Annotated in this window: 45 protein-coding genes and 2 tRNA genes (1 of these 47 cut by a window edge); 16 read left to right on the forward strand and 31 right to left on the reverse strand. The window is 60.6% G+C overall.

Translation table 11 applies throughout. The features are described 5' to 3' along the window. The first annotated feature begins 562 nt into the window (after positions 1 to 562). The 5 genes from BUE38_RS20645 to BUE38_RS20665 all read left to right on the forward strand — a co-directional run bounded on the left by BUE38_RS20645 (position 563) and on the right by BUE38_RS20665 (position 7,082). The gene (locus tag BUE38_RS20645) at positions 563 to 2,161 is read left to right on the forward strand and encodes a solute:sodium symporter family transporter (RefSeq protein ID WP_073437138.1); all 1,599 of its coding nucleotides are present in this window, start codon (positions 563 to 565) and stop codon (positions 2,159 to 2,161) included. A 193-nt stretch (positions 2,162 to 2,354) separates the two neighbouring features. Further along, complete coding sequence (locus BUE38_RS20650) at positions 2,355 to 3,374, forward strand: GlxA family transcriptional regulator (protein ID WP_073437139.1); 1,020 nt, start codon at positions 2,355 to 2,357, stop codon at positions 3,372 to 3,374. Then, the gene (locus BUE38_RS20655; protein WP_073437140.1) at positions 3,371 to 4,570 is read left to right on the forward strand and encodes an MFS transporter; all 1,200 of its coding nucleotides are present in this window, start codon (positions 3,371 to 3,373) and stop codon (positions 4,568 to 4,570) included. The genes BUE38_RS20650 and BUE38_RS20655 overlap by 4 nt, the downstream gene beginning before the upstream one ends. Positions 4,571 to 4,593: 23 nt before the next feature. Next, the gene (locus BUE38_RS20660) at positions 4,594 to 5,985 is read left to right on the forward strand and encodes a YcjX family GTP-binding protein (RefSeq protein ID WP_073437141.1); all 1,392 of its coding nucleotides are present in this window, start codon (positions 4,594 to 4,596) and stop codon (positions 5,983 to 5,985) included. Continuing rightward, the gene (locus tag BUE38_RS20665) at positions 5,982 to 7,082 is read left to right on the forward strand and encodes a YcjF family protein (protein ID WP_073437142.1); all 1,101 of its coding nucleotides are present in this window, start codon (positions 5,982 to 5,984) and stop codon (positions 7,080 to 7,082) included. Before BUE38_RS20660 ends, BUE38_RS20665 begins: the two co-directional genes overlap by 4 nt. A gap of 209 nt (positions 7,083 to 7,291) precedes the next feature. Here BUE38_RS20665 and BUE38_RS20670 read toward each other — a convergent pair whose 3' ends face one another. From BUE38_RS20670 to BUE38_RS20730, 13 genes are all read right to left on the reverse strand, one after another. Then, positions 7,292 to 8,416: an ABC transporter ATP-binding protein gene (locus tag BUE38_RS20670; RefSeq protein ID WP_073437143.1), complete on the reverse strand. Its 1,125-nt coding sequence runs from the start codon at positions 8,414 to 8,416 to the stop codon at positions 7,292 to 7,294. Positions 8,417 to 8,524: 108 nt separating this feature from the next. After that, positions 8,525 to 9,418, reverse strand: coding sequence for a carbohydrate ABC transporter permease (locus tag BUE38_RS20675; RefSeq protein WP_073437144.1), 894 nt, complete (start codon positions 9,416 to 9,418; stop codon positions 8,525 to 8,527). Further along, positions 9,411 to 10,340, reverse strand: coding sequence for a carbohydrate ABC transporter permease (locus BUE38_RS20680; protein WP_073437145.1), 930 nt, complete (start codon positions 10,338 to 10,340; stop codon positions 9,411 to 9,413). Before BUE38_RS20680 ends, BUE38_RS20675 begins: the two co-directional genes overlap by 8 nt. Positions 10,341 to 10,678: 338 nt before the next feature. After that, positions 10,679 to 11,971 (reverse strand): ABC transporter substrate-binding protein, encoded by a 1,293-nt coding sequence (locus tag BUE38_RS20685; RefSeq protein ID WP_084542077.1) that lies wholly within the window; start codon positions 11,969 to 11,971, stop codon positions 10,679 to 10,681. A gap of 209 nt (positions 11,972 to 12,180) precedes the next feature. Beyond that, positions 12,181 to 13,368: an AGE family epimerase/isomerase gene (locus tag BUE38_RS20690; RefSeq protein ID WP_073437146.1), complete on the reverse strand. Its 1,188-nt coding sequence runs from the start codon at positions 13,366 to 13,368 to the stop codon at positions 12,181 to 12,183. A 267-nt stretch (positions 13,369 to 13,635) separates the two neighbouring features. After that, on the reverse strand, positions 13,636 to 15,153 hold the full coding sequence (locus BUE38_RS20695) for an ATP-binding protein (protein WP_073437147.1): 1,518 nt from the start codon (positions 15,151 to 15,153) through the stop codon (positions 13,636 to 13,638). Next, on the reverse strand, positions 15,140 to 15,865 hold the full coding sequence (locus tag BUE38_RS20700; RefSeq protein WP_073437148.1) for a response regulator: 726 nt from the start codon (positions 15,863 to 15,865) through the stop codon (positions 15,140 to 15,142). The genes BUE38_RS20695 and BUE38_RS20700 overlap by 14 nt, the downstream gene beginning before the upstream one ends. A gap of 130 nt (positions 15,866 to 15,995) precedes the next feature. Further along, positions 15,996 to 16,799 (reverse strand): Cof-type HAD-IIB family hydrolase, encoded by an 804-nt coding sequence (locus BUE38_RS20705; protein ID WP_073437149.1) that lies wholly within the window; start codon positions 16,797 to 16,799, stop codon positions 15,996 to 15,998. A 105-nt stretch (positions 16,800 to 16,904) separates the two neighbouring features. Then, the gene (gene nagE, locus BUE38_RS20710; RefSeq protein ID WP_073437150.1) at positions 16,905 to 18,629 is read right to left on the reverse strand and encodes an N-acetylglucosamine-specific PTS transporter subunit IIBC; all 1,725 of its coding nucleotides are present in this window, start codon (positions 18,627 to 18,629) and stop codon (positions 16,905 to 16,907) included. Next, positions 18,626 to 21,172 carry a phosphoenolpyruvate--protein phosphotransferase gene (gene ptsP / locus BUE38_RS20715; protein ID WP_073437151.1) on the reverse strand — a complete coding sequence of 849 codons (2,547 nt, stop codon included), beginning with the start codon at positions 21,170 to 21,172 and terminating at the stop codon, positions 18,626 to 18,628. The genes nagE and ptsP overlap by 4 nt, the downstream gene beginning before the upstream one ends. 75 nt (positions 21,173 to 21,247) lie before the next feature. Beyond that, positions 21,248 to 22,267, reverse strand: a complete 1,020-nt coding sequence (locus BUE38_RS20720) for an SIS domain-containing protein (RefSeq protein WP_143166420.1) — start codon at positions 22,265 to 22,267, stop codon at positions 21,248 to 21,250. After that, complete coding sequence (locus BUE38_RS20725) at positions 22,251 to 23,501, reverse strand: N-acetylglucosamine-6-phosphate deacetylase (protein WP_234987133.1); 1,251 nt, start codon at positions 23,499 to 23,501, stop codon at positions 22,251 to 22,253. The genes BUE38_RS20720 and BUE38_RS20725 overlap by 17 nt, the downstream gene beginning before the upstream one ends. Before the next feature lie 9 nt (positions 23,502 to 23,510). Further along, positions 23,511 to 24,245 (reverse strand): GntR family transcriptional regulator, encoded by a 735-nt coding sequence (locus tag BUE38_RS20730; protein ID WP_073437152.1) that lies wholly within the window; start codon positions 24,243 to 24,245, stop codon positions 23,511 to 23,513. Between the two features lie 310 nt (positions 24,246 to 24,555). Between BUE38_RS20730 and BUE38_RS20735 the strand changes: the two genes are divergently transcribed. Continuing rightward, entirely contained in the window at positions 24,556 to 26,499 is a 1,944-nt protein-coding gene (locus BUE38_RS20735; protein ID WP_073437153.1) for an exoribonuclease II, read from the forward strand. Positions 26,500 to 26,607: 108 nt separating this feature from the next. Here the strand turns inward: BUE38_RS20735 and BUE38_RS20740 are convergent, their stop codons facing one another. Beyond that, the gene (locus tag BUE38_RS20740) at positions 26,608 to 28,005 is read right to left on the reverse strand and encodes an amidohydrolase family protein (RefSeq protein WP_234987135.1); all 1,398 of its coding nucleotides are present in this window, start codon (positions 28,003 to 28,005) and stop codon (positions 26,608 to 26,610) included. 228 nt (positions 28,006 to 28,233) lie between these two features. On the opposite strand from BUE38_RS20740, the gene BUE38_RS20745 reads away from it, so the two are divergent. Further along, on the forward strand, positions 28,234 to 29,349 hold the full coding sequence (locus BUE38_RS20745) for an N-acetylglucosaminyl phosphatidylglycerol synthase (RefSeq protein ID WP_073437155.1): 1,116 nt from the start codon (positions 28,234 to 28,236) through the stop codon (positions 29,347 to 29,349). Then, complete coding sequence (locus tag BUE38_RS20750) at positions 29,342 to 30,376, forward strand: glucosaminyl phosphatidylglycerol flippase (RefSeq protein WP_073437156.1); 1,035 nt, start codon at positions 29,342 to 29,344, stop codon at positions 30,374 to 30,376. The genes BUE38_RS20745 and BUE38_RS20750 overlap by 8 nt, the downstream gene beginning before the upstream one ends. Positions 30,377 to 30,706: 330 nt before the next feature. Here the strand turns inward: BUE38_RS20750 and sucD are convergent, their stop codons facing one another. The 9 genes from sucD to sdhC form a co-directional block, all read right to left on the reverse strand. Beyond that, positions 30,707 to 31,579: a succinate--CoA ligase subunit alpha gene (sucD, locus tag BUE38_RS20755; RefSeq protein ID WP_073437157.1), complete on the reverse strand. Its 873-nt coding sequence runs from the start codon at positions 31,577 to 31,579 to the stop codon at positions 30,707 to 30,709. Next, positions 31,579 to 32,745 carry an ADP-forming succinate--CoA ligase subunit beta gene (sucC, locus tag BUE38_RS20760; RefSeq protein WP_073437195.1) on the reverse strand — a complete coding sequence of 389 codons (1,167 nt, stop codon included), beginning with the start codon at positions 32,743 to 32,745 and terminating at the stop codon, positions 31,579 to 31,581. The genes sucD and sucC overlap by 1 nt, the downstream gene beginning before the upstream one ends. A 183-nt stretch (positions 32,746 to 32,928) precedes the next feature. Continuing rightward, the gene (lpdA, locus tag BUE38_RS20765; RefSeq protein ID WP_073437158.1) at positions 32,929 to 34,365 is read right to left on the reverse strand and encodes a dihydrolipoyl dehydrogenase; all 1,437 of its coding nucleotides are present in this window, start codon (positions 34,363 to 34,365) and stop codon (positions 32,929 to 32,931) included. A 93-nt stretch (positions 34,366 to 34,458) separates the two neighbouring features. Next, positions 34,459 to 36,009, reverse strand: coding sequence for a 2-oxoglutarate dehydrogenase complex dihydrolipoyllysine-residue succinyltransferase (odhB, locus tag BUE38_RS20770; RefSeq protein WP_073437159.1), 1,551 nt, complete (start codon positions 36,007 to 36,009; stop codon positions 34,459 to 34,461). A gap of 42 nt (positions 36,010 to 36,051) precedes the next feature. Further along, the gene (locus tag BUE38_RS20775) at positions 36,052 to 38,886 is read right to left on the reverse strand and encodes a 2-oxoglutarate dehydrogenase E1 component (protein ID WP_073437196.1); all 2,835 of its coding nucleotides are present in this window, start codon (positions 38,884 to 38,886) and stop codon (positions 36,052 to 36,054) included. A gap of 300 nt (positions 38,887 to 39,186) precedes the next feature. Next, positions 39,187 to 39,897, reverse strand: a complete 711-nt coding sequence (locus tag BUE38_RS20780; RefSeq protein WP_073437160.1) for a succinate dehydrogenase iron-sulfur subunit — start codon at positions 39,895 to 39,897, stop codon at positions 39,187 to 39,189. A gap of 12 nt (positions 39,898 to 39,909) precedes the next feature. After that, the gene (sdhA, locus tag BUE38_RS20785; protein WP_073437161.1) at positions 39,910 to 41,682 is read right to left on the reverse strand and encodes a succinate dehydrogenase flavoprotein subunit; all 1,773 of its coding nucleotides are present in this window, start codon (positions 41,680 to 41,682) and stop codon (positions 39,910 to 39,912) included. A gap of 3 nt (positions 41,683 to 41,685) precedes the next feature. After that, positions 41,686 to 42,033 carry a succinate dehydrogenase, hydrophobic membrane anchor protein gene (sdhD, locus tag BUE38_RS20790; RefSeq protein WP_073437162.1) on the reverse strand — a complete coding sequence of 116 codons (348 nt, stop codon included), beginning with the start codon at positions 42,031 to 42,033 and terminating at the stop codon, positions 41,686 to 41,688. Further along, the gene (gene sdhC / locus BUE38_RS20795; RefSeq protein ID WP_073437163.1) at positions 42,027 to 42,404 is read right to left on the reverse strand and encodes a succinate dehydrogenase, cytochrome b556 subunit; all 378 of its coding nucleotides are present in this window, start codon (positions 42,402 to 42,404) and stop codon (positions 42,027 to 42,029) included. Before sdhC ends, sdhD begins: the two co-directional genes overlap by 7 nt. Positions 42,405 to 42,878: 474 nt before the next feature. Between sdhC and gltA the strand changes: the two genes are divergently transcribed. The 3 genes from gltA (at position 42,879) to BUE38_RS20805 (ending at position 45,470) form a co-directional block, all read left to right on the forward strand. Beyond that, complete coding sequence (gltA, locus tag BUE38_RS20800; protein ID WP_073437164.1) at positions 42,879 to 44,165, forward strand: citrate synthase; 1,287 nt, start codon at positions 42,879 to 42,881, stop codon at positions 44,163 to 44,165. A 55-nt stretch (positions 44,166 to 44,220) separates the two neighbouring features. Continuing rightward, complete coding sequence (locus BUE38_RS23390) at positions 44,221 to 44,352, forward strand: hypothetical protein (protein WP_268762463.1); 132 nt, start codon at positions 44,221 to 44,223, stop codon at positions 44,350 to 44,352. A 227-nt stretch (positions 44,353 to 44,579) separates the two neighbouring features. Next, a complete protein-coding gene (locus BUE38_RS20805; protein WP_073437165.1) occupies positions 44,580 to 45,470 on the forward strand; it encodes an NAD(P)-dependent oxidoreductase in 891 nt (296 codons plus the stop codon). Between the two features lie 468 nt (positions 45,471 to 45,938). Here BUE38_RS20805 and BUE38_RS20810 read toward each other — a convergent pair. The 3 genes from BUE38_RS20810 to gltX form a co-directional block, all read right to left on the reverse strand. After that, a tRNA-Glu gene (locus BUE38_RS20810) sits at positions 45,939 to 46,014 on the reverse strand. A 21-nt stretch (positions 46,015 to 46,035) separates the two neighbouring features. Then, a tRNA-Ala gene (locus BUE38_RS20815) sits at positions 46,036 to 46,111 on the reverse strand. Positions 46,112 to 46,257: 146 nt separating this feature from the next. Beyond that, positions 46,258 to 47,739: a glutamate--tRNA ligase gene (gene gltX, locus BUE38_RS20820; RefSeq protein ID WP_073437166.1), complete on the reverse strand. Its 1,482-nt coding sequence runs from the start codon at positions 47,737 to 47,739 to the stop codon at positions 46,258 to 46,260. A gap of 332 nt (positions 47,740 to 48,071) precedes the next feature. Here gltX and BUE38_RS20825 point away from each other — a divergent pair, with 332 nt between their 5' ends. Continuing rightward, on the forward strand, positions 48,072 to 48,683 hold the full coding sequence (locus BUE38_RS20825; protein WP_073437167.1) for a helix-turn-helix domain-containing protein: 612 nt from the start codon (positions 48,072 to 48,074) through the stop codon (positions 48,681 to 48,683). A 70-nt stretch (positions 48,684 to 48,753) separates the two neighbouring features. On the opposite strand, the gene BUE38_RS20830 is transcribed toward BUE38_RS20825, so the two are convergent. After that, entirely contained in the window at positions 48,754 to 49,350 is a 597-nt protein-coding gene (locus BUE38_RS20830) for a hypothetical protein (protein WP_073437168.1), read from the reverse strand. A 280-nt stretch (positions 49,351 to 49,630) separates the two neighbouring features. Between BUE38_RS20830 and BUE38_RS20835 the strand changes: the two genes are divergently transcribed. After that, entirely contained in the window at positions 49,631 to 50,308 is a 678-nt protein-coding gene (locus BUE38_RS20835) for a type 1 glutamine amidotransferase domain-containing protein (protein WP_073437169.1), read from the forward strand. A 66-nt stretch (positions 50,309 to 50,374) separates the two neighbouring features. Here BUE38_RS20835 and BUE38_RS20840 read toward each other — a convergent pair whose 3' ends face one another. Next, positions 50,375 to 50,713 carry a zinc ribbon domain-containing protein YjdM gene (locus tag BUE38_RS20840; RefSeq protein ID WP_073437170.1) on the reverse strand — a complete coding sequence of 113 codons (339 nt, stop codon included), beginning with the start codon at positions 50,711 to 50,713 and terminating at the stop codon, positions 50,375 to 50,377. Between the two features lie 98 nt (positions 50,714 to 50,811). Then, positions 50,812 to 51,288, reverse strand: coding sequence for a YbhB/YbcL family Raf kinase inhibitor-like protein (locus tag BUE38_RS20845; RefSeq protein WP_073437171.1), 477 nt, complete (start codon positions 51,286 to 51,288; stop codon positions 50,812 to 50,814). Between the two features lie 395 nt (positions 51,289 to 51,683). On the opposite strand from BUE38_RS20845, the gene BUE38_RS20850 reads away from it, so the two are divergent. Next, a complete protein-coding gene (locus BUE38_RS20850) occupies positions 51,684 to 52,145 on the forward strand; it encodes a flavodoxin family protein (protein ID WP_073437172.1) in 462 nt (153 codons plus the stop codon). A 125-nt stretch (positions 52,146 to 52,270) separates the two neighbouring features. On the opposite strand, the gene fadA is transcribed toward BUE38_RS20850, so the two are convergent. Together fadA and fadB are read right to left on the reverse strand one after the other, a co-directional pair. Next, positions 52,271 to 53,449 (reverse strand): acetyl-CoA C-acyltransferase FadA, encoded by a 1,179-nt coding sequence (gene fadA, locus BUE38_RS20855; RefSeq protein ID WP_073437173.1) that lies wholly within the window; start codon positions 53,447 to 53,449, stop codon positions 52,271 to 52,273. 23 nt (positions 53,450 to 53,472) lie between these two features. Beyond that, complete coding sequence (gene fadB, locus BUE38_RS20860; RefSeq protein ID WP_073437174.1) at positions 53,473 to 55,638, reverse strand: fatty acid oxidation complex subunit alpha FadB; 2,166 nt, start codon at positions 55,636 to 55,638, stop codon at positions 53,473 to 53,475. A 297-nt stretch (positions 55,639 to 55,935) separates the two neighbouring features. Between fadB and BUE38_RS20865 the strand changes: the two genes are divergently transcribed. Continuing rightward, positions 55,936 to 57,363 carry a DUF5924 family protein gene (locus BUE38_RS20865; RefSeq protein ID WP_084542078.1) on the forward strand — a complete coding sequence of 476 codons (1,428 nt, stop codon included), beginning with the start codon at positions 55,936 to 55,938 and terminating at the stop codon, positions 57,361 to 57,363. Positions 57,364 to 57,473: 110 nt separating this feature from the next. Beyond that, on the forward strand, positions 57,474 to 57,671 hold the beginning of the coding sequence (gene slyA / locus BUE38_RS20870) for a transcriptional regulator SlyA (RefSeq protein ID WP_073437175.1). Its footprint extends 270 nt past the window's final position; only the first 198 of its 468 coding nucleotides appear in the window; the start codon lies at positions 57,474 to 57,476; the stop codon falls past the right edge of the window.

Below are 57,671 nucleotides of genomic sequence, written 5' to 3' on the forward strand. Positions count from 1 at the left end.
GCACCACACCAGCAGATCCGCGCATCTGCGCCAGTGTGGTGCGGACGACAATCAAATCGATCAGGATGAGCTATTTGATTGCCATGTTAATAGCAACCGCCGAGAACATCAGGCTCACCAGGTCGCCCTCCGGCAACAGTAATCCCGAGCTCGAAGACAGATGACATCCAGCGACATCAGGCTGGAGCCTGAAGCGGCCACTCTCTACGACAAAAGGTGTATGGCTGCCGCTTTCAAAGCGGATAGACTACGCCGGTTGTAGTTAAGCAACGGTTTTATTGCCAAACTTAATCCTTTAAGTGGCCGACTGGAGATCGCTTGTTCGTAGACTTCCAACACTGACTGTCCGTGCCTTCACTGCTGTCGATTCGCTGTAGTCGAATCCAGGTGGCAGGGCCTACCCTGAACAGTTGAAGGATGGTACGCGAGCCGAACTTCGCAACTGGCGTTCACCACTGGTGTTCATAACTGAAGTACGCAACGCCCGACAGCCCGCAGCCACTACAACAGACTGCCTGCGTCTCACAAGGCCCAGCATCCCAGACCGCAAGGAAGTTTAACCATGCCCCTACTGACCTTTGCGTCCTTCCTGTTCTTCACCGGATTGGTCGCATTCATTACCTGGCGCATCACCCGCCGCGATGATCACTCCAGCACCAACGGCTTCTTTCTTGCTGGACGTACCCTGACCTTCCCGTTGATTGCCGGCTCTCTGCTGATGACCAATCTCTCGACGGAGCAGATGGTTGGCCTCAACGGTTCGGCCTTCTCCGACGGGCTAAGTGTCATGGCATGGGAAGTCGTCGCCGTCATCGCCCTGGTGGCTCTCGGCCTGTTCTTCCTGCCGCGCTTTCTCAAGAGCGGTATCGCCACTGTGCCCCAATTGCTGGAAATCCGTTTCGACAAGGGCACCCAGTTGATCTGTAACGTGATCTTCCTGATTGCCTATGCGGTGATCCTGTTGCCGATCATCCTCTACTCCGGTGCCGTCGGCCTTCAGGGAATGCTGGACCTGCACAGCCTGACCGGCATCCAGTCCGACACGGTACTGCTGTGGTTGACGGTATGGATCGTCGGCATCATCGGCTCCATCTACGCCCTGTTCGGTGGCCTGCGCACTGTTGCTGTCTCTGACACTCTCAATGGTGTCGGGCTGTTGGTTGGCGGCTTCGTGATCGTCTACTTCGGCCTCCAGGCCGTCAGTGACAACAGCGGCATCATGGCCGGCTGGGATATTCTCAAGGAGAGCAATCCCGACAAGATGAACTCCATCGGCGGCCAGGACCAGCAAGTCCCCTTCTTTACCCTGTTCACCGGGGTGTTCCTGATCAACCTGTTCTACTGGACCACCAACCAGCAGATCATTCAGCGTACCTTCGCCGCGAAGAATCTCGCCGAAGGCCAGAAAGGTGTCCTGCTGACGGGTCTGTTCAAACTGCTTGGCCCGCTCTATCTGGTGCTGCCCGGCATCATCGCCTACCACCTGTATGCCGACCAGGGCGTCAAGGCCGATGAAGCCTACGGTCACCTGGTATTCAATGTCCTTCCCGCCCCGCTGACCGGCTTTTTTGCGGCGGTGATGGTCGGCGCCATCCTGTCGTCCTTCAACTCGGCGCTGAACTCCACGACCACGCTGTTCAGCCTCGGTCTGTACAAGTCAGTACTGAAGAAGGATGCCACTGACGAACAGGTAGTCACCGCGAGCAAGGTGTTCGGTTGGATCATGGCTATTTCAGCAATGATCATTGCCCCTCTGCTGGCGGGCCAGGAGAGCCTGTTCGGCTACCTGCAGAAGATGAATGCCATCTACTTCATTCCGATTCTGGCCGTGGTGCTGGTCGGCCTGCTGACCCGTCGCGTACCGCCCATGGCCGCCAAGATCGCCCTGGTCGGTGGCTGTCTGCTGATCTTCGCCGGCTACTTCGTCCCGCCCTTCAACAAGCTGCCGACCATCATGCATGAATTCCACTTCGTGGCACTGGTGTTCGTGTTGCTGGTGATCATGATGCTGATCATCGGCAAGCTGCGTCCACGTACCGAGTCCTGGGTGCAGGAAGATGTCGGTGCCGTCGACCTGACCCCGTGGAAGGGAGCCGTTCCCGCGGGTATCGCCCTGGTGGTAATGGTCATTGCCATGTACATCGCTTTTGCCGGCGGCTGATCCGCCGCTCAACACCACAGCGATGCTCGGCGCCCTGCTTCATGCAGGGCGTCGTCGTCTCAGGGCAGGGGTTTCAGGAACGGGGGGGCAAGATCCGGGCGCACTCATGTCCTTATTGGTGGGATGAAGGACATTGAGGACATTCCTCTGGTGTCGCACACTGCTCAACATACGTTGGATGGCAGGAGTGCCCATGATCATACCCCCGCGCCGCGTGGCCCTGATTGCCTACCCGGATTGCCAGGTGCTCGATGTGACTGGTCCCTGGCAGGTCTTCGCCAGTGCCAATGTGCTGGCCGAGTCTCCCCTGTATGAGCTGAGTCTGGTGGCACGAGGTGCCGGATCGGTCGTCACCAACGGCGGCCTGGTGCTGCAGGCCAATCTCGACTGGCAGGGGCTGGAAAGGACCGGGGCCCCGGATACGCTGCTGGCCGCCGGAGGTAGCGGCGTCTTTGATCAGTGTCGCCATCGCTATCACATTGATGGTTTGCGCGGAATGGCCGCGGATGTCCGCCGCCTCGGTGCCATCTGCAGCGGCGCTTTTCTACTCGCTGAAGCCGGGCTGCTCGAGGGCCACCGCGCGACCACGCACTGGCGCCATTGCCAACAACTCGCCGACAGTTACCCGGAAGTCGAAGTGGTGGCTGATGCGCTCTACATCGAGGACCGGGGACGCTATACCAGTGCTGGAGTCACTGCCGGGATCGACCTGGCTCTGTCCATGGTGGAAGCCGATCAAGGACCCGAGTTGGCCGGTCGCGTTGCCCGCGAACTGGTGATGTTCCTGCATCGGCCGGGAGGTCAGTCACAATTCAGCGAGGCACTGCTCAGCCAGCAGCGAGCCGGAACACGACTCCGCCCGTTGGTCGAGGCACTTCATGCCAACCCCGGTGGCGAACACGATATCACCTCCATGGCCGAGCGACTGGCCGTCACACCACGTCATCTATCGCGGCTCTTCCGGCGCCAGTTGGGCACCTCCCCCGGTGAGTACCTGACTCGCCTGCGCCTCGAGGCGGCACGTGGAGAGCTGGTAGCCGGCGAGCCCTCATTGTCACGTCTGGCGGCCCGCTGGCGCCTCGGGGGTGCTGAGCAATTCCGGCGCCTGTTCCAGCGCTATTATGGAATCTCTCCCTCGCTCTACCGCACACGATTCACCAGTACCACCACGAGCACTGCCCTTACCGCTGACCACCACCGAGGACTGTCATGATTCGCTCACTTCCCCTACCGGTTACCCTGCTGTCGCTGTGCCAGGCGCTGCTGGTCACCGGCAATATCCTGCTGATTGCCGTGTCCCCGCTGATCGGCGCCAGCCTCGCGCCCTCAGCGTGGCTGGCCACCCTGCCGGTAGCGATCCAGTGGCTGGGGCTGATGAGCGCCACCATTCCAGCATCACTGTTGATGGCACGGCTGGGGCGGAAACGTGGCTTTACACTCGGCAACCTGATGGGGCTGGCGGGTGCTCTGCTGGCTATCCTTGCCCTTCACCAGGGCAGCTTCCGCCTGTTCTGCGTCGCGACCTTCGCCATCGGGATCGGGATCGGCTTCGGCCAGCTGTATCGTTTTGCCGCAGTCGAGGCAGCCCCGCCCGCCGATCGTGACCGTGCCATCGGCCTGGTCATGGGGGGCGGGGTACTGGCGGCCTTCTTCGGCCCCTGGTTGGCACGCCACAGCCATGCGCTGGCCGATACCGAGTTTCTGGGCAGTTTCATCGGCCTGGCCGTGCTCTATACCATTGCCCTGATCGTGGTGCACTTCACTCGCCTGCCCGGCCCGGTCGACACCCGCACCCGCGGCGAGCCACGCCCCCTGTCGCAGTTGTTGCGCCAGCCGAAAGTGGTGCTGGCCATCATCAGTGCACTGATCGGCTATGGTGTGATGACCCTGGCCATGACCGCCACACCACTGGCCATGGCCCACGCCGGACACTCCTTCGATCATGTATCGATGACTATCCAGTGGCACGTCGTGGCGATGTTCGCGCCGTCCTTCATTACCGGTCGCCTGACCTCGCGGCTGGGTGCCGAGACCATGATCGTGCTGGGTTGCGCATTGTTGATGGCCAGCGCCGTCGTGGGCGTGCTCATCCCGAGTCTGACAGGCTACAACCTCGCACTGGTCCTGCTCGGCCTGGGGTGGAACTTCACCTTCCTGCCGGCCACCGGCCTGCTGACCGAGTGCTACCGTCCAGAGGAAAAGGCCCGTGTGCAGGCAGCCAATGAGTTTCTGGTGTTTTCCACCGTTGCCGTGACCGCGTTGAGTGCTGGCCCTCTGGTCTCCATTGCCGGTTGGCAGGGTCTCAACCTGTGGCTACTTCCTCTCCCACTGCTGCCAATCGCTGTTGTCCTGCTGCAACGTCTTGTGTTTGCGCCCCAACGCCCCCAGATTAAGCAACAGGAAAAATGAGGGAGCCATGAAGGGAGCCATGCATGCCCCAGGATCTGACCCGTGATCTGATGGATCTGATCGAACGCGGCCGTGACCGCCAGCTACGTCTGGCGGTCACCGGTTTATCACGAGCCGGCAAGACCGCCTTTCTGACCTCGCTGGTTGATCAGTTGCGGCATGCGGGCCTCGAGGCGCGTCTCGACCTGCTCGGTGCCAGCCGTGAAGGTCGCCTGCTGGGTGCCCAGCGTGTCGCCCAGCAGGACCTTGGCGTGCCACGTTTCCCTTTCGACCAGGCTCGTGCCTCGCTGGAGCAGGATCCGCCCTGCTGGCCGGAGCCGACTCGCGGCATCAGCGAACTGCGCCTGAAGATTCGCTACCATCCATCCCGTCAGGTATGGCTACGCCCGGAAACGGTCGAGCTGACTCTGGATCTGTTCGATTACCCGGGCGAATGGCTGCTCGACCTGCCGCTGCTCGACCATGACTACTTCAGCTGGAGCCAGGCCCAGCTTGACGAAGCGGGCCCTGCTCGGCGCGCCATGCTGACCGCATGGGAACAGCAGGCCTCTGCCCTGGTCCCTGACGACGAAGCCGATGAAGCCCAACTGGCCGAGATCAGCGAACTCTATGCCCATGGGCTTCGTCAGGCCCGCGAAGCCGGTTTTTCCAACCTGCAACCCGGTCGTTTCCTGCTGCCCGGGGATCTCAAGGACGCTCCAGTACTGCAGTTCTTCCCCCTACCTGGCCTTGCCGGCTGGAGCCGCGAGCAACTGGCCACTCTGTCCGAATCAACGGTCTACGGTAGCCTGGCGCGACGCTTCAGCTACTACCAGAATCATGTGGTACGCCCCTTCTATCGCGAACATTTCCGGCGTTTCGATCGCCAGATCGTGCTGGTTGACGTGCTCGGCGCCCTGAATGCGGGACCGGAGCGCTTCGAGGACCTCTCCCTGGCGCTTGCTCGTCTGATGCAGAGCTTCAACTATGGCCAACGCAGTCTGTTCTCACGTCTGTTCACGCCACGTATCGATCGCCTCGCCATTGCGGCGACCAAGGCTGACCATGTCACCCCGGATCAGCATGCACGTCTAGTGGGGTTGCTCGAGGCACTGCTCGCTGAGCCGCTGAAGAATCTCAAGTATGCCAATATTCCGGTCAAGGCCATGTCGCTGGCATCGATCCGCGCCACGGAAGCCCGCGAGGTCAGCCATCAGGGCAATACCACCCCAGTATTGAAGGGAACCAGCATGGATGGCGAACCATTGCTGACCTTCCCCGGAGAAGTCCCCACTCGGCTCCCGTCAGCAGATTTCTGGGAGCGTCAGGGCTTCGATTTCACCGCCTTTCGCCCGCAACCCGCAGCACCGGGGGCCCTACCCCATATCCGCATGGATGCTGCCCTGGAGTGGTTGCTTGGAGACAAGCTCTCATGACATCACCTCATCAGGATCCGCGCCCGGCCATGCACTTCAAGGAAGCGTCCCGCGACGATCCCACTGTCGAGGTAGGCGATCCTCAACCAGGCTTGCGCTTCGACAATAGCCTCGAAAGTCGCGAGCTGGTGACGCAGGACATCGAACAGGATGCCTCCAACGCTCCTCTGGAGAAGGTGCTGGGCCGTCCCCGCAAGCGCCGCTGGGGGTTGCTGGCCGTGTTTACCGGCGCCCTGGGGCTGGGGACGGCGGAGTTGGTCACGGGCCTCCCGGCCACCATCGTCGGTGGTGACTGGCTGGCCACGGCGTGGCAGGTATTGGGGCTGGGTGTTGTGGGCCTTGGTGCTACCACGCTGACCCGTGAGCTGCTGCGTCTGCGCAAGCTCAAGGGGCATGACGAGTTGCGCGAACAGCTCGCCGAATTGCCGCAGCAACCACCAGCGGCGGCACTCAGCCAGGTGATGCGCCTCAAGCAGAAGCTGGCCATGGCCGATGACGACCCTCACTGGCAGGCCTTCGAGGCCGCTCGCGAGGCCCACCATGATGGCCAGGACCTCAGCGCTCTGGTGGAACACCACCTGCTGGCCCCGCGGGATCGCGAGGCCCGTCGGTTGATCTCGCGCATGAGTGGCGAGACCGCGGTGATGGTTGCCGTCAGCCCGATGACCCTCGTCGATATGGGACTCGTGGCCTGGCGGCACCTGGCGATGATCAATCGCCTATGTCGGCTGTATGGCCTCGAGCTCGGCTATGGGGCGCGCATTCGCCTGTTGCGCAGCGTGCTCTATCAGATGGCGTTCGCCGGAGCCACCGAGCTGGCTGCCGATGCCAGCATGCATCTGCTGTCCCTCGATCTGGCCGGACGCCTGTCGACCCGAGCCGCTCAGGGGTTGGGCGTCGGCCTGCTCGGCGCACGTCTCGGCCTGCGCACCCAGCGGTTGGTTCGTCCGCTGGCCTTCTCCGTCGAGGACCGCCCCCGTCTGACCGACTTACGCAAGGAAGTCTGGCAGCAACTACGACGCATGGAAGCCTCCAGCGACGAGGCATCCGGAAGCAGTACAGCCAGGAGCCGTGCCACCAGGGATAGCGAACGCTGACCGTCCCTCCGGGTGATATTATTAACATGGCAATCAAATAGCTCATCCTGATCGATTTGATTTTCGTCCGCACCACACTGGCGCAGATGCTCGGATCTGCTGGTGTGGTGCGGTCTCGCGTCGGCCTGATGGCCGACGGCGGCACGTCCATGTGCCGCCATTAACCCAACATGAAAGCATGCCGGGTTAATATCCGAAGGGGGAGTCGCTCATGCCAGCCGCTGGCCCCCTTGCTGGCCGAACAACACCGCGCGCCGCATATCGACACTCAGCGCCAGACGCTCTCCCGGTGCGACTCGGCAGTCGGGACCGACCCGGGCGACGACCTCGTTGCCGCCGAGACCGAGGTTGATCAACACATCGGCACCGGTCGGTTCCACCACACTGACCAACGCCTCCAGCCGAGCCGCCTGTTGATGTCCTGAGCGCTGGTCACCAGCTTCCGCGAAGTGCTCGGGGCGTAACCCCAGCAACACCGATTGCCCCTGACACGCCACCATTGCCTCGGTAACTCTGTCCACCGGCCAGGGCAGAGACAGTTCTGCGCCCTGCTCAGGGTCGCTGATGTGCAACTGCCAGGTGGTATCGTCCTTCTCCAGCCGAGCGCTGATGAAGTTCATCGACGGCGACCCCATGAAACCGGCGACGAAGACGTTGACCGGATCGTTGTAGATCTCGTTGGGCGTGCCCAATTGCTGAATCTGGCCATCGCGCATCACCGCGATACGGTCCGCGAGGGTCATGGCTTCGATCTGATCGTGGGTAACATAGACGATGGTGGTGCCGAGACGCTGGTGCAACTTCTTGATCTCGGTGCGCATCTCGACACGCAACTTGGCATCCAGGTTCGACAACGGCTCGTCAAACAGATAGATCTGCGGTTCCCGGGCCAGCGCCCGTCCCATGGCCACCCGCTGACGCTGGCCACCGGACAGCTGCGAGGGCTTGCGATCCAGTAGATGGGATATCTGCAGCAGGTCGGCGACTCGCTCCACAGCCTGCTCGCGCTCGACCTTCGGCACCTTGCGCATTTCCAGGCCGAAGGCGATGTTGCCACGCACCGTCATGCTCGGGTACAGCGCGTAGGACTGGAACACCATGGCGATATCGCGTTCTGCCGGTGTTCGCCAGGTGACATCCTCACCACCGATAAGGATCTTGCCGGAAGTTACCGGCTCCAGGCCGGCGATGGCGTTCATCAGGGTCGACTTGCCGCAGCCTGACGGCCCCACCAGGATCAGGAATTCTCCTGAGTCGATCGCCAGACTGACGTCCTTGAGCACCTGAGTCGAAGAAAAGTCCTTGCACAGATGCTGGATTTCCAGAGCGGACATGTGTGAGTTCTCGTATTTTGGTAGGTCGAGTTCTGAAATGTCAGTTTCCGGGGCCTTGAAGATCAGGTTCCGGGCTTCGTCGGCGATTCACGCCGATGTGACACCCCGTCATCCCTTGACGGCCCCGGCGGTCAGCCCACGCACGAAGTACTTGCCGGCCAGCACATAGACCACCAGCGTCGGCAGGGCCGCGATCATGGCCGCTGCCATATCGACGTTGTACTCCTTGGCCCCGGTGGAGGTGTTGACCAGGTTGTTCAGCGCCACTGTCACCGGCTGGGTGTCATGACCGGAATAGGCCACCCCGAACAGGAAGTCATTCCAGATCTGAGTGAACTGCCAGATGACCGATACCACGATGATCGGCGCCGACACCGGCAACAGGATGCGCCAGAAGATTCGCAGGAACCCGGCACCATCGAGCTTCGCCGCCGACACCAGTTCATCGGGAATGGCCACATAGAAGTTGCGGAAGAACAGGGTGGTGAAGGCGATACCGAAAACCACATGAACCAGTACCAGCCCTGATCGCGAACTCGCCAGCCCCAACCACCCCAGGGTCTGGGCCATCGGCAACAGCACCACCTGAAAGGGAATGAAACAACCGAACAGCATCAACGCAAAGATCAGCTCCGAGCCCTTGAACCGCCACTTGGTCAGCGCATAGCCGTTGAGCGCCCCGACCATGGTCGAGATCGCCACGGCTGGCACCACAATGGCAATCGAATTCCAGAAGTAGCCGCCGACACCTTCACAACGCATTCCGGTGCAGGCTTCTCCCCAGGCCTTGATCCACGGCGCCAGGGTCGGCGCCTCGGGCAGTGCCAGTAGGTTGCCCGGCGTGATCTCGCTGAGAGGCTTGATGGAGGTCATCACCATCACCACCAGCGGCAACAGATAGGCCAGCGCGGCGGCAAACAACACCGCATAGAGCAGGACTCGCAACGCTCTGGCGCCCGGAGTCCGACGCCGAATGACGCCGACAGCGGTGCGTTCACTCATGACGTTTACTCCGCAATTCGCTGTACAGGTAAGGCACCAGGATGGCGAGTACACCGCCCAGCATCAGCATGGCACTGGCCGACCCGAGGCCGATCTGGGCTCGGGTGAAGGCATGGGCATACATGAAAGTGGCCGGCAGATCTGACGAGTAACCCGGCCCACCTCCGGTCAGCGCCACCACGAGGTCGAAGCTCTTGATCGCGATATGCGACAGGATCATCACCGCGCTGAACACCACTGGGCGAAGACAGGGCAGAATGACCCGTGCATAGATGCGCGGCAGGCTGGCACCATCCAGTTGAGCGGCCTTGATGATCTCGTCATCGATACCCCGTAACCCCGCCAGAAACAGCGCCATGACGAAGCCGGAGGCCTGCCACACCGCGGCAATGACCAACGTGTAGACCGCCATCTCGGGACGCACCAGCCAGTCGAAGGTAAAACTCTCGAACCCCCAGTCACGCACCATTGCCTGAATGCCCAGCCCGGGATTGAGTAGCCACTTCCAGACCACTCCGGTGACGATGAACGACAGTGCCATGGGATACAGGTAGAGGGTGCGCAGGAAGCCCTCCTGACGAATGCGCTGATCGAGCAGTATGGCCAGCCCCGCGCCAATCACCAGACACAAGGCGACGAAGAGTCCACCGAACACGGCCAGATTCGACGCGGCCACCCACCAGCGTTCGTTGGCCATCAAACGTGCGTACTGGCCAAAGCCGACGAAGTCATAACTCGGCAGCATGCGGGAATTGGTCAGCGACAGGATAAAGGTCCAGATCATGAAGCCGTAGACAAAGAACAGCGATATGGCGACGGACGGCGCCAGCACCAGCTTCGGCAACCAATGCTGGAAGCGCGCAGACAGGCTGCGTGACCGTCCAGGTGGCGCTGCTGTTGCAGAACCTGTTGTGAAAGTCATCACGGATTTACCTCGGCCAGTGCACTTATTATTAACATGGCAATCAAATAGCTCATCCTGATCGATGTGATTGTCGTCCGTACCACACTGGCGCAGATGCGTGGATCTGCTGGTGTGGTGCGGTCTCGCGTCGGCCTGATGGACGACGGCGGCACGTCCCTGTGCCGCCATTAACCCAACATGAAGGCATGCCGGGTTAATATCTGGTTGAGTTCAGGCGTCAAGCCAGAGCCGCAGGCCATATTGATGTCATCGGGGGTACCCGCGAGAACCCAGCGCAGCCCCTTGTCGAATGGGGACACGCCGGGCCGGGGCTTTCATCGCTGCATCGGCTTGCATCAGAACGCCAGGCTAGCCGCCTGGGAAAGGCGTTGTGCGGCCTGCTCTGCGGTGACCGAATCGTCATTGAAGTAATTGGTGATGATGTCGAAGAAGGCACCCTGGACATCACTGCGCATGGCCATGCGGTGAGCGACACTGGGCACCAGGGTGTCGGTTTCACTGGCAGCCTTGAAGTCATCCATCGAGCGCTGCGCACAGCTATCGGACTCGCTCATGTCCAGATCGGAACGTGCCGGGATCGAGCCCTTGAGCTGGTTGAAGGTCTGCTGAAACTCGGGTTGCAGGATCAGTCTTGCCAGGGCGGTCTGAGCCTCACTCGCGTCTGCATCCTCCAATTGGAACATGGCAAAGCTGTCGATATTGAAGATGAAGTCGTCGGCGGTTCCCGGTACCGGTGCACACAGGTAGTCACTACCGGCCTGCATGTTCGCGGCGGTGAACTCGCCCTTGGCCCAGTCCCCCATGATCTGCATCGCGGCCTGGCCATCAATGACCATTTTCGTGGCCAGGTTCCAGTCACGTCCCGGCATGCCCTCGTCCATCAACTCACGCAGACGCCGGAAGGTCGTAAGCGCCTCGATCATGGTATCGCTCTCCAGTGTCTCCTGATCGAGCTCGACAAAGGCCTGCCGGTAGAAGTCCGCACCACCCAGGCTCAGGACCACGGTCTCGAAGGTGGTGGCATCCTGCCAGGGCTGACCACCGTGGGCCAGAGGCACATAGCCCGCTTCCCTCAGCGCGTCGCCTGCGGCGAACAACTCGTTCCAGGTGGTGGGAACCTCGACTCCGGCATCCTCAAGCACGGTCGGGTTGGCCCACAGCCAGTTGACCCGGTGAACGTTCACCGGCACCGCTACATAGTGACCGTCATGGCGCATCATGTCGGCCACTATCGGCGACAACAGCTCGTCCCAGTTCTCCTCGGCGGCCACCTCATCGAGGTTGCCCAGCAGGCCCAACTCACCCCACTCCTGGATTTCCGGGCCATTGATCTGGGCCGCCGAGGGCGGGTTGCCGGACATCGCCCGTGACTTGAGCACCGTCATGGCGCTATCCCCGGCCCCGCCGGCAACCGCGAAATCCTTCCAACCATGACCCTCGCTTTCCAGCAGATCACGCAGGGTGCCCACGGCCTGAGCCTCCCCGCCGGAGGTCCACCAATGCAGCACCTCCACTTCCCCCGCCTGAGCGGTGGTGAAGGATGCCGCGACCATGGACAGCGAAGCCCCGGCCACCAGAGCGGCCAACGGGCGTCGCAGAGAACGAATCGAGCGCAGGCGAGCAGTCATGTCATGACTCCTGTTGATTGTTATTGGTCAGGGCGCACAGAGCACCATCAAACAGCACTCTGGAAGACTACGCCTTTCGCCTGCGCAGGAGGGTTACCTAATGATGAGTAGTATTGCCGCTATCTTGCAGGGTTGTAATATTGGCGCCTGGCCACGAGCCACGAGCCACGAGCCACGAGCAGCTCATCGTTGTCCCGTACGCTCGCGGCTCAACGATTGTTGAGGACTCGAATCACATCCTGGCAGGCGCCCATGGTGTGGTAGTCGACCTTACCGGCGGGGCTCTTCTCATCGGAGTACTTGCGGTTGTCGGCACTCAGAATCCGGTACCAGGCACCGTAGCGATGATCGATCATATGCTGCCAGCTGTAGTCCCATAGCTGACGGTACCAACGCCAGTACACCGCCTTGCCGGTATGCGCACCGAGCATGGCTGCCGCCGCGAAACTCTCGGCCTGAACCCAGAAATACTTGTCGCCGTCACAGGTCCGCCCGTCAAGGTCGAGCCCGTAGACCAGGCCTCCATGGTCGGCATCCCAGCCGGCCTCGACCGCTGACAGAAAGAGACGCTCCGCGGTCTCGATCAGTCTGGAGTCAGGACGGCGCTCAGCCAGCAATACCAACAGTTTGGCCCACTCGGTCTGGTGACCTACCTGATATCCCCAGGGACGGAACAGGTGCTGAGGATCGTCACGGTTGTAGTCGAGATCACGCCGCCATTGGTGATCATAGTGTTCCCAGATCCAGCCATGGGGATTGTCGCGGTTGGCCTTGAGCAGGCTATGGGCAATGCTCAAGGCCTGGTCCAGATAGCGCGACTCGCCGGTGGCATCGTAAGCCGAGATCAGCGCTTCACAGGCATGCATGTTGGCGTTCTGGCCACGATAGTCGGATAACTGCCAGTGACAGTCGGCCTCGTCGGCAAAGCGCTGCCACTGGGGCTCCCAGAAACGCTTCTGCAGCATGGCATGCACCCGACCGATGCCCTCTCGCGCCTCCTCGATACCGGCAAGAGTCGCTTCGGCATAGGCCAGCAGTACAAAAGCCAGCCCATAGCAGTGATGGGTCTGATCCTCGACATCTGAGCTGTTCAGGGTCCAGGCATAGCCCTGATAACGCGTCTGGAAATGGGCATTCTCCAGATAAGCCAGACCGTGGCGCGCCCAACGCAGATATTCGGGGGCGTCAGTGACCGAGCAATGGTGACGAGCATAACGTGCGTAGGTCACGACGAAGCGCGCGCTGGAGACCAGGTGGCGATGACTCGCGTTGTACACCTCACCATCGTCGCGGAAGTAATGATAAAAACCACCACTCGGATCAATGGCTCCGGGGTGGTAGAAGCTCATGGTGCGCTTGATATGGCGCTGGAGAAACTCGGGATCAAGACAATTCATTGGCTCACCTTGAAGCAGAAACCTTGAGACGACGACCTTGAAACAGCGGCATCGGAACCGCAATCGTGAAACGACGAGCGTACAGGATACCGATCACCGTCTGGTGTGGTGCCCCACAAGTTGGCACACCCCCTGGCTCTGAAACACGATGAACTTGTGAGACACCACACTAGCTTAAGGCATGTCCGCCACCGGTTCTCTTACCAAGTGTTGCAGGCCGAGCGACATAGCAATTACCTCCTGCCGGATCCCCCCGACAGCCGATGCTCAGCCAGGTACGGTAAAAGGACCGGGGCGCGGCAATTCAATGCAGACCTCGAGACCCGCCGAGGGCGAATTGCGTAATGACACCTGGCCACCGTGGGCCTGAATGATATGTTGGGCGATGCCGAGGCCCAGGCCACTGCCACCGGTGTGACGACTGCGCGATGGCTCCAGCCTGATGAAGGGTTCGAAGACCTGCTCGAGCTGGTGATCGGGAATCCCCGGGCCCTGATCGACAATCCTCAGCTCCAACTGATGAGGACCATCATGCAGCGAGACCTCCGCCCGCTGGCCGTAGAACACGGCGTTCTCCAGCAGATTGGCCAGCGCGCGTTTCAGTGCCATTGGCTTGACGGCCAGTGGCTCTGCGTGGCCGATGATGGTCAGCTTGCCGCCCAGCATATCCAGTTCGGTGGCAAGCCTGGCCAGCATCTCCTCCATGGCCAACGGTACCGCCGTCTCATGCATATCGAGTCCGCGCACCGAGTCCAGTGCGCCTCTCACCAGACAATCGAGTTCATCCAGCGAGGCCGCGAAGCGCTCACGCTGCAGCGGATCATCAAGCATCTCGGCCCGCAAGCGCAGCCGCGTGATTGGTGTCTTGAGATCATGGGAAATTGCCGAGAACATGCGCGCCCGCTCGTCAACCTGGTGCTGTAGATGGCGTTGCATACGGTTGAAGGCTGCCGCCGCCGTCGCCACCTCCCGTGGCCCACCCTCGCGCAACGGCGGTGTATCCAGATCATCGCCCAGACGTTGAGCCGCGCGCGCCATGCGATCCAGGGTGCGTGTCGCACTGCGAATACCCAGTGCCGAAAGACCAATCACTGTCACCAGTACGACCAGCATGACGAAAAGCCGATCTCCTGATAGCCAGTGTGCGGGTTGAAAGATCCCCGGCATCGGCATCAGCGTTGCTACATAAAGCCATTGCTGCTGGCCTAGCGGTAACTGCACCACCAGGATCGGCTGGTCGGCAGAGGCGGTCAGCAAGGTATGCTGGCCCCAGCGTGGCGGCATCTCGGTCAGCAGCACCTCGGCGCTGAGCAGTCGCAGGGTATCGGGCCGCGAGAATTCGACCTCGACAGCATCAATGCCCAGCTCGCGTCGCAACACGTTGCGCAGCTTGTTCACCACCAGCGCCTTCTCCGGACCATCACCGATATCCTGTACCGGCAGGCGATGATCATTGACGCTGACAAAGAAGCGCGTCCCGCCCATGTCGCGCAGCTGGTCCAGCGCTACATGACGATAGGAATGCGGCAGCGAGCGAAAGAAGCGCACGGTAGACGCGACGCTGTAAGCCAGAGTGCTGGAGATCTCGTCGAGGCGCAGACGCTGGTCGCTGCGCTCCTGAGCACTCCACCAGGCATAGCTGGCCAACTGGGCCCCCAGCACTCCGACCACCATGATCAACAGAAAGCGTCCACGCAGGGAGCGCGGCAGGACCTTCACCAATTGACGACGCCAGTATCGCCGTAGCCGGTGCAATCCCGGTCTGCTTTCATCATGCGACGACATCGACACGCGCCGCCAGTACATAGCCTTCGCCACGCACGGTGCGGATCAGCTGGGAATGTTGGGCATCCTCGCCCAGCCGCTGACGCAAGCGGCAGACATGCACATCCATCGAGCGATCCAGCGGTGGCGCCGAGCGCCCTCGGGTCAGCCGGTACAGCTCGTCCCGTGACAGTACCTGTTCGGCACGCTCGAGAAATACCTGCAGCAACTGAAAATCGGCACCACTCAGTGCCAATCGCTCTCCCCGACCATCGATCAGCTCACGGGTCACCCGATCCAGTTGCCAGTCACCGAAGGCCACCACCCGGGCACGATCCGAGGACGGGTCGTTATCACGTGGCCGACAGCGGCGCAGCACCGCCTTGATCCTGGCCAGCAGCTCTCGCGGATCGAAGGGCTTGCAGAGATAGTCGTCAGCGCCGAACTCCAGACCGAGGATGCGATCGGTATGGTCGTCACTGGCGGTGAGCATGATGATCGGCGTCTCGCCCTGCTGACGTAGATTTCGGCAGAGCGCGAAACCATCTTCCCCCGGCAACATCAGATCCAGAATCACCAGCGCCGGTGTGTGCTGCTCGAGCAGACGTGACAGCGCCGTACCATCTTCAGCAGTCAGGGCGTGATAGCCATGACGACCTAGATAGTCCGCCAGCAGTTCGCGAATTTCCGGGTCGTCATCCACCACGATCAGCGGAGCTTCTATTGTTGTCATCCAGTGTGGTGTCCCGCAGGTTCATCGTGTTTCAGAGGCACCACATTAGCGATTTCCACACTAATCAGCGATTGCACCATGGTGGCAGCAACCTGAGCCCGGGAAGACCCACCATCTTGAAGGCTGAGCCTCAGACATCCAGCCCGAACCGCTCACGCAGGTGTCTGGCCACAGCAGCCTCGGCGTGATGGCCGATCACACGAGCTGCTGACAGTTGTGGGCCCAGGTCAGGGTGTGCATTGGCCATGACATGAGCTTCCCCTGCCATGGCCAGCATTTCCAGGTCATTGAGGTTATCGCCGAAGGCCAGGCAGCGAGTGGCCGGAATCTGCAGGTCATCCAGCAACGCCTGAACGGCACTGCCCTTGTTGACGCCCCCGGCCATGATCTCCAGCGAGTTGACCATCGAGTAGGTGATGTGCAACTGATCCGCCGCCATTTGCCGCGCCGCTTCCTCGATCTCGGCCAGTTGGTGTGGAGCACCGATATACAGTGCCTTGCCGATGCCCTCGGGCAGCATCGACTCCACGGCCTCCACCCGATATTCGAAGCCAGTGGCATCATGTAGATCCAGCAGGCCCGGCGCAGCCTCATCAATCAACCAGGCATCATCACGATAGAGATTGAGCCGGACTTCTGCGGCCCTCGGTAGACGGATCAGCGCCTGAGCCAGCTCGGTAGCAAGATAGTGGGAACGTAGACGCTGGCCCTGAGGCCCCAATGTCCAGGCGCCGTTGCTGCTGATGATGTGGGCATCGATACCCAGCCGATCACGGAACGGCAGCATATCGAGGTGGTGCCGCCCGGAGGCCAGCGCCACCTGGTGGCCCTGAGCGGCCAACTCGCGCAGGGTGGCAACCGTCAGTTCGGCGAGATCATGGTCAGCGCCAAGCAGTGTGCCATCCAGGTCAGAAACAATAAGGTGAGGGACCATGACATCTCCACTGAGTGAATCGATAAACCCCCTCTAGATTACCGCTTATACATGATAACGGCACGCCCGAAGGCGTGCCGTTATCGTCATGCCGATGAACCAGAGTCAGTGTCCATCAGGTGCCAGGCCGGCATCCACCAGACTGTTGGCCAGGCCTTTGGCATCCCTGCCCACCACAAGGTGCCAGGTACCTTGCGCGACGCGCAGCACGCCACGGCAACCGAGTTGTTCCAGAGCCGCACCATCGATGCCATCGTCGTTGTCCACTTCGATACGCAGTCGAGTTGTCGCCCTGGACTGTAGGCTACGAATGTTGCCCTTGCCGCCGAAGGCACGCTGCCAGGCCTCGACTTCCGAGACATCCAGCTTGCGCGACGGGGTGGGCACATTCTGGCCAGACTCGCCGGTAGTAGCCACAACGCTGTCAATGGTGGGCGCCGTTTGCCCCGAGGCCGCCATGGCCGCACGAATCTCGTCCGCTACCGAGTCGGCAATCGGCCCCAGGATCACCTGAATACCACCGCCACCGAGACGCATGATGCCACGCGATCCGAGTGACTTGAGCGCCCCTTCATCAATGCTGTCGGGAGCATCGAGCACCAGACGCAGACGAGTCGTACAGGCTCCGACGGCGGTCAGGTTGGCTGCTCCGCCCAGCGCCTTGACGAAAGCCGGTCCACGTTCACCGAGATCTGCCGCAGGCACCACACTTTCGTCCGTCTGGGGCTCACGACCTGGCGTCGGCAGGTTGAAGTGGACAATCACCCAGCGGAACACCAGATAGTAGACCAGGCCCATCGCCAGCCCCACCGGAATCAACAGCCAACCGTTGGTCGACAGCCCGTAGGACAAGGCATAGTCAAAGGCACCTGCGGAGAAGGTGAAGCCCAGCTTGACATCGAGCAGTTGCATCAACGCCATGCTGATGCCGGTCATCACCGCGTGAAAGGCATAGAGAGCCGGCGCCAGGAACATGAAGGTGAACTCGATGGGCTCGGTCACACCGGTCAGAAAGGCGGTCAGGGCCAGCGACATCAACAGGCCTCCGACCTGAGCACGACGATCTCTGGCGGCAGTGTGATACATCGCCAGTGCCGCCGCCGGCAGACCAAACATCATGACCGGGAAGAAACCGGTCATGAATCCTCCGGCGGAGGGGTCTCCGGCGAAAAAGCGATTGAGGTCGCCAGTAGCCTCACCAAAGCTGCCGAACACAAACCACACGAAGCTGTTGAGCACATGGTGCAGGCCGGTGACGATCAGCAGACGGTTCAGCGCGCCGTAGACGAACTTGCCAATCGCTCCTGCATCGATCAGCCAGTGACCGAGGGTATCAATGCCATGTTGGATCGGCGGCCACCCCCAACCGAACACAAAGCCCAGCGCGACACCAGCAAGGCCGGTCGCAATCGGCACAAACCGCCGGCCACCGAAGAAGGCCAGATAGTCCGGCAGCTTGATCGTCTTGAAGCGGTTATAGAGCAGCCCGGCAACCACCCCCATGATGATGCCTGCCAGCACCCCCATATTGATGTCGGGGTTGAGGCTCTTGAGCACCGAGTCGAGTACCAGATAGCCAATCACCCCGGCCAATCCTGCCGCACCGTTGCTGTCATCGGCGAAGCCCACCGACAGGCCAATGGCGAAGATCAGCGGCAGGTTGGCAAAGATGGCGTCGCCTGCGCTGGCGATAAAGGCGATATCCAGCAGGTCCGGCTGCCCCAACCGCAGCAGCAGACCGGCCACGGGCAGTACAGCGATGGGCAGCATCAGTGACCGCCCCAGCAGCTGCAGCGCTGCCATGATGCGAGATCCAACAGTCGTGATCATGACGGAATCCTCTCGAGATCAGCCTCGGCAAGCAGTGCCGACTCAACCAATGGCGCCAGCGTCTGGCGCACACTGTCCACATCCGGCAGCGCCAGTAGAGTGTCCAGCTCACGGGCAATGACACTGGCGTCCAGACGCCTGAGACGCGCCTTGACGGCAGCCACCCGTGCCGGTTCCACCGATAGTTCATTGACGCCCATGGCAACCAGCAGCGGGCCGACCAGGTCGTCTCCGGCGGCGGCACCGCAGACCGCCACCGGGCAACGTCCTCCGCTACCGTCCAGAGTGGCCTGAATCAGACGCAACACACCGGGATGCAGTACATCGGCCTGGCTGGCCAACATCGGATCCTCGCGATCCATGGCCAACCCGTACTGGGTGAGGTCGTTGGTACCGATCGACAGGAAATCCGCCACATTGGCCATGCTGGCCGAGCACAACGCAGCGCTCGGCACCTCGATCATCGCCCCCAGCAACGGCAGTTCGGTCAGCCGCATCTCGGCGGCCATGGCCTCCATACGCTCGCGCACCCACTCGAGCTCCGAGGCATCGCTGACCATTGGCACCATGACCCGTAGGTGCCGCAAAGGGCGCACCCCCAATAGCGCACGCAACTGGGTATCAAGCAGTTCCGGCTCACATTGCCACAGGCGCATGCCACGTACGCCCAGGGCCGGGTTGGGTACCGTAGGCAGCTGCAGATAGGGCAACTGCTTGTCGGCGCCGATATCCAGGGTGCGAATCACCACCGGACGGGGCCCCATTGCCTCGACGCTGGCCTGATACTCGCGACGCTGCTCCTCTTCGTCAGGCGCCCTGTCGCGCCCGAGAAACAGGAATTCGCTGCGCATCAGGCCGACGCCGTCGGCGCCATTGTCGGCGGCCAGTCGAGCTTCTTCACTTGAGCCGATATTGGCGGCCACTTCGACGAAGCGACTGTCTCGTGTGTGTACTTCCAGATGGGACTCGGCGCGCTCGGCTTCTGCCTGTTGCCGACGCTTCGCCAGTTGCTGTTCAACTTCAGCCAGCCGTTCTGCATCCGCCTCCGTCTCGAGCTGCCCCTCGTCGGCGTTCAGCACCACCAGACGCTCATCGAGGTCAAGCAGGGTGTCCCCCATGGCCACCAGACAGGGAATGCCACGGGCGCGGGCCAGGATAGCGACGTGGGATGTCGTGCCCCCCGCCGCCAGACAGAGTCCGGCAGGCTGCCGATCACAGAGCGACACGAATGTAGAAGGCGTCAAGTCGGCTGCCATGACAATGACGCCTGGTTCCAGCTCACAGCCACTCTGCTCCGGAGCATCGCTGAATTCCGCCATGACCTGACGCTGCAGGTCACGCAGGTCGGCAATACGACCAACCAGAACAGGATTGCCGCTGGCTCTGAGACGATCGATCTCCGCGTCCAGCGCCTCACGCCATGCCTGTCCCGGGTTCAGCCCTTCCTCGAGGCGAGTCACTGCCGACGATACCAGGTCGGGATCCTCGAGCCAGGCTTGATGCGCTTCGAAAACCTCCGCCTCCGCCTTCTGCCCGGCCCTTTCTGCCTGCAGCCTGGAGCGCTCCAGTTGCTGGCCCGCAACCTGCAATGCTGCCAGCAAACGGGGCTTCTCGACCTCAGCACCTGCCCCGGTCAGCGGCACAGAGGGTAGCCCCGTCTCGAGCCTGACCAGGCGACCACTGGCCAATCCCGGACTGGCCATCAACCCACCGATGCGGCCATCACCGAGATCCTGTCGAGGTGCCTGCTCAACAGCATCACTGGGCGCGTCATGCCCTTCGGGCGTGGTCAGCAATGCCACCGCAGCAGCCAGGGCGGCCTCGGCCTGTTCGCCTTCTGCCACCACCGTTGCGCGGTTGCCGCACACCAGTCCCAGGTTCATCAGCCCACTGACACTGTTGCCATTGGCCGTGCGCTCATTACTGCGCAGAAGCAGACTGACACGGTAGTCGCGACCGATATTGCGCAACCTTGCCGCAGGGCGAGCATGCAGCCCGGCTTCCAGCGCCACGGTCAGTTCCTGCTCCAGGCGCACTCCGCTCGGCTGTACCTCCGGACTCTGCTCAGTCGTCGCCGGAGACAGCGTCAGCAGCGGCTCGCCGAGCTCGACCAGTCCACCCGCCGCCAGCAGCGGCTCATCCAGACACCAGTCCCCGGCATCGAGAATGATCAGCGGTGTGACCAGCGAGGTCGCATCACAGGCCAGTTGATCCATGTCGAAGCGGCACAGGGGCGCTCCTGATTCGACCTTCTGCCCCTGCTCAACACAGGGCTCGATTCCCCGTCCTTCGAGGGCCACGGTATCCAGACCGAGGTGGACCAGCACCTCGATGCCTTCATCGCTACGCAGCGTATAGGCATGATGGGTTCTGGCGCATTGAATGACCTCGCCACTGATCGGCGCGTGCAGGGTGCCGTCAAGCGGGTCGAGGGCAATACCATTGCCCAGCGCCCCTTCGGCAAATACTGGATCCGGCACTTCCGCCAGCGGCACCACAATGCCCTTCAGCGGCGAAACCAGTATGACTCTGGAAGATGACATGCTCGTCTCTCCAATAGCTGTGATGAATCTAGTTGTAATCCTCGGGCCAGAGACGGGCTCCGGCTCGGCACCACGCTAGAGCGTGCAGGTGACCTTGCGCAGATGGCGTGGCTGATCCGGGTTGATGCCACGTGCTGCGGCAAGATGCGCCACCATGGGGTAGAAACTCTGGATGACCGACAGCGGTTGCAGCGCCTCGTGGCCAGCATCGGCCAGGGTCAGGTGGCGCTTTGCCACACTCTCATCCGCCGCCAGCAACACCCGAGCGCCAACGCTTTCCAGCCATTCCGCCAGTTCCAGCAGGCCGGCCTGCTCGGCACCGGGCGGTGCAAACACCAGCACGGGATATCCCGGCTCGATCAGCGCCATGGGGCCATGACGAACCTCTGCACCGCTGAACGGCTCGGCCTGAATGGAGCAGGTTTCCTTGAACTTGAGCGCTGCCTCCTGGGCAATCGCCAGCCCCGCGCCCCGCCCGATAACCATCAGTCGGTCGCAGTCCTTGAGCCCTTCGACGGCAGCACTCCAGTCCTGTGTCCCCGCCTCGACCAGTCGGTCGGGCAGCTCGGACAACGCACTCAGCAGCAGTGAGCTCTCATTCCAGTGCGCCAGCAGTTGAGCGGCTGCCGACAGGGTGGCGAGATAACTCTTGGTCGCCGCGACACTACGCTCCTCGCCTGCAAACAATGGAACCTCGACATCGCTGGACTTGCCCAGTGGCGATTCGGGGGTGTTGACCATGGCAATGGTGGTAGCGCCACCGGCCTGGAGTGCCTTCTGGCTGGCCACCAGATCCGGGCTCTGGCCGGACTGGGAGATGGCCACCGACAACTGCCCCTTCAGGCGCCAGGGCGCACGGGATAGTGTCGACAGGGAAGGCGGCAGCGAAGCGACCGGAATACCCCGGGTCTGCATGCACAGGTAGGCAAGATAGCTGGCGGCATGATCGGAACTGCCACGAGCCACAGTCACCACGGAGGAGGGATCTTCCGAGCGCAGTCGAGCACCAAGGTCAGCCAGCATCGGCTGATTGCGGGTCAACTGGCCACGCAGGCGTTCCGGCGCATTCAGCGCCTCTTCAAGCATGAGGGACATGGACGTCTCCTGACACATGGCAGCCATCCACATGGACAGCCACGAGATTGAGTTCGGTATCGAGGGTGACAACATCGGCGCGGGCACCACAGGCCAGGCGGCCAATGTCATCGCGACCGAGGAAATCGGCGGGATAGCGCGACAGGCGGTGAGAGGCCTCTTCCAGTGTCAGTCCAATCTGCACCAGATTGCGCAATGCCTGATCCATGGTCAGTGTGCTGCCGGCCAGGGTGCCGTCAGCCAGACGTACGCCTCCCAGGCACTTGGTCACCGCCTGTTCACCCAACTTGTAGTCGCCATCCGGCATGCCAGCGGCTGCGGTCGAATCAGTCACGGCGAACAACTTCGGAATCGAGCGCAGAGCCGCGCGAATCGCGCCGGGATGGACATGCAGCAGATCCGGAATCAGCTCGGCGTACTCTGCATGGGCGAGTGCCGCTCCGACCATGCCCGGCTTGCGGTGGTGAAGACCAGTCATGGCATTGAACAGATGGGTGAAGCCACAGGCGCCCCGCTCCAGCGCCGCCACCCCGTCCTCGTAGCTGCCAAGGGTGTGGCCAATCTGCACTCGCACTCCCCTCGCGGCCAAATGGCCGATCACCAACTCATGACCGGCAACCTCAGGGGCCAATGTGATCAACGGAATGGGCACGATCGCCAACAGCTCATCGAGTGTCTCGATGGTCGCAACCTGAGCATGCCCAGGCTGAGCACCGAGCTTGCCCGGATTGATATAGGGTCCTTCCAGATGCACGCCCAGTACTCGCGAAGCCCCCCCCTGCGAGGTAAGGGTCGGCTGAGTGTCGATATAGCGAGCGATCTCGGCCAACACCTCCCGCACCTGGGGTTCCCGGGCGGTCATGGTGGTGGCCAGCAGGCTGGTGGTGCCAAAGCGCAAATGGGTGCGGGCCAGAGTGGCCACGGCAGCATGTCCTTCCATGACATCCGCACCACCGCCACCATGGACATGCAGATCGATGAAGCCCGGCACCAGACGCGGCAGATCATTGCTCGTCGGATCGACCGGCTCACCGCTGATCTCGGTGATACGTCCGGCCTCGACACGCAGCTCTCCCAGGCGCCAGCCATCGGGGGTCAGGATATTGCCGCGGAGGACGATGTCTGCTCCCGGCGGACAATCGCACTTCCCACGTCCATGTGGGTCGGCTATGTCTGCTCCCGGCAGACAATCGCACTTCCCACGTCCATGTGGGTCGGCTGCGGGCATGGTCATGAGGATCTCCTATCGGGCCAGTTCGACGGTGAAGTCGTAGTAATCGGTACGGCAGTAAGTCACGGTCAGCTCCGCTGGCGTGTCGTCGGCCAGGTACCCGACTCGTGTGATCTTGAGCAGCGCCTGACCGGCAGGTACATCGGCCAGCCGCGCCAGATTCTCATCGGCATTGATCGCGGTGACATGCTGCAGCGCTCTGGTGATCGGTCGGCCTGCCGCTTCGAGCCACTTGTAGAGCGAGGTTTCGACACTCTGCGGCTCGGGCAGCACGCTGACCGGCAGACAGCTTTCCTCCACTGCCATCACCACATCATCGGCCAGGCGCAAGCGCTTGAGGCGTGCCACCTGAGCATTGGCCGAGAGGCCCAGACGCAGGCTTTCCTCGCTACTCGGCCAGTCCATATCACGAAGCAACCACTCAGAACGCGGAGTGAAACCTCGCCTGGTGAGCATCTCGCTGAAACTCACCAGGCGCGTCAGTGACTGGTTGACGCTGGGGCGAATGAAGGTGCCGGAACCTCGATCCCGGCGAATCAGGCCGCTCTCGGCCAACTGGTCGAGAGCGTTGCGCGCCGTGATGCGCGAGACCGACAGCGCCTCGGCAAGATTTCTCTCTGAAGGGAGGGCCTCTCCGGCACGCCACTCACCGGAGCGAATTTCCAGCTCCAACTGACGCGCCAGTTGCAGATACAGCGGCGTGGCCAGGGATGCGTCCAGTTTCAGTCGTTCGAATCGCGGATCCATGAAGACATCTCAGACAGCGTTGAATGGATCCACTATAGACCCACTACAATACCAATTGAATACCAATCTATTACCACCTTAGTCGAAACGCGCATGCCAATGACCTGGCTCAGCGACATGGCTCAGCACTCTGACGTTACCTCCGCCTTCAGTAGACAGCGTTGCTCAGGGTTCTTACGGACAAGCGCTGTTTACCTCCAGAATCCCAGCGCCAACATCTTGATTTGCCGTCGACCGATCCAGAGGGTTTGGCCCACGCCCGATCTATCCGTATAGTGGCCCCCTTACCTCTCGCCACTCGATCTTGATCATGCTGCAGAACAACGCCTTGCTGGCTCAGCTAAAGCAACAGATTCGTGACACCACGCCGCGTGTCACGGGTGTCATCAAAGCCACCGAAAAGGGCTTTGGCTTTCTTGAAACCGACGACGGCGAGTCCTTCTTCGTGCCGCCGCCCGCCATGAAGCAGGTGCTCCACGGAGACCGCGTCGAGGCCGTCCTCCACGAGGAAGGCGAACGCAAGTCAGTGGAGCCCGATACGCTCATCGAAACCAGCATGGGACGCTTCATTGCCCGCGTGCAGAACCGCGAAGGCAAGCTGGCAGTGGTTCCCGATCACCCTTCGGTGCGCAATGTCCTCAAGGCGCGGCTCAAACGTAATCTCGAGGGGCAGGAATTCAGCGACGGAGACTGGGTGGTGGCCCGTCTGGTGCGTCATCCGCTCAAGCCGGACGACCGTGCCTTCTTCGCTCAGATTGACGAACTGGTGGCCCGGGTCGACAACCCTGCCGTGCCCTGGCGCGTTACCCTGGCGCGTCACGCCCTTGAACAGGACTGCCCGGATGCCGGTACCGACTGGCCGCTGCGTGACGAGGGGCTCACCCGAGAGGATCTGACGGAAGTGCCCTTCTTCACCATCGATGGTGAGAAGACTCGCGATATGGACGATGCCCTGAGCATCACCGCTCGCGAACAGGGCGGCTGGACACTGAGCGTGGCCATTGCCGACCCCACGGCCTATGTCGAGGAAGGCCATGCTGCCGACCTCGAGGCACGAACCCGTGCCTTCACCGTCTACCTGCCCGGACAGAACGTCACCATGCTGCCGGAACAGTTGGCCGACGACCTGTGCTCACTCCACGAGAACCAGCAGCGTCCGGTTCTGGCCTGCCAGTTGGATATCAACGCCGACGGCAGCCTGGGCGACTATCGCTTCTTTGCCGCCACCATGTGCTCCCATGCACGTCTGGTCTACGACCAGGTTTCCGACTGGTTGGAAGGCAACGGCGACTGGACTCCGAGCAGCGACAGTATCGGCACCCAGCTCAAGGCCCTGCGCGACTTGACCGAAGCCCGCAGTGGCTGGCGTGCGGAGCATGCTCTGGTATTCAAGGATCGCCCCGATTACGTGTTCGATCTGGACGAGGCCGGCAACATCCAGGGCGTTCGTATTGAGGAGCGGCGGATTGCCAACCGCATGATTGAAGAGTCGATGATCGCTGCCAACGCCTGCTGTGCCGATCTACTGGCCCAGCATGTCGGCCACGGCATCTTCAACGTGCACCGCGCCTTCGAGGAAGACAAGGCCGAAGCCGCCCAGAATTTCCTGGCCACTCAGCAGATCGAGGTCGAGCGCGAGGCGCTGACCGAACTGAATCGCTACAAGGAACTCAAGCGCGCGCTGGAGAGCCGTGACGATGCCTGGCTGGATGCCCGCCTGCGCAAGTTCCAGGGCTTCACCAGCATGTCGGCACAGCCGGGCCCGCACTTCGGCCTGGGATTGCCCGCCTATGCCACCTGGACGTCCCCGATCCGCAAGTATGGCGACATGGTCAACCACCGCCTGATCAAGCGGGTGCTCAAGGGCGAACAGGCACCGCCTGAAGCCACCCTGCAGCTCACCGAGCAGCTCACTGAACGTCGCCGCCTCAATCGCATGGCCGAGCGGGACGTCAAGGACTGGCTGTATGTGCGCTACCTGACACCGGCGGCAAAGTCCGGTGATGTGTTCGAGGCCGAGATCATTGCCATCAATCGCGGCGGTATGCGCGTGCGACTTACCGCCAACGGTGCCACAGCCTTTGTCCCGGCCCCGCTGATGCACAGCGACCGCACCAAGGTCGTGGTGGATGACAAGGAAGGACGCATCCAGATCGAGAGCGAGGAACGCTACAAGCTGGGCGATGTCATTCGGGTTGCCCTGACCGAGGCGCGCGAGGAAACCCGCTCGCTGGTGGCTCGCCCGGAGGCCTGATCTGCGCCCCGGCACCACCTTCCTCCAACGGCGGCCAATGGCCGCCGTTGCTTTATCAGCCTCCAGTCCCGTCAGGGGCGGGAGTGCCCTCCCCCCGTGCTCATGGCTTCAGGCCTGCCACACCGCGCCGGCCACCAGTCGACCATCATGAAAGGTCGCCTGGCGTGGTGAGACACGAGCCACCACTTCGGCGGAACAGCTGGCATCGGTCAACATGAACCGTGCATCGTCTCCAGACGCTGGCCACTGACGTCTTCCTTCGTCATCGAGAGGCAGCACACCTCCAGTAGCAATCGTCAGCGAACGCGACAGCGCAAACTCGTCGATGGCGCCATACAACTGGGCGTAGAGGTTGGCCTTGGTGATCACATCACCGGTTCCGAAGGGAGACCAATGGTCAATGACACTGTCGGTCCCCGTCATCACATCGACACCTCTGGCATACAGCGTCGGTAATGGCATCACCAGCCCACCGATCGGTACGGTAGAGGCAATCGTGACCTGCTGTTGCGCAAAGCGGGTCGCGAGTTCGTCCACCTCTCCTGCATCCATGGTACTCAGCGCAAAGGCATGACTGATGGTCAGCTTGCCTGCCAGGTCGGGGTTGGCCTCCACCGTATCCATCATGTAACGGATTGCTGCCGCCCCTGACGGACTGGTCTCGTGAAGGTGAATATCAATCCCGGCGTCATGATCGATGGCGATCTGGAACATTGCATCCAGAGACCTTTCCATATGGTCATCGACATTGGTGGGATCCAGCCCCCCGACATACTGCACTCCCATCTGCATCGCCTCCCTCATCAACCCATCGACATTGGAGCGGAGCAGACCGTGCTGAGGAAAGGCCACGATCTCGCAGGAAAAGCCATCGCGTTGATTTTCCAGTGCCTGCTGGAGGTGCTCGAGGCTTTTCAGGCCACTGACGGGATCAATGTTGCAGTGGCTCCTCGCTACCGTACTACCGTGAGACTGCAGCAGCGCGATCAAGGCCTCTGCCCGCTCCCGGGACGTCGGCAGTAGTTGCGGCAACAACTCCTGCTCCAGACGGATCATGTCGCCAATGTCCTTGCCCTGGCGTGAACGAGGCGCTCGCCAGGCGCCGCCATAGAACGTCTTGTCCAGATGAATGTGCATGTCACGGGTGGCCGGCAGTGCCAGTCGCCCCTGGGCGCTGTAATGCGGCAGACTGGCATCCAGGCTACCACCATCGGCAATGATATTGACGATCCTGCCATCCTTGATTTCCAGGCTGTACAGCGCCGTCCGCGTGCTCACCACGGTCTCGCCATCGTACTCGAAGCCATCTTCCAGTCTGACATCACTCAGATAGTAGTGACTGTCAGTGATCGCATCCCGCAGCCTCTCCGAGCCTCCGACCGGACTGGTCTGTTGTGTCTGGCTCGCCTCTCCCGCCAGTGCTCCTCCACTCACTCCAGCCACGGCGCAGGCGACAGAGAGTTTACCGGTCGCATTGAGAAACCCTCGACGACTCAATTCATTCATCTGGTTCACTTTTATTTCCTTGATTGTCATTTATGCAGCCATGAATGGATTGCGACTTGAACGCCTGCCCACGCTAGGAAATGTACGAGACGTGCTCCAGAGATATTTTCAAATGCCTGGCATTCGATTCCTGAATACACCGGGACAAGACGACCGCCACTGTCGTAAAACTGTCGCACAAGCGCCATAGGCTAGTGACATCGTTCGCGGCAGGTTCAGGAGGAACCCGTGCACATTGCCGATATCACCATGTTCCATGCCCCGGCCAGTGGTGGGGTACGTACTTATCTGCAGGCCAAGCATCGGGTGTTCTCACGTTTTCCGGAACTACGTACCAGCCTGCTGGTTCCCGGTGCGGAGCGCGATAGTCTCGGCGATCATCACACCTTGCCATCACTCAAGCTCCCGCTGGGCCAGGGCTATCGTTTTCCCTTGCGCCGCCGCGGATGGCGGGATGCCTTGCTGGAGTTGAATCCCGACCTGATCGAAGCGGGTGATCCCTATGTCACCGCCTGGGCGGCGCTGGATGCGGGGCAACGACTCGGCGTGCCGGTGGTAGGTTTCTATCACTCGGACCTGCCACGCCTGATGGGGGATCGCTTCGGCTCTGTGGTACAGCAACGCCTTGAGCGTTATGTCGTCGATCTCTACAGCCGTTTCGATAGCGTCATGGCTCCCTGCCAGGCCATGGCCGATCGCCTGCTCGCCTGGGGTCTGCCCCGGGTTCGCGTTCAACCCCTTGGCGTCGACCTCGCATCATTTCATCCCGACAAGCACGATCCATCCCTGCGCAAACGACTGGGTCTGGATCCACAGACGCGCCTGCTGATCTTTGTCGGCCGTTTCTCTCGGGAGAAGAATATCGACGTCCTGCTGGCAACCATGGCACGCCTCGGGCATCCCTGGCACCTGTTGCTGATGGGGCCCGGCATGCCGCGCAGTGTGCCATCCAATGTCACCGTCATCGATCGCTGCTGCGGCACCCATGAAGTGGCTCGCGCCCTCGCCAGCAGCGATGCCATGCTGCACGCCGGCACCCGCGAGACCTTTGGCTTGATCGCCCTGGAAGCCATGGCCAGTGGCATTCCGGTGATCGGCGCCCGTGCCGGTGCCTTGATCGAGAACGTTCCACTGGGCGGGGGAGTCCTCTGCCAACCACTCGACCCTGATGCCATGGCCGAAGCCACCGAAGCACTGTTCTCCAATGACATCGCAGCCAGCGGGCGCCATGCTCGCCGGCATGTCGAGCGGCACTTCGATTGGGACCGGGTCATGGAACAGCTACTGCACCATTATGAAGATCTCGTTGACCTCGGCAGTGAAACACACCGGCGCTATGGCTGAACGTCTGGGCTCTCCCCTGCGTTGGCGGTCCTTTCAGGCGTTGCTTCTGCTGCTGGGCATCAGTATCTCCCTACTGTTGCCCTGGTGGCTGGGTGGCGATGGCACCGTGGCGATGGTCGTCGGCTTTCCCGCTTCCTTGTTACTGCTGATGGTGGCCATTGCCGTGGTGTGCTGGAATATCAATGCGGCGCGGCTGAGACTGATGCTGGCCGGACGCGCCGGCCATCTCGGCCAGACAGGAGCCCTCTCCATCGAAATGGCTGCCAAGTTCGCGCTATGCGCCACTCCTGGAGGCAGTGGTGGTGCGGCCACTCTGCTGTGGTTACTGGCAAGGCGTGGCTATCCACCTTCGCGGGCCTCGGCCGTATTTCTTGTTGATCAGGGCTGCGACATGCTGTTCTTCACCCTGATCCTGACGCTGCTGCTTGCTCTAACACTATGGGGGACAACGCCCGGCGATCTGAACTGGCCTCATCAGGCCTTGATCGAAGGAGCACTGATCGGGCTGGTGGCGGTGATACTCACTCTCGGTCTGGTGGTCGCATTTCTGCCCCGCCTGCTGCGCCGCCAACCCTCGCTGCACTGGCCCGGCCCACGCCGACGTCGCTGGCTGGTCCGGCGGCTACTGCGCTGTCGTCACGCGCTGGTCGTTACCCTACGTCTGCCACCTCATATCCTGATTTCCATTTTCCTGCTGTGCTGTGCTCACTGGTTACTGCGCTACAGCCTGCTGTACCTGGCGGTACTTGGCGTGGGTGGTCACGCCGACTGGGCCTGGACATTTCTGGTACAGATGCTGTCCATGGCGGCCAGCCAGTTGAGTATCCTGCCCGGTGGTGCTGGAGCAGCAGAGGTTAGTGTGGGAGCTCTACTGTTGCCGGTCATGGATCGCGATCAAGCTGCTGCTGCCGTGGTCATCTGGCGACTGGTCAGCTACCACCTGTACCTGCTTGCGGGAGCGCCGGTATTTGCGCTATCGGTATCCAGACTGCTCTCGGACCGGAAGAGGATGACTGCAAGTCCTTGAGCTTCGAGACACGAGCGGCGAGCTACGAGCAGCTCATCGCCAAACCAACAGTTCCGCGCATTTCCCCGGGGTTCGGGGTTCGGGGTTCGGGGTTCGGGGTTCGGGGTTCGGGGTTCGGGGTTCGGGGTTCAAGCTCGAGCGTAGCGTACTCGTAGCTCGTCACTCGTGGCTGGGTTTACCTGCTCGAGCGTAGCGTGCTCGTAGCTCGTCACTCATGGCTGGGTTTACCTGCTCGAGCGTAGCGTGCTCGTAGCTCATCACTCGTGGCTGGGACTGAAAACAAAAAAGACCACCCGAAGGTGGCCTTTTCAGAACGCGAAACGGCAGTTATTACCAGCCAGTCGCTTCCTTGAGTGCATCACCGATCTCGGCCAGTGAACGCACGGTCTTGACGCCTGCAGCTTCCAGCGCTGCAAACTTCTCGTCGGCAGTGCCCTTGCCACCGGCGATGATCGCGCCAGCGTGGCCCATGCGCTTGCCGGGAGGAGCCGTTACACCAGCGATGTAGGAGACGACCGGCTTGCTGACGTTCTCCTTGATGAAGGCTGCTGCCTCTTCCTCGGCGGTGCCGCCGATCTCGCCGATCATGACGATGGCTTCAGTGGCTGGATCCTTCTCGAACATCTCGAGGATGTCGATGAAGTTGGAGCCCGGAATCGGGTCGCCGCCGATGCCCACACAGGTGGACTGACCGAAGCCATGATCAGTGGTCTGCTTGACCGCTTCATAGGTCAGGGTACCGGAGCGTGACACGATACCGACCTTGCCGGGCTTGTGGATATGGCCCGGCATGATGCCGATCTTGCACTCACCCGGAGTGATGACACCGGGGCAGTTCGGGCCGATCAGGCGCACACCCAGCTCGTCACACTTGACCTTGACGTCGAGCATGTCGAGCGTCGGGATGCCTTCAGTGATGCAGACGATCAGCTTGATGCCGGCATTGGCCGCTTCCAGGATGGAATCCTTGCAGAACGGCGCAGGAACGTAGATCACACTGGCTTCAGCGCCGGTCTGCTCAACGGCTTCCTTGACGGTGTTGAACACCGGCAGGCCAAGATGCTGCTGGCCGCCCTTGCCCGGAGTCACACCACCGACCATCTGTGTACCGTAGGCGATGGCCTGTTCGGAGTGAAAGGTCCCCTGGCCGCCAGTGAAGCCCTGGCAGATGACCTTGGTGTTCTTGTCGATCAGGATACTCATTACTTGCCCTCCGCTGCCTTGACGACCTGCTGAGCCGCATCGGTGAGGCTCTTGGCAGCGATGATGTTCAGACCACTGGAGGCCAGCTTCTCGGCGCCCAGTTCGGCGTTGGTACCTTCCAGACGCACCACGACTGGTACGTTGACACCAACCTGCTCAACGGCACCGATAATGCCCTCGGCGATCATGTCGCAACGCACGATACCGCCGAAGATGTTGACCAGTACGGCCTTGACGTTGTCGTCGGAGAGGATCAGTTTGAAGGCCTCTGCCACGCGCTCCTTGGTCGCACCACCGCCAACGTCGAGGAAGTTGGCCGGCTTGCCACCGTGCAGGTTGACGATGTCCATGGTGCCCATGGCCAGGCCCGCGCCATTGACCATGCAGCCGATGTTGCCGTCGAGCGCAACGTAGTTGAGCTCCCACTTGGCCGCTTCAGCTTCACGCTCGTCTTCCTGAGACGGATCACGCATTTCCACCAGATCCGGGTGGCGATACAGCGCGTTACCATCCAGGTTGATCTTGGCGTCGAGGCAGTGCAGGTTGCCTTCTTCGGTGATCACCAGCGGATTGATCTCGAGCAGCGCCAGATCCTTGTCGTGGAACATGCGCGACAGACCCAGGAAGATCTTGGTGAACTGCTTGACCTGCTCGCCCTTCAGACCCAGAGCAAAGGCCAGTTCACGGGCCTGGTACGGCTGTGCGCCGACCAGCGGGTCGATCTCGGCCTTGAGGATCTTTTCGGGAGTTTCCTCAGCGACCTTCTCGATCTCGACACCACCCTCGGTGGAGGCCATGAAGACCACACGACGGGTGCCGCGATCGACAACAGCGCCGAGATACAGCTCGTTGGCGATATCAGTGCAGTTCTCGACCAGGATACGAGACACCGGCTGACCGTTCTCATCCGTCTGGAAGGTCACCAGGTTCTTGCCCAGCCACTGCTCGGCGAACGCTCTGGCTTCTTCGGCGCTCTTGACCAGCTTGACGCCGCCAGCCTTGCCGCGGCCACCAGCGTGGACCTGTGCCTTGACCACCCACATCTCACCGCCGATCTTCTTGCAGGCCTCAGCAGCCTCGTCGGGGGTATCGACTGCAAAGCCCTTGGAAACAGGCAGACCATAGTCGGCAAACAGCTGTTTGCCTTGATACTCGTGAAGGTTCATCGATTCATGCCATTGGTTGCATGTGACTCGAACGGCGACCTGACCCATCTCCATGGAGTTGATTCAATGGCCGCCACCGACCACCTCCGGTACTTCGCCGGAAGTGATGCGCCACCGAGGGAAAACCGACGAGCCCGCAACCAGAGCGGGCTCTCGACATCATCGATGACGCTTGTTGTACGACTAGCGCTTCTTGCGATTGGCCATGTGGATAGCATGCCCTTCCACCGCCAGAGCGGCTTCGTGGACAGCTTCCGACATGGTCGGGTGCGCGTAGCAGGTCAGCGCCAGATCCTCGGCGCTGGAGCCGAACTCCAGGGCGATCACACCCTGAGCGATCATCTCACCGGCATGCTGACCAACAATGTGCATGCCCAGCACACGATCGGTTTCCGCATCGGCGATGACCTTGGCCTGACCTTCGGTAGCATTGTTGGCCATGGCACGGCCACTGGCGGCAAACGGGAAGCTACCGGTCTTGACCTTGATACCGGCCGCCTTGGCGTCCTGCTCGGTCATACCGACCCATGCCACTTCCGGGAAGGTGTAGATGACACTGGGGATGGCGTCGTAGTTCATCTGCGCCTTGTGACCGGCGATGATGTCAGCCACCATCATCCCTTCCTCGGATGCCTTGTGGGCCAGCATCGGGCCACGTACACAGTCGCCGATGGCGTAGACGCCCGGCACGCTGGTACGGCACTGATCGTCGACGTGGATGAATCCACGCTGGTCCAGTTCGATGCCCAGACCATCGGCAACCACACCCTTGGTGTAGGGGCGACGACCGACACAGACAATCAGCTTGTCGAAGGTAATTTCCTTCTCGCCTTCGCTGTCCTCGTACTTGACGACGACTTCCTTGCCCTTGACCTCGGAACCGGTCACGCGGGCATTCAGCTTGATATCCAGCCCCTGCTTCTTGAGCAGCTTCTGGGTCTCCTTGGCAATGGCGGTATCGACCATCGGCAGGAAGCTGTCCAGTGCTTCAAGAACCGTCACTTCACTGCCCAGACGATTCCACACGCTACCCAGCTCGAGGCCGATGACACCGGCACCGATCACGCCAAGACGCTTGGGCGTTTCCTGGAACTCCAACGCACCAGTGGAGTCGACGATGAGATCGTCAGTCAGCGGCGTCGGCGGAATCTCGACCGGCACGGAGCCTGCCGCAATCACGATATTGGAGGCTTCGTAGGTGGACGCCTTGCCGTCGAGGTCAGTCACCTCGACCTTGTCCTTCGCCGTGACCTTGGCAGTGCCTTCGATCGCGGTGACCCCATTGGCCTTGAACAGCCCGGCAATACCACCGGTCAGATTCTTCACGATCTTGTCCTTGCGGGCGATCATCTTCTTGACGTCCATCTGGACGTCGCCCGCCTGGATCCCCATGTCATCGAAGTCATGCTTGGCTTCGACGAACTTGTGAGAAGCCTCGAGCAGAGCCTTGGACGGAATACAGCCCACATTGAGGCAAGTACCGCCGTGAGCGACCTTGCCGTCCTTGCCGATCCACTTCTCGACACAGGCCGTCTTCAGCCCCATCTGGGCTGCACGGATGGCGGCAACGTAGCCACCGGGGCCCGCACCAATGACGATCACATCAAACTTGTCGGCCATGTTGGCTCCTGTTCTTTCACTGTTGCAGACAGTCTGCAGCCTGTTGTTTCACTGTTGCAGACAGTCCCTGTCGGTGCCGGTGCAACGAAAACGTTAGATTTCCAGCAGCAGGCGAGCCGGATCCTCGAGCAGTTCCTTGAGCGTTACCAGGAATTGCACTGCGTCCTTGCCATCGATCATGCGGTGGTCGTAGGACAGCGCCAGATACATCATCGGACGGATCTCGACCTTGCCGTTCACCGCCATCGGACGTTCCTGGATCTTGTGCATGCCGAGGATCGCGGTCTGCGGCGGATTCAGGATCGGCGTAGACATCAGTGACCCGAAGATCCCGCCGTTGGTGATGGTGAAAGTGCCGCCCTGCATCTCGTCGATGCCGAGCTTGCCGTCACGAGCACGCTTGCCGAAATCGACAATGCCCTTCTCGACGTCAGCAATCTTCATGCTGTCGGTATCGCGCAGTACCGGCACCACCAGACCACGCTCGGTGGATACCGCCACACCGATGTCCTGGTAGCCGTGATAGACGATATCGGTACCGTCAATGGACGCGTTCACATCGGGGTAGCGCTTGAGTGCCTCGGATGCCGCCTTGACGAAGAAGCCCATGAAGCCGAGCTTGACGTCGTGTGCCTTGAGGAAGGTGTCCTTGTACTGGGCACGCAGCTCCATCACTGCCCCCATGTCGACCTCGTTGTAGGTGGTCAACATGGCCGCGGTCTGCTGGGCCTGTACCAGACGCTTGGCGATGGTCTGACGCAAACGACTCATCGGCACGCGCTTCTCGGGACGTTCACCCTCGACAGCCGGTGCGGCAGCGGCGCTGGCCTTGGCTGCCGGCGCTGCACTCTTCTTCGCGCTACCTTCCTTGACCGCCTTGAGCACGTCTTCCTTGAGCACGCGACCGTCCTTGCCTGTGCCCTTGATGGCGGATACATCGAGGTCGTGTTCGGCAATCAGCTTGCGAGCAGCAGGAGCGACGATCTTGCCGCCAACTTCCTGGTCGCTGTCACCATCGTCGGCGCTGGCCTTGGGCGGCTCCTGATCAGCAGTATCGGCGGCACCACCGCCGGCACCCGCCTGGAACACAGCCAGTTGCGCCTCGGACTCGACCTGAGAGCCCTCCTCCGCCTTGATCTCGACCAGCGCGCCATCTGCCGGTGCGACAACCTCGAGAACCACCTTGTCGGTCTCGATGTCGACCAGTACTTCGTCACGCTTGACGGCTTCGCCCACCTTCTTGTGCCAGGTGGCCACAGTGCCTTCCTGGATCGACTCGGGGAAGGTCGGTGCCTTGACATCAACCTTCTCACCGCCGCCCTGAGCGGCCTTCTTGTCGTCACCGGAAGCCGCAGCAGGCTTGTCTTCTGCTGCAGGCTTGTCCTCGGACTTCGCTGCTGCACCACCGCCTTCACCGATGCGCCCCAGAATCTGCTCGGACTCCACGGTATCGCCTTCTTCCACCAGCGTTTCGGCCAGGGTGCCTGACTCGGCGGCCAGTACTTCGAGCACCACCTTGTCGGTTTCGATCTCGACAATCAGCTCATCACGCTCGACGCTATCACCCGGCTTCTTGTGCCAGGCGGCCACAGTGCCTTCGGCAACGGATTCCGGAAAGGTTGGTGCCTTGATCTCGGTAGCCATGTTATTTCCTTGGTTTCTCTTCTCTCGTCCCGGGTCGTTGCCTTACAGGTTGAAGGCGTCTTCGACCAACTGGCGCTGCTGTTCGGTGTGAACGGACATATAGCCGGCGGCGGGTGCCGCGGAGGCCGGGCGACCGGCAAACTTCAGCTGCATGCCATAACCACTCTGGAGCATGTCCGCCACGCTACGCAGGTTATGCTGCATAGAGTACCAGGCGCCCTGGTTGAGCGGCTCTTCCTGACACCACACGATATCCGTGGCGTTGGTGTAGTCCTTGATGGCTTCGAACAGCTCCTCCTTCGGGAAGGGGTAGAGTTGCTCGACGCGTACAATGGCCACGTCGTCACGCAGGTTTTCTTCACGCCAGTTGGCGAGATCGTAGTAGACCTTGCCCGAGCACATGATAACGCGCTCGACCTTGCTGGCATCGCGCTTGCCCTGATCCGACAGAACCATCTGGAAGCTGCCTTGCGCCAGATCCTCAAGGCTGGATACCGCTTCCTTGTGGCGCAGCAGGCTCTTCGGCGACATCACCACCAGCGGCTTGCGCAACGGGCGGATGACCTGGCGACGCAGCAGGTGGAAGATCTGCGCCGGAGTTGTCGGTACACACACCTGCATATTGTGCTCGGCGCACAGCTGCAGGAAACGCTCGAGACGTGCCGAGGAGTGTTCCGGCCCCTGCCCTTCGAAGCCATGAGGCAGCAGCATGGTCAGGCCACACAGACGGCCCCACTTGGTCTCGCCGGAGGAGATGAACTGATCGACCACCACCTGAGCGCCGTTGAAGAAGTCGCCGAACTGGGCCTCCCAGATCACCAGCGCATTGGGCATGGTGGTCGAGTAGCCATATTCGAAGGCAAGCACGGCTTCTTCCGAGAGGAAGGAGTCATGGATGGTGAATGCCGGCTGACCATCGGACATGTGCTGCAACGGCACATGCACCGAGCCATCCTTCTGGTTGTGGATGACGGCATGACGGTGGGAGAAGGTACCCCGTCCCACATCCTGACCGGTCAGACGAATCGGATGTCCCTCGTCGATCAGAGTGGCGTAGGCCAACGTCTCGGCAAAGCCCCAGTTGAGCGCCAGACCACCGCCCTGCATCTTGCGGCGATCTTCATAGATCTTGGCCACCTGACGCTGGACAGTGACACCATCGGGCACTTCGCACATCTTCGCCGCCAACTGCTGCAGGCGCTTCATATCGACGGTGGTATCGGCATGGCCGGTCCACTCGTGGCCGAGATAGGGCTTCCAGTCGACGAACAGCGACGTGTTGGGCTCCTGCACCAGCGCATTGGCGACGTGGTTGCCGGCCATCAGGTCATCGCGATACTTCTCGACCAGTGCCTTGTCGGCTTCCTCGGTGATCACCCCTTCCTTGATCAAGCGCTGAGCATACAACGCACGCGATGAAGGATGGCTCTTGATCTTCTTGTACATCAACGGCTGGGTGCCGGAAGGCTCATCCGCTTCGTTGTGGCCACGACGACGGTAGCAGACCAGATCGATGACCACGTCCTTCTTGAACTGCTGACGATAGTCGAGTGCCACCTGGGTGACATGCAACACCGCGTCCGGGTCATCGCCGTTGACGTGCAGGATCGGTGCCTGAACCATCTTGGCGATGTCCGTGCAGTACTCGGTGGAACGAGCATCCAGCGGGTGCGAGGTAGTGAAGCCGACCTGGTTGTTGATGACGATATGTACCGTGCCACCCGTCTTGTAGGCACGAGTCTGGGACATCTGGAATGTCTCCATGACCACGCCCTGACCGGCGAAGGCCGCATCGCCATGCACATTGATCGGCAACACCTTGCCACCTTCGTCATCGTTGCGACGATCCTGGCGGGCACGCACCGACCCCTCAACCACCGGCGCCACGATTTCGAGGTGCGAGGGGTTGAAGGACATCGCCAGGTGAACCTCGCCGCCCGGCGTCATGACATTGGAACTGAAGCCCTGGTGATACTTGACGTCACCGGAGCCTCGTTCGATCAGCTTCTTGCCATCGAACTCATCGATCAATTCCGAAGGGTTCTTGCCAAGGATATTGACCAGCACGTTAAGGCGGCCACGGTGGGCCATACCGATAACCACTTCCTTGGTGCCATAGCCGCCGGCCCGCTGGATCAACTCATCCATCATCGGAATGAAGGACTCACCACCCTCGAGACCGAAGCGCTTGGTCCCGGGATAGCGGGAGGCCAGATAGGACTCGAGGCCTTCAGCGGCGGTGACACGCTCCAGAACGTGCTTGCGCATGTCCTCGGTGAACGGTGGTTTCGAGCGAACGGCCTCGAAACGCTGCTGCAGCCAACGCTTTTCCTCGGTATCGACGATGTGCATGAATTCGCAGCCAATGGAGCGACAGTAGGTCTGCTCCAGGGCATCGACGATGACACGCAACGGTGCTTCGTCCTCACCGAGGAAGAAGGAGCCGGTCTGGAAGCTGGTGTCCAGGTCCGACTTCGACAGCTGATGGAAGGACAGATCGAGATCCGGCACCGGCTTGGGATCGCGCAAACCAAGCGGATCGATATTCGCCTTCTGATGACCACGGAAACGATAGGCGTTGATCAGCTGCAGAACCTTGACCTGCTTGCGGTTCTCCTCACTGTCACCTGTCGTTGCAGCAATGGCGGTACGACGCTGCTTGCCAAGCTGGTAGAACTGGTCACGAATCGGCGTAAGGGGGGAGTCCTGGGACGGCGAGCCGTCGGGGCTGGGTAGTTGGTCGAAATACTCGCGCCATTCATCGGGAACGGCGGCGGGGTCGTCGAGGTACTGCTCGTAGAGCGCTTCCACGTAATGGACATTGCTGCCGGTTACGTGAGAGGAGCGCCACATCAACTCCATTATGCCTTGTTGCATCTCTCGGTCACCCTGCACTGATGGGGTGGTATGGGCTCGACGCATGTCTTGCCTTGGGTGCGGCGCTGGGACCCGGGCGTCCTTGCGAGGCGTCCGATCCTTCGTCTACCCGTGGCACTGACTCTTGTCGAGCGCCCTGTCGTTGTGCCGCTAACGTACTTGCGCTAGCCATGATTGGACCTGCTCCATGCTCAAAAGCCGGTGCGCAGTGCACCGGCTCCTGAAGCATGATCCGATCCAGGACGCGACTTTATGCCGCGCTCTGATCCGGACATATGATAACAAGCCCGGCGCTGCTATTTAAGTGGCATTCGCCAGCAACATCTCACGAATCTTGCCGATAGCGCGAGTCGGGTTAAGCCCTTTCGGGCAAACAGCGACACAGTTCATGATGCCGCGGCAACGGAACACCGAGAACGGGTCCTCCAGGTCGGAAAGACGCTCGCGTGTCGCCGTGTCCCGAGAGTCCGCCAGGAAACGGTAGGACTGCAGGAGTCCGGCCGGGCCGACAAACTTGTCCGGGTTCCACCAGAACGACGGGCAGGACGTGGAGCAGCAGGCACAGAGAATACACTCATAGAGCCCATCAAGCTTGTCACGCTCTTCCGGCGACTGCAGACGCTCGATGGCCGGAGCCGGAGTATCATTCTGCAAGTATGGCTGAATGCGCTCGTACTGCTTGTAGAACAACGCCATATCGACCACCAGGTCACGGATGACCGGCAGACCAGGCAGCGGGCGCAGCACCACCTTGTTGTTCTTGACTACATGCGACAACGGCGTGATACAGGCCAGACCGTTCCGGCCGTTCATGTTCATGCCATCGGAGCCGCAGACACCTTCACGGCAGCTGCGACGATAGGCGACGGTAGCATCCTGCTCCTTGAGCATCTCGAGCAGGTTCAGCACCATGATGTCGCGGCCCTGAGTGTCGACCTCAAACTCCTGCATATAAGGAGCGGAGTCGGTCTCGGGATTGTAGCGATACAGGGATACCTGAAGCTTGGACATGTGACTCCCCCCTTAGTATGTACGGACTTTCGGCTCGAACTTGTCGACGGTCTTGGGCGCGAAATTGACATCACGCTGACCGACACGCTTTTCACTCGGGAAGTACATCGAGTGCTTGAGCCAGTTGACATCGTCACGATCCGGGTAGTCGTAGCGCGAGTGAGCCCCACGGCTTTCCTTGCGCTCCAGGGCAGCAATGGCTGTCGCCTCTGCCACTTCCATCAGGTTGTCCAGCTCCAGCGCTTCGATACGTGCGGTGTTGAAGGCCGCCGACTTGTCCTCGAGGTGTGCATTGGCGACACGCTCACGCAGCTCAGCCAACTTCTGCACACCTTCAACCATGTTCTTCTCTTCACGGAAGACACCAAAGGCCGTCTGCATGATGTTCTGCAGCTCGCGCTTGAGCTCCGGCACACTCTCGCCGCCTTCGGATTCGTTCCAGCGGTTGATGCGCTTCATGGCAGACTCGATGTCGGACTCGCTGGCGTCGAGGTAATCGACCCCCTCATTGAGCGCGCTCTCGATGAACATGCCTGCCGCACGGCCGAAGACCACCAGGTCGAGCAGCGAGTTGCCGCCCAGACGGTTGGCACCGTGGACAGACACACAGGCAGCCTCGCCACAGGCATAGAGACCGTTGACGATGTGGTCCTTGCCCTCGGCATCCTGAGCGATGGCCTGGCCGTGGATGTTGGTGGCAATCCCGCCCATCATGTAGTGACAGGTCGGCACCACCGGGATCGGCTCGCGGGCCGGGTCCACGTGGGCAAAGGTCTTGGACAGTTCAACGATACCCGGCAGACGCTTGCCGAGGACTTCCTCGCCGAGATGATCGAGCTTGAGGAGCACATGGTCGCCGTTCTCACCACAACCGCGACCTTCAAGGATCTCCATGACCATGGAGCGAGCCACCACATCACGACCCGCGAGGTCCTTGGCATTCGGCGCGTAACGCTCCATGAAGCGCTCGCCGTCCTTGTTGATCAGGTAACCACCCTCGCCGCGGCAGCCTTCTGTCACCAACACGCCGGCACCGTAGATACCGGTCGGGTGGAACTGCCACATTTCCATGTCCTGCATCGGCACGCCAGCACGCAGACCCATACCGATACCATCGCCGGTATTGATCAGGGCATTGGTGGTGGACGCATAGATACGACCGGAACCACCAGTGGCCAGCACCGTGGCCTTGGATTTCACGTGAACAACTTCACCGGTCTCGATGTCCATGGCGATGCAGCCGACCACGTCACCGTTGGCATTCTTCACCAGGTCAACGGCATACCACTCGTTGAGGAAGGTGGTGTTGTTCTTCAGGTTGTTCTGGTAAAGGGTATGCAGCAGCGCATGACCGGTACGGTCTGCCGCCGCACAGGTCCTGGCCGCCTGGCCGCCTTCACCGAAATTCTTGGACTGGCCACCGAAAGGCCGCTGGTAGATACGACCGTTGTCGAAGCGCGAAAACGGCAGGCCCATGTGCTCAAGTTCGAACACCGCCTTCGGACCTTCCGAACACATGTACTCGGCAGCATCCTGGTCGGCGATGTAATCGCCGCCCTTGACGGTGTCATACATGTGCCAGCGCCAGTCATCATTGGGGTCGGCCGAGGCAATGGCACAGGTGATACCGCCCTGAGCGGAAACAGTGTGTGAGCGAGTCGGGAAGACCTTGGACAGCACGGCGGTCTTCTTGCCGGACTTGGCCAGCTCCAGCGCAGCACGCATGCCGGCTCCACCACCACCAATGATGATCGCATCAAAGGTCAAAGTACGCATATTAGACATAAATCAGGCTCCCCACAGCACTTGGATGCCCCAGACCAGGAACACGAAGATGGCAAAGATGATGGCGAATTGAGCAGAGACGCGAATCGCCGTTGGCTTGATGTAGTCGGTGGTTACCGTCCACAGGCCAATCCATGCGTGCGCCGCAAGAGATACGAACGCCAGAAGGGAGAAGATGCGCATCCAGGTCTGTTGGAAGAGCCCGCTCCAGGTGGCATAGTCGAGCTGCGGGTGCAGCAGCAGATACACCACCAGGAATACCGTATAAACTGCCATGACAAGGGCACTGGCACGCTGAATGATCCAGTCGGACAGGCCGCTACGGCTGAAACTCGTGATATTGGTTACCATACCCAGACTCCCGCCAGAACGATCAGTACAGCGCTTGCCACGATAGTGATCTGCGCCTTCTTTACGCCACCTTCAAGCGACACGCCGATATTGGCGTCCATGATGAAGTGCTTGCAGCCGGCCACAAAGTGGAATGCCAGAGCGGACAGCAGGCCCCAGGCAACCAGTTTGGCGAGAAAATTATGGGCCAGCGCGTTGCGCACCGCTTCAAACCCCTCGGGGGATGACAGCGACGCGTCCAGCGCCCAGAACCCAAAGATCAGGCCGACAAAGAGGATGACGCCGGTAATACGGTGCGTGATCGACGTCAGGGCGGGAAGGGGGAAATGGATCGTGGATAGATCCAGGTTTACGGGTCGTTTGCTATTCACGGCTCTCTACACACTCTCTTGGCCCACTCTACGACATGCGGGCCTGAGGCCCGAGCGGGCGGTGGTTTCGGGAAGGGCGCTTGCGTGCCAACCAGGAAGTTGGACACGGCCTCCTGTTCCTGCCAGTCGCGGCCTGAATTATAGGGACATGGCCTGGTCATGACAAATGGCATATGCGGAGTGGTTCTCAGTCGCTTCCAGAGAATTTCCAGACGAAACGGCATAATTCTGCCTGACCGTCAAGATGCTGCACTGCCACAATTCATGCTATGGTGCATAGCATCATATTCTCTACAAGTATTGTACAAAGCCAGCAACAAAGTACACCCAGGGGATGGCGATCGGAGAATTGACAATATCTGGAACGCTTCTATAGTGGGCGAACCTTTTTCGCCGAGCGGGACCCATTTCGCTGGCACGTTAGTGAGAAATGACAACTTATCGCTCCATATCGAACACATAAGGAGGCCTGGCATGGCTGACAGAAAAGCGACCCTGACGGTGGATGGTCTGGAGAAACCGATCGAGCTTCCGATCTACTCCGGCACCGCAGGCCCTGATGTTATCGATGTGCGCGGACTGGGTGCCGAGGGCCTCTTCACCTTTGACCCCGGTTTCATGGCCACCTCTTCCTGCGAGTCAGCCATTACCTACATCGATGGCGGGAAAGGCGTCCTCCTCCACCGCGGCTATCCCATCGAGCAACTGGCCGAGCATTCCAACTTCGTCGAAATGAGCTACGCGCTGCTGTTCGGCGAACTGCCCTCCGAAGAGCAGTACAAGGATTTCGAGGCACGCATCCGCATGCACACCATGGTGCATGAGCAGCTCGCCAACTTCTTCAAGGGCTTCCGTCGCGATGCCCACCCGATGTCCATCCTGTGCGGCGTCGTTGGCGGCCTGGCAGCCTTCTATCACGATCACCTCGACATCACCAAGCAGGAAGATCGCGAAATCAGCGCCATCCGCCTGATTGCCAAGATGCCGACCATCGCGGCGATGTCCTACAAGTACAACATCGGCCAGCCGTTCAACTATCCACGCAACGATCTGAACTATGCTGAGAACTTCCTCTACATGATGTTCAGCAATCCCTGCGAGCCCTACGAGATCAACCCGGTCTACGCCAAGGCCATGGATCGCATCTTCATGCTCCATGCCGACCACGAGCAGAATGCCTCGACCTCCACGGTTCGCCTGGCAGGCTCCACCGGCGCCAACCCCTTCGCCTGCATCAGTTCAGGTATCGCCGCGCTATGGGGCCCTGCTCACGGCGGCGCCAATGAAGCAGTCCTCAAGATGCTGGACGAGATCGGTGACGACTCCGAGGAAAATATCCAGCGTTTCATCGACAAGGCCAAGGACAAGGATGACCCCTTCAAGCTGATGGGCTTCGGTCACCGCGTCTATCGCAACTTCGATCCGCGCGCCAAAGTGATGAAGGAAACCTGTGATGAAGTTCTGGACGAGCTTGGACTGGGAGACGACCCGCAGCTCAAGATCGCCAAGCGCCTCGAACAGATCGCACTGGAAGACGAGTACTTCATCGAGCGCAAGCTGTACCCGAATGTCGACTTCTATTCCGGCATCATTCTCAAGGCCATGGGCATCCCGACCAACATGTTCACCGTGATCTTCGCGGTGTCACGCACCATTGGCTGGATCTCCCACTGGCACGAGATGATCAGCGACAGCTACAAGATCGGCCGCCCACGCCAGCTCTATACCGGCTATACCAAACGCGACTACCCTGCAGAGTAATCTTCAGGAGCTACCTGCATTGGTTATTAACCCGGCATGCTTTCATGTTGGGTTAATGGCGGCACAGGGACGTGCCGCCGTCGTCCATCAGGCCGACGCGAGACCGCACCACACCAGCAGATCCGCGCATCTGCGCCAGTGTGGTGCGGACGACAATCAAATCGATCAGGATGAGCTATTTGATTAATAGCGCTCTCTCGGAAGCCGCCCCTCAGGGCGGCTTCCGTCGTTTCGGACTACGCCTTACCGCCGCAACCAGTCGCACTGGTGAAGCCCTCCCCTGCTTCACGCTATGCTGGGCGGACAAACCAACCTGTACACATTGCACAAACCACCTCATCAAGACCCGCTCGATTCGCATCGCAACAGATCGCTTTCCTCACCACTCCTTTCACATCATGCCAGGAGAACACAATGAGCCGCACAATATCGAAGGTTGCCTTTATCGGCCTGGGCGTCATGGGTTATCCAATGGCCGGGCACCTGGCCCGCGCCGGCCTGGAGGTCCGGGTCTACAACCGCACCTCCGCCAGAGCCCAGGCCTGGAGCGATGAACATGGCGGCAGCCATCACCCCACCCCTGCAGCCGCCGCCGATGGGGCCGACCTGGTCATGATGTGCGTCGGCAACGATGACGATGTCCGCCAGGTAACCCTGGGCAACGATGGCGTACTGTCCCGACTGGCCGCTGGCAGCCTGTTGATCGACCACACAACGGCCTCCGCGACACTGGCCGAGGAGCTGGATCAGGCATGCCGCGACCACGGCGTCGGCTTTATCGACGCTCCGGTTTCCGGCGGCCAGCAAGGTGCCGAGAACGGCGCCCTGACCATCATGTGTGGTGGCCAGGAAGAGGACTTCGGTGCTGCCCGCCCGGTGCTCGAGCACTATGGCCGAGCCGTCACCTTGATGGGGCCAGCCGGCAGCGGCCAACTGACCAAGATGGTCAACCAGATCTGCATCGCTGGCCTGGTACAGGGGCTCGCCGAGGGCCTGCACTTTGCAGAACAGGCAGGACTGGACCAGCACCGCGTGATCGACGTCATCAGCAAGGGGGCGGCCGGCTCCTGGCAGATGGAAAACCGTCACGCCACCATGATCGACGACCACTATCAACACGGCTTCGCCGTGGACTGGATGCGCAAGGACCTGGACATCTGCCTCACCCAGGCCCGCGAGCTCGAAGCACAGCTACCGGTCACCGCTCTGGTGGATCAGTTCTACGCAGACATTCAGAGCATGGGTGGTGGACGCTGGGACACGTCCTCGCTACTGAAGCGCCTACGCCGAAACAGCAACACCTGAAGCCTATACCTCGCTTGAGGTAGCCTCACACCCCGCCGACGCTGTGCATAACCCGGCCAGTGTCGGCCTCCTGCCCCCTCTCCGAGCGTTTTCCACACTTTCTGTGGATAACCCTGTTCACAACCCCTCGAAACCGCCCCTGAATCGCCATGAACACGGGCGGGAGCTTAGATTGGTTAATTTTTAACCTAACATAACTCGTTGTAAATAAAGGATAATTTTCAACATCAGGCGAAAAGGAGGAGGCATGAGGATTAATGCATTAAAAACGCAAGAAATATGGCAGGGAGTGGACAATTCCAGCGGACTGTCAAGCTGCAAAGATCAATTTGCTCTGATTTTCATCGCTGAATGAAAACCACTCACAAATCAAGGCAAACTTATCCACATGATACATTACGACACACGAGGTATCGCTCATCGCTGCACCAGAAAGGCACGATCACAGGAATTATCAGGAAAGAGAAGTGGCGTCCCATAGGGGGTTCGAACCCCTGTTCCCGCCGTGAAAGGGCGGTGTCCTGGACCACTAGACGAATGGGACGCAGAATCTCACGAGAATGGTTGGTGGAGCCTAGCGGGATCGAACCGCTGACCTCGACACTGCCAGTGTCGCGCTCTCCCAGCTGAGCTAAGGCCCCATATCTCGTGAAGACGGGGCGTATCTTACTGATAAGGCCGGGGAAGGTCAACCCCTTTAAGCGCCGAGTTACAAGCTACGAGTCACTAGCTGCCAAACGCAGCCCAGGGCTCGTAGCTCGTAGCTCGTAGCTCGTAGCTTCGAAGACTAGCCCAGTTCCCTATACTCCTTCTCGAAGCGTTTGGCCTGCTTCTTGGACACCCCACCCAGTACGTTGATGGCGTATCTGAGCCGCGCTCGAGTCATGTCGGACCCCAGAATTGCCATGGCATCCATGACCGAGGTACTGGAAGCAGAACCCGTCACGGCGATGAATACCGGGGCAAGAAAGGCCTTCATCTTGAGATCGAAGTATTCACACAGCAACTTGACCTCGGCCAGCAGCGCTTCCTTGTTCCAACTGGACACGCCTTCCAGACGCCAGACGAGGAACTGCAGTAGACGCACCAGTTCTTCCCGCTCGAGCTTGACGCTCTCGAAGCTGGACTCATCGATATCCGGCAGACCGGAGAAGAAGTGCCCCGCCAGAGGCGCCACATCCGACAGAGTATCTACCCGGGTTCTCACCTGAGGCAGGATCTGATTGACATAGCCTTCATTGAAAGCCCAATCCATCAGTGCTTTGAGGAAGGCCTGGTCATCCAGGTCCTCACGCAGGTAAACGCCGTTGAGCCAGGTGAGCTTCTCCAGATCAAAGACCGGCCCCCCCAATGACACCCGCTGGATATCAAAGTTGGCAATCATCTCCTCAAGGGAGAACTTCTCACGCTCGTCGGGCATCGACCAGCCCATACGACCGAGATAGTTCAGCACCGCCTGAGGCAGGAAGCCCATACGCCGGTAATAGTTGATCGAGGTCGGGTTCTTGCGCTTGGACAGCTTCGACTTGTCCGGGTTGCGCAGCAGCGGCATGTGGCATAGCGCCGGCATGTCCCAACCGAAATACTCGTAGAGCAGCTGATGCTTGGGTGCCGAGTTGATCCATTCCTCGCCACGCAGCACATGGGTAATTCCCATCAGGTGGTCATCGACCACGTTGGCCAGGTGGTAGGTCGGCATACCATCGGACTTGAGCAGTATCTGGGCGTCGACCTGGGCCCAGTCCACCTCGATACTGCCACGCAGCATGTCTTCGACCACGCAGGTGCCACTCTCCGGCACGGTCATGCGAACGACATAGGGCATGCCTTCACGTTCACGACGCTCCTGCTCGTCAGCATCCAGCGCCAGGTCAGCCGGCTTGAGCGCCAGGTGCAGGCCCGCCGCCTTGCGCGCCTCACGCAGCTCGTCCAGTTCTTCACTGGTGCGGTAGCACTTGAAGGCGTGGCCGGCATCGATCAATCGCTGGGCGTGCTCAGCGTAGATGTCGCCGCGCTCGCTCTGGCGATAAGGGCCGTGCGGCCCGCCCACATCGGGACCTTCGCTCCATTCAATGCCCAGCCAGCGCAGTGAATCGAGGATCATCTGCTCCGACTCATCGGTGGAACGAACTCGATCGGTATCCTCAATACGCAGAATGAACTCACCGCCGTGCTGACGAGCAAAGCAGAGATTGAAAAGCGCGATGTAGGCGGTGCCTACGTGAGGATCTCCAGTCGGCGAAGGGGCAATTCGCGTACGAACAGTCATATCTTCCTGCATCCTGATGGGGTTTGGAGCCATTCCGGCAGCGTTGGCGCATTATACGCGCCTTGCCGGAAACTGGCAGCCGCCCTGCGCCTTCCCTCTACCTCATCAGGCCAGGGCCATTACCTTCTGAGCCAGCCCCGAGCCTCGAACGGATCGACGCTGTCCTGCACACCACTCCAGATGCCCCAGGCCCAGTAATAATGCGGCCCAAGAGCTTGCGACCTGGTCCGTCCGGGGGATGTCTATATAAATTCATCGGGATAAAAGATTGAAGAAACGGAGCCAATCAATGAGTATTCTAAATTCTTCAAGTACCCAAACAGGATAGTTTCATGGACGCGCTGGGCCCGCGCATCAAGTCACTCAGAATCGCTGCAGGCCTCAACAAGGCCGCACTGGCACGCCAGGTCGGTGTCTCTGACGTCACCATTTCCTATTGGGAATCCGGCACCATCAAGCAGATCGGCCACGAGCGGCTGGTCGCCTTGTCCCAGGCCTTGAGCTGCCCGCTGGCTCACCTGCTGGAAGGTGAACCCAATCGACCCTCCCCCCTGTATCTGCGCCCACGCTTGCCATTGCCGTGGAACGAAGCAGCCCACAAGGGGGTCGATCTGCCATTGGAGCTGATTCCCGGACAGCGCTGGGACGGCGATTGTCATCTGTTGACGCCAGCACCGGACGAAACCTTCGACTTTCTCCATCCTTTTGACCTAGTGGCCGCCGCCCCGACGGAAATCTTCCGTCAGCCAGGGCTCTACCTGGTCACCGAAGGAGATCAATTGATGGTTCGCCGAGTCGGCCAGGATGCCAGCGGACAGCTGACCTTTCAGCGCCAGGGACAGGTCGATGTCACGCCTTATCACAGCGGACTGAGGCTGGCGGCCAAGATCGTGGCACTGTGGCGTCACGAGCCGCTGAACGAGCCTCAACGCACCCTCCGCTGACCCGGCGACTCACGCTGTCCTATACATGCCCTGCAAGCCTGTCGAGATCGGCAGGCTTGCAGGGCCGGGATCACTGAAGCGGCTCGACCGTTACACTGTCGGTGGTCCGCCTTATCTGCTGGCCGACGAGCACACGCTGCACGGCGGATACCTGTTGCCCCAAACCATGCGGAGACTCGACAATCAGCGGACCCGAGAGATGCTCTCCCCGGCTGCCAAGATATCCCTGCACCTCTCTCGGTTGCAGCTCCCCCGGAGTGGTCGTCAAGCGCAATCGGTAGTATCCATCAGAAAGACCACTACCTGAGCCAAAGGGGCCTGCCTCGAGTTCTCCCGCGCTGATGACAACACGCTCCTGCCACCGCACTCCACTGGCCTCCCGCACGACCTCCACCTGAACACGAGTGCCATCCGGCAGATTGGTTCGCCCCACCACCTGCATTCGACGGTCCGCCAGCAGGACAGCCTCCAGCGCCACTTCAACCGGTGCCGCCATCGGCTCGATACCCGCCAGATCATCCTCGACCTCGTCTGCCTCCACGGTGGCCGGCTCAGCGCTATTGGCCTCCACAGCAGGACTCGTGGAAGTCTCGCTATCATCCGTGTCGTTGTCGCACCCTGCCAGCCCCAGCAGCAGGCCAAGGGCGATACAGCCCATCATGCGCATCCACTTCCTCCCGTATTTCACCGATCCCCGGCAACCGACCACAAATCGTCGCCAGCATACCGTGACTGACTTCATTATCGACCTACTGTCAGGAAGGACAAGGGATTACGTTCAAAGGGCAAGACAGAATCTGTCGCCAGCAGACCCTGTGCTGGCCTGAGATACCTGCTATAGCTGTAGGGACACCACCCCACAACTCGCCAGGACATCACATCATCGAGTCACAAGTGATATACACAGCCAGTGGTTATCACGTCATTCATACGGAGAGCACGTGACAATGAAGATCCTGATGGTACTGACATCCCATGACCGTCTGGGGAACACCGGCAAACCAACCGGGTTCTGGCTGGAAGAGTTTGCCTCGCCCTGGTATGCGTTCAAGGATGCCGGAGCCGATATCACCCTCGCATCACCCGCCGGTGGGCAGCCACCCATCGATCCCAGTAGTGATGTCGCCGATGCGCAGACGCCGGCCACCGAGCGTTTCAAACAGGACAGTGACGCCCAGCATGCCTTGGCCACGACCGTGAAGCTGGCAGATGTACGTGCCGATGATTTCGATGCGCTGTTCTATCCAGGTGGACATGGTCCGCTGTGGGACCTCGCGGAGGACCCAACTTCCATCCGTTTGATCGAGGCGTTCCAGAGCCAGGGAAAAGTCGTGGGCGCCGTCTGTCATGCGCCGGGCGTTCTACGCCATGTACGCACGCCCGAGGGCACTGCGCTGGTGGCAGGCCGACGGGTAACCGGCTTCACCAACAGCGAGGAGCAGGCGGTGGGACTCACGGATATCGTCCCCTTTCTCGTCGAGGACATGCTGCAGGCCAACGGTGCCGAATTCTCTCGTGGCGACGACTGGGCCAGTCATGTGATCACCGATGACAGGCTGGTCACCGGACAGAACCCAGCGTCATCGCAAGCCACCGCCGAGTCGGTACTGGCGCTGCTGCGCTGACCCGGGCCCACAAACGACGAACGCCTCCAACCGGAGGCGTTCGTCAGTGGTGCAGGAAAGCCGTATTCACGCCTTCTTGACGTACATCGACTTGAGCTTCATCGGACCAATGCCATCGACCTTGCAGTCGATATCATGATCTCCCTGCACCAGGCGGATATTCTTGACCCTGGTGCCAACCTTGACCACCGATGACGATCCCTTGACCTTGAGATCCTTGATCACGGTTACCGTATCGCCATCCGTCAGCACATTGCCGTTGGCATCACGGACCTGCTTCTCCTCCTCCGCTTCAGCGGACTCTCCAGCAACCCATTCATGGCCGCATTCCGGGCACACCAGTTGCATCCCGTCATGGTATGTGTAGGGCGACTCGCAGCCGGGACAGGGGGGCAGTTCACTCACGACGATATCACCTCACGGAAAAAGGACAGGCAGACTACCCTCAGGCGCGCACAATTGCCAGCCACGCCCCCGGCATGATGCTGTTCCGGTGAGCCCCGTCATGATCGCTGATAGGTGCCCACCAACCGATTCATTCCCAACAGGTGAGGCTCTACCTTCTCCAGTAGCGCCTTCATGGTCAGTCCCTCAGGGAAGTCCATCTCGGTATCCAGCGCCAGCACCCAATAGTAATAGCGATGCAGGCCATGTTGCGGCGGCGGCAAGGGACCGCAGTAGCCCAACTCTCCCTTGTCATTGAGGCCCGGCGTGCCCAACTCGGTACCTTCATCCAGAGACGACAGGCTTGCGGGAAGATTGTAGAGCACCCAGTGCACGAAGCCGTAACCGCCCGCTTCAACCCTGGGAGCATCCGGGTCATGGCAGATCACGGCAATCCCCCTGGTCCCTTCGGGCACTCCCTGCCAGGCCAGTGCCGGAGAAAGGTCTTCTGCCTCCATGGTGTTGCGCTGAGGGATTTCCCCATCCGGGGCAAAGGCATTGCTGGAAACTGATAGTCTGGATAGAGCGAATACCATGCTGTTTCTCCTTTACCGAGTGGAAGCGTGTACTCTGATCTGCACACCAACGACAGAACTTCCTGACTCTGACATGATAGCCCTTGGGGATGATAGTCCCTGGGGATGGGAGCTCCAGCAGATGGGAGCCCCTGGAGATATTGACCCGGCATGCTTTCATGTTGGGTTAATGCGGCACAGGGAAGTGCCGCCGCCGGCCATCAGGCCGACGCGAGACCGCACCCCACCAGCAGACCGCGCATCTGTGCCAGCGTGGTGCGGACGACAATCGAATCGATCAGGATGAGCTATTTGATTGCCATGCTAATAATGGCCCAGGCTCGCCAGCTGCAGTGTTGGATATTTCGAGTGTTGAGTATTTCGAGTGGAGGATAATCCGAGTGATGGATAATCCGATGAAACGGCTGCTGATTGTTGCCCATGCCCCCTCCCCCAATACCCTGAAGCTGTGCGAAGCCGCCTGTCGGGGCGCCGGTCACCCGGATATCGACGCCGTGGAGGTGACTTGCAAGGCACCTCTGGAGTGCGGACCAGAGGACGTGTTTCAGGCGGATGCCATCCTGCTCGGTACTACCGAGAACCTCGGCTACATGAGCGGCGCCCTGAAGGACTTCTTCGATCGAAGCTACTATCCACTTCTCGACCACACTCAAGGCCTGCCCTGCGCCCTGTACATTCGCGCCGGTCATGACGGCACCGGCACTCGACGTGCCGTGGAAGGCATCGTCACCGGGTTACGCTGGCGGTGGGTACAGGAACCACTGGTCCTGCGTGGAGACTGGCAGGACGCCTTCGAGCAGCAGGTCGAGGAACTGGCCATGGCAATGGCTGCCGGCCTCGACAGCGGTATTCTCTAGCTTTTTCTGCTGGCCTTCATGACCCATGATCACTCACTGCAACGCAAAGAGCGGAGGCTGCAAGCAGCCACCGCTCTTCTTTCTGACTGACGGTCGCACATCAACAGCCGCGACCGTCAGGACCATCAGTTGAGGCGTTCAAACACCGTGGCCACGCCCTGGCCCATGCCAATACACATGGTGGCGAGCCCCAGCCGGGTGTCCTGCTGCTTCATGACATTCAGCAGCGTGGTGCAGATGCGTGAGCCGGAGCAACCCAGCGGGTGGCCCAGAGCAATAGCACCGCCATGCAGGTTGACCTTCTCGTCCATGCTATCCCGCAGGCCGAGATCCTTGAGCACCGGCAGTGCTTGAGCAGCAAAGGCTTCGTTCAATTCGACGGTATCGATGTCTCCGATGGTCAGGCCAGCCGCCTTGAGCGCCTGCTGGGACGCCGGTACCGGGCCATACCCCATGATCGAAGCATCACATCCCGCCACACCGGTCGACAGCACTCGAGCAATAGGCTCCAGCCCCAGCGTCTGGGCACGCTCGTAGCTCATCACGGCCATCGCGCTGGCACCCACCGACAACGCCGAGGAAGTGCCAGCGGTCACCGTGCCGCTACGCGGATCAAACACCGGCTTGAGGCCACCCAGCGACTCGAGGGTAGTTTCGGGGCGAATCACTTCATCCTTGTTGACCAGGATGCGACGCCCCTCACTGTCGTGCCCTTCGACACCGACGATCTCGTTGTCGAAGCCACCGGACTGCAGGGCCTGCCAGGCACGCTGGTGTGAACGCACGCCGAAGGCATCCTGGTCTTCACGGCTGATGCTGTGCAGCTTGCCGAGCAACTCCGCGGTAAGCCCCATCATCATCGCCGCCTTGGCAGCGTACTTACTTGCCGCCGGATTGACGTCGACGCCGTGTGTCATGGGCACATGCTCCATGTGCTCGACGCCACCAATGACGTAGAAGTCACCCATGCCTGCCTTGATGTTGGCAGCGGCAATATGCAGTGCACTCATTGACGAGCCACACAGGCGATTGACCGTCTGCGCCGGCACGGAGCGCGGCATGCCGGTCATGATCTGGGCGTTGCGTGCGATGTTCATCGACTGCTCGAGGGTCTGGTTGACACACCCCCAGATCACATCGTCAACGCCGCTCGGGTCGAGACCAGGATTACGCTTGAACAACGCATTCATGACCTCAGCGGACAGATTCTCGGCACGCACGTGGCGGAAGGCGCCATTCTTCGCTCGGGCCATGGCGGTACGAACGCCGTCGACCACCACGATATCTCTCGGATTCAAACTCATGGATATTCTCCTGTGTGGTGGTGTTATCTGGCGTAGAAGGTTTCGCCGTTGTTGGCCATCTGGCGCAGACGCTCGGTCGGCGCATACAGCGCGCCGAGTTCATCGGCCAGTCCATCAGCCAGTGCCACGAACTCGGGCAGCCCCATGGCATCGATGTAGCGCAGCGCGCCACCCCGGAAGGGCGGGAAGCCAATGCCGTAGATCAGCGCCATGTCCGCTTCAGCGGCACTCCCGACAATATCGTCTTCCAGACAACGTACCGTCTCGAGGCACAGCGGTACCATCATGCGTGCAATGATGTCTTCGTCGCTGAATTCACGGGGGTTGGCTGCCAACGACTTGACCAACTCGATGGCCTGTTCATCGCTGACCTTCTTCGGCTTGCCCTTGCGATCTTCCTCGTAGGCGTAGAAGCCCTTGTCATTCTTCTGACCGAGACGATCATTCTCGAACATCACCTGAATCGCGGTCTTGCCGCCATTCATGCCACCCTGAGCCATGCGGTCCGGGAAGCCTTCCGCCATCACTTCGTTGGCATGCACTGCGGTGTCCATACCCACAACATCCAGCAGGTAGGCTGGGCCCATCGGCCAGCCGAACTTCTCCATGACCTTGTCGACACGCTGGAAATCCGCGCCCTGCTCAACCAGCAGGCTGAAGCCACCGAAGTAGGGGAACAGCACACGGTTGACCAGGAATCCCGGGCAATCATTGACCACAATCGGTGTCTTGCCCATGGCTCGGGCGTAGGCCACGGTTGCAGCGACCGCGGCATCGCTGGTCCTTTCGCCGCGAATGACTTCAACCAGCGGCATGCGATGCACCGGGTTGAAGAAGTGCATGCCGCAGAAGTTCTCGGGGCGCTTGAGATTCTCGGCCAGACGGGTAATGGAAATGGTCGAGGTATTGGACGCCAGAATGGTGGACTCGGACACCTGGGCCTCGACTTCCGCCAGGACCCCAGCCTTGACCTTGGGGTTCTCGACCACCGCCTCGACCACCAGGTCGACGTGCCCGAAGTCGCCATAGGACAGGGTCGGGCGAATATTGGAAAGCTTCTGTGCCATCCCATCCGTGGTCAGGCGACCACGCTCGACCTGCTTGCCGAACAGCTTGCGGGCTTCCTTCAGCCCCAGCTCAATGGCCTCTTCCTTGATGTCCTTCATCAGGATGGGAGTGCCTTTCGAGGCGCTCTGATAGGCAATGCCGCCACCCATGATGCCAGCACCCAACACGGCGGTCTGCTTCACCGGCTGGGCCTGTTTCATGTATTCATTGCCCTTCTTCTTGACCACCTGATCATTCATGAACAGGCCGACCAGGTTAAAGCTGACATCAGTCTGCGTCAGCTTGCCGAAGCTCTTTGCCTCGATGGCCTGGGCACGCTCACGACCTTCGCCGGCGCCCTTCTGAATGACCTTGATCGATTCCACCGGTGCCGGGTAGTGCGGACCGGCCTTGCCGGCGACATAGCCCTTGGCGGTCTCGAAGGCCATCATCTGTTCGATGGAGTTGAGCTTCAGCGGACTGGTCTTTTCACGACGTCGTGCCTCGAAATCCAACTCACCGGCATTGGCGCGCGCCAGAATGTCCAATGCGGCCGCCTCGAGCTGGTCCCCGGGCACCACCGCATCCACAGCACCGACCTTGAGACAGGCGTCAGCACGATTTTCCGTGCCACCGGCTATCCACTCGATGGCGTTGTCGGCACCGATCAGGCGTGGCAGACGGACACAGCCGCCCCAGCCGGGAAGAATGCCAAGTTTGGTCTCTGGCAGCCCGATCTTTGCTGTATCGCTCATTACCCGAAAATCGGTACAGAGCACCACTTCACAGCCTCCGCCCAGCGCCAGGCCATTGATCGCCGTGACCGTCGGGAACGGCATGTCCTCGAGACCATTGAAGATTCCGTGCACACGTTCGAGCATGGCCTGGATCGCTGCCTCGCCATCTTCGAACATGCCGTGGAACTCGGTGATGTCCGCACCGACAATGAAGGCTTCCTTGGCACTTCTGAGCATCAGGCCCTTGATGCCGCTCTCGGAGCGTACTGCTTCGAGCGCCTCGCTCAACTCCGCGACCACTGCCGTAGACAGCTTGTTCACTGACCCGTCCTTGAGGTCGAAGGTCAGTATGGCGATATCATCGCCATTGCGTGCCACCGTGATGGCATTGCCTTGATAGATCATCCACGAATCTCCGCTCAGGTCTTCGCTGTGGTTGTTGATCCCGAATTCATACGGCCGTTTGATTTATTCAGAAGCTTGGTCCAAAGCCAGGATCTCGTCAACCCCTACTTTGTGGCCAGCATCCGGGCCACTCTATTGATGTAGATCACACCCTTCTTTACGGCTCTCACGCATACTCTGGATGCCTCATCATCCCGCCACGGGATTGACCCTCCATACCACAACCGTGGACCATGCAGGTTTTCCTCCCGGTTTCACCGATTCCTGTGGCCATCTTCATCTCATCGGGACCCCATCATGTCTGACGCGTCCGCCGCCCCCCACCACGGACCTACTCGTCTCCAGCGTCTTGTGGAACGCTGGGTCGTGCGCCTTCGTCCCTGGCACTGGGTCTGGCCACCCATCGCTTTCGCTGCCGGCATCGTCAGTTTCTTTCTGGTGCAACGCCAGCAGTGGCTGGGAGTGCTGCTGGCCGTGGGTATGCTGGTCACCTGGCTACTGCTGCTGTCCGAGAGTCTGATCGGACGCCTGATGGCCAGACGTGGATACCCGACGCTCCCTCGCGGGGTGACCACCTTCATTGCCCAGATGGTCCACCAGGAGACACTGTTTTTCACCCTCCCGTTTCTGCTCGCCACCACGGTCTGGACCAGCGGTCAGTCACTGTTCACCGTGGCGATGATCATTCTGGCGGTGCTGTCGATCCTGGACCCCCTCTACTACCGACTCGCCGACCAGCGCCGCTCCCTCTATCTGGTCTTCCATGCCCAGTGCGTCTTTCTGCTGGTACTGGTGTCGCTGCCGCTGGTGGTACATCTCTCCACGGGCCAGAGTCTGCTGCTGGCCTCACTGGCGATGGTCATCTTCAGTCTGCCCAGCCTACTGCACCTGCTGCGCCCGATGAATCGACGACGCTGGCTGGCACTGATGACACTGCTGCCACTACTGGCCGGCGCGGCCTGGTTGGGCCGCATCTGGGTCCCACCGGCCACGCTATGGCTATCCGGCAGCGCGCTATCGCCACAGTTTGATGCCGCCCAGCGTACCCCTCAGGGTAGCCTGCTTCTGACACCGACCGCACTGGCGGCAGGTCAGGGGCTCTACGCCTACACCTCCATTCATGCACCACGCGGACTGCGTGAAGAAGTCGTGCATGAGTGGCGTCATGATGGCGAGCTGGTGGATCGCATCCCGCTCGAGATTCAGGGAGGCCGTGCCGAGGGCTATCGAGCATGGACACGCAAGCAGAACTTTCCCGAGGACAGCGCTGGTGACTGGCGCATTGATGTCATGACAGCCGGCGGTCAACGCATTGGTGTCCTTCGCTTCCATGTCAGCGATGACGAAGCCGACGCAACACTTGCCGATGGCCGAATTTCATCACAGCCGGGGCTACCGGGATTGATGTGGCTGACCGCTGGCTCCGAAACCACAGGAGCGGATAGTCAGGAAACCAGCGGAGCCATCGGTCGGGTCGAGGAAGTCATGAAGCAGGCCAGTGAAATTGTCGAGCAGAACCAGGATGCCGTCACGGATACCGAAGAAGATACAGAGGAACCAGCTGTAGAGGCCGCCGCGACACAGGAAGAAGCTACACTCAAGGAGAGTACGGACAACCAGAACAAAGATGCAGACGATGGCACGACACAGGCTCCTTCCACCACCGGCAGGACCTCGCCGGAGGGCGAAGTGTCAGCCAAAGAGGCAGGACAGAAAGATGCCTGAGTCACTCGTCCGGGTACTGCCATCTGCACAGCGGACTTTGCAATGACTTGCATTACACGCCAAGCGTTCGGACAATCCATTCATTTGCAGTCTTACCATCGTGGACGCTCATGAACGACAATATTGGTATACAGCTGGCCCGCACACCACGCATCTGGCGTGCCGTTCTGGATCAGCGCCTTGCTCCCCTGGGGCTGACCCAGACCCGCTGGGTCACGCTCTATCATCTGTCACGGATGCCGCATGGCCAGCCCCAATGCGACCTGGCTCGAGCGATCGGGGTCGAGGCCCCATCACTGGTGCGCACT

Source organism: Halomonas cupida, assembly GCF_900142755.1.
GTDB lineage: Bacteria > Pseudomonadota > Gammaproteobacteria > Pseudomonadales > Halomonadaceae > Halomonas > Halomonas cupida.

Coding starts and splice junctions, on each gene's coding strand:
- BUE38_RS20645 (WP_073437138.1), top strand. CDS start 563: ATGCCCCTACTGACCTTTGCGTCCTTCCTGTTCTTCACCGGATTGGTC.
- BUE38_RS20650 (WP_073437139.1), top strand. CDS start 2,355: ATGATCATACCCCCGCGCCGCGTGGCCCTGATTGCCTACCCGGATTGC.
- BUE38_RS20655 (WP_073437140.1), top strand. CDS start 3,371: ATGATTCGCTCACTTCCCCTACCGGTTACCCTGCTGTCGCTGTGCCAG.
- BUE38_RS20660 (WP_073437141.1), top strand. CDS start 4,594: ATGCCCCAGGATCTGACCCGTGATCTGATGGATCTGATCGAACGCGGC.
- BUE38_RS20665 (WP_073437142.1), top strand. CDS start 5,982: ATGACATCACCTCATCAGGATCCGCGCCCGGCCATGCACTTCAAGGAA.
- BUE38_RS20670 (WP_073437143.1), bottom strand. CDS start 8,416: ATGTCCGCTCTGGAAATCCAGCATCTGTGCAAGGACTTTTCTTCGACT.
- BUE38_RS20675 (WP_073437144.1), bottom strand. CDS start 9,418: ATGAGTGAACGCACCGCTGTCGGCGTCATTCGGCGTCGGACTCCGGGC.
- BUE38_RS20680 (WP_073437145.1), bottom strand. CDS start 10,340: ATGACTTTCACAACAGGTTCTGCAACAGCAGCGCCACCTGGACGGTCA.
- BUE38_RS20685 (WP_084542077.1), bottom strand. CDS start 11,971: ATGACTGCTCGCCTGCGCTCGATTCGTTCTCTGCGACGCCCGTTGGCC.
- BUE38_RS20690 (WP_073437146.1), bottom strand. CDS start 13,368: ATGAATTGTCTTGATCCCGAGTTTCTCCAGCGCCATATCAAGCGCACC.
- BUE38_RS20695 (WP_073437147.1), bottom strand. CDS start 15,153: ATGTCGTCGCATGATGAAAGCAGACCGGGATTGCACCGGCTACGGCGA.
- BUE38_RS20700 (WP_073437148.1), bottom strand. CDS start 15,865: ATGACAACAATAGAAGCTCCGCTGATCGTGGTGGATGACGACCCGGAA.
- BUE38_RS20705 (WP_073437149.1), bottom strand. CDS start 16,799: ATGGTCCCTCACCTTATTGTTTCTGACCTGGATGGCACACTGCTTGGC.
- nagE (WP_073437150.1), bottom strand. CDS start 18,629: ATGATCACGACTGTTGGATCTCGCATCATGGCAGCGCTGCAGCTGCTG.
- ptsP (WP_073437151.1), bottom strand. CDS start 21,172: ATGTCATCTTCCAGAGTCATACTGGTTTCGCCGCTGAAGGGCATTGTG.
- BUE38_RS20720 (WP_143166420.1), bottom strand. CDS start 22,267: ATGTCCCTCATGCTTGAAGAGGCGCTGAATGCGCCGGAACGCCTGCGT.
- BUE38_RS20725 (WP_234987133.1), bottom strand. CDS start 23,501: ATGACCATGCCCGCAGCCGACCCACATGGACGTGGGAAGTGCGATTGT.
- BUE38_RS20730 (WP_073437152.1), bottom strand. CDS start 24,245: ATGGATCCGCGATTCGAACGACTGAAACTGGACGCATCCCTGGCCACG.
- BUE38_RS20735 (WP_073437153.1), top strand. CDS start 24,556: ATGCTGCAGAACAACGCCTTGCTGGCTCAGCTAAAGCAACAGATTCGT.
- BUE38_RS20740 (WP_234987135.1), bottom strand. CDS start 28,005: ATGAATGAATTGAGTCGTCGAGGGTTTCTCAATGCGACCGGTAAACTC.
- BUE38_RS20750 (WP_073437156.1), top strand. CDS start 29,342: ATGGCTGAACGTCTGGGCTCTCCCCTGCGTTGGCGGTCCTTTCAGGCG.
- sucD (WP_073437157.1), bottom strand. CDS start 31,579: ATGAGTATCCTGATCGACAAGAACACCAAGGTCATCTGCCAGGGCTTC.
- sucC (WP_073437195.1), bottom strand. CDS start 32,745: ATGAACCTTCACGAGTATCAAGGCAAACAGCTGTTTGCCGACTATGGT.
- lpdA (WP_073437158.1), bottom strand. CDS start 34,365: ATGGCCGACAAGTTTGATGTGATCGTCATTGGTGCGGGCCCCGGTGGC.
- odhB (WP_073437159.1), bottom strand. CDS start 36,009: ATGGCTACCGAGATCAAGGCACCAACCTTTCCGGAATCCGTTGCCGAA.
- BUE38_RS20775 (WP_073437196.1), bottom strand. CDS start 38,886: ATGCAACAAGGCATAATGGAGTTGATGTGGCGCTCCTCTCACGTAACC.
- BUE38_RS20780 (WP_073437160.1), bottom strand. CDS start 39,897: ATGTCCAAGCTTCAGGTATCCCTGTATCGCTACAATCCCGAGACCGAC.
- sdhA (WP_073437161.1), bottom strand. CDS start 41,682: ATGTCTAATATGCGTACTTTGACCTTTGATGCGATCATCATTGGTGGT.
- sdhD (WP_073437162.1), bottom strand. CDS start 42,033: ATGGTAACCAATATCACGAGTTTCAGCCGTAGCGGCCTGTCCGACTGG.
- gltA (WP_073437164.1), top strand. CDS start 42,879: ATGGCTGACAGAAAAGCGACCCTGACGGTGGATGGTCTGGAGAAACCG.
- BUE38_RS23390 (WP_268762463.1), top strand. CDS start 44,221: ATGGCGGCACAGGGACGTGCCGCCGTCGTCCATCAGGCCGACGCGAGA.
- BUE38_RS20805 (WP_073437165.1), top strand. CDS start 44,580: ATGAGCCGCACAATATCGAAGGTTGCCTTTATCGGCCTGGGCGTCATG.
- gltX (WP_073437166.1), bottom strand. CDS start 47,739: ATGACTGTTCGTACGCGAATTGCCCCTTCGCCGACTGGAGATCCTCAC.
- BUE38_RS20825 (WP_073437167.1), top strand. CDS start 48,072: ATGGACGCGCTGGGCCCGCGCATCAAGTCACTCAGAATCGCTGCAGGC.
- BUE38_RS20830 (WP_073437168.1), bottom strand. CDS start 49,350: ATGCGCATGATGGGCTGTATCGCCCTTGGCCTGCTGCTGGGGCTGGCA.
- BUE38_RS20835 (WP_073437169.1), top strand. CDS start 49,631: ATGAAGATCCTGATGGTACTGACATCCCATGACCGTCTGGGGAACACC.
- BUE38_RS20845 (WP_073437171.1), bottom strand. CDS start 51,288: ATGGTATTCGCTCTATCCAGACTATCAGTTTCCAGCAATGCCTTTGCC.
- BUE38_RS20850 (WP_073437172.1), top strand. CDS start 51,684: ATGAAACGGCTGCTGATTGTTGCCCATGCCCCCTCCCCCAATACCCTG.
- fadA (WP_073437173.1), bottom strand. CDS start 53,449: ATGAGTTTGAATCCGAGAGATATCGTGGTGGTCGACGGCGTTCGTACC.
- fadB (WP_073437174.1), bottom strand. CDS start 55,638: ATGATCTATCAAGGCAATGCCATCACGGTGGCACGCAATGGCGATGAT.
- BUE38_RS20865 (WP_084542078.1), top strand. CDS start 55,936: ATGTCTGACGCGTCCGCCGCCCCCCACCACGGACCTACTCGTCTCCAG.